65 protein-coding genes (2 of these 65 cut by a window edge) are annotated in these 56,976 nt (G+C 45.2%); 14 read left to right on the forward strand and 51 right to left on the reverse strand.

The window, feature by feature from the left end:
- From V8G47_RS10720 to V8G47_RS10770, 11 genes are all read right to left on the reverse strand, one after another.
- Positions 1-922, reverse strand: the 5' portion of a protein-coding gene (locus V8G47_RS10720) for an ATP-binding protein (protein WP_336200105.1). 842 nt of this gene lie to the left of the window's left edge; the window shows 922 of its 1,764 coding nt (coding positions 1-922); it begins with the start codon at positions 920-922; its stop codon lies beyond the left edge, outside the window.
- Complete coding sequence (locus V8G47_RS10725; protein ID WP_034758246.1) at positions 919-1,635, reverse strand: response regulator transcription factor; 717 nt, start codon at positions 1,633-1,635, stop codon at positions 919-921. The genes V8G47_RS10720 and V8G47_RS10725 overlap by 4 nt, the downstream gene beginning before the upstream one ends.
- 121 nt (positions 1,636-1,756) lie before the next feature.
- A complete protein-coding gene (gene ccsB, locus V8G47_RS10730) occupies positions 1,757-2,932 on the reverse strand; it encodes a c-type cytochrome biogenesis protein CcsB (RefSeq protein WP_336200178.1) in 1,176 nt (391 codons plus the stop codon).
- Positions 2,913-4,589 carry a cytochrome c biogenesis protein ResB gene (gene resB / locus V8G47_RS10735; RefSeq protein WP_336200106.1) on the reverse strand — a complete coding sequence of 559 codons (1,677 nt, stop codon included), beginning with the start codon at positions 4,587-4,589 and terminating at the stop codon, positions 2,913-2,915. Before resB ends, ccsB begins: the two co-directional genes overlap by 20 nt.
- A gap of 31 nt (positions 4,590-4,620) precedes the next feature.
- Positions 4,621-5,151, reverse strand: a complete 531-nt coding sequence (resA, locus tag V8G47_RS10740; protein WP_336200107.1) for a thiol-disulfide oxidoreductase ResA — start codon at positions 5,149-5,151, stop codon at positions 4,621-4,623.
- 256 nt (positions 5,152-5,407) lie between these two features.
- The gene (locus V8G47_RS10745) at positions 5,408-6,139 is read right to left on the reverse strand and encodes a pseudouridine synthase (RefSeq protein WP_079533079.1); all 732 of its coding nucleotides are present in this window, start codon (positions 6,137-6,139) and stop codon (positions 5,408-5,410) included.
- Between the two features lie 162 nt (positions 6,140-6,301).
- Entirely contained in the window at positions 6,302-6,829 is a 528-nt protein-coding gene (locus V8G47_RS10750; RefSeq protein WP_060672298.1) for a spore maturation protein, read from the reverse strand.
- Positions 6,830-7,423: a nucleoside recognition domain-containing protein gene (locus V8G47_RS10755; RefSeq protein ID WP_336200108.1), complete on the reverse strand. Its 594-nt coding sequence runs from the start codon at positions 7,421-7,423 to the stop codon at positions 6,830-6,832. It lies immediately after the preceding gene.
- Positions 7,416-8,576, reverse strand: coding sequence for a D-alanyl-D-alanine carboxypeptidase family protein (locus V8G47_RS10760; protein WP_336200109.1), 1,161 nt, complete (start codon positions 8,574-8,576; stop codon positions 7,416-7,418). Before V8G47_RS10760 ends, V8G47_RS10755 begins: the two co-directional genes overlap by 8 nt.
- Positions 8,577-8,769: 193 nt before the next feature.
- A complete protein-coding gene (gene scpB, locus V8G47_RS10765) occupies positions 8,770-9,363 on the reverse strand; it encodes an SMC-Scp complex subunit ScpB (protein WP_336200110.1) in 594 nt (197 codons plus the stop codon).
- Positions 9,350-10,114 carry a segregation/condensation protein A gene (locus tag V8G47_RS10770; protein WP_336200111.1) on the reverse strand — a complete coding sequence of 255 codons (765 nt, stop codon included), beginning with the start codon at positions 10,112-10,114 and terminating at the stop codon, positions 9,350-9,352. Before V8G47_RS10770 ends, scpB begins: the two co-directional genes overlap by 14 nt.
- Positions 10,115-10,279: 165 nt before the next feature.
- Between V8G47_RS10770 and V8G47_RS10775 the strand changes: the two genes are divergently transcribed.
- A complete protein-coding gene (locus V8G47_RS10775; protein WP_336200112.1) occupies positions 10,280-10,810 on the forward strand; it encodes a DUF309 domain-containing protein in 531 nt (176 codons plus the stop codon).
- A gap of 13 nt (positions 10,811-10,823) precedes the next feature.
- On the opposite strand, the gene V8G47_RS10780 is transcribed toward V8G47_RS10775, so the two are convergent.
- The 17 genes from V8G47_RS10780 to spoIIM form a co-directional block, all read right to left on the reverse strand.
- The gene (locus V8G47_RS10780) at positions 10,824-11,195 is read right to left on the reverse strand and encodes a GNAT family N-acetyltransferase (protein WP_336200113.1); all 372 of its coding nucleotides are present in this window, start codon (positions 11,193-11,195) and stop codon (positions 10,824-10,826) included.
- A 361-nt stretch (positions 11,196-11,556) separates the two neighbouring features.
- Positions 11,557-12,855, reverse strand: coding sequence for a diaminopimelate decarboxylase (gene lysA / locus V8G47_RS10785; protein ID WP_336200114.1), 1,299 nt, complete (start codon positions 12,853-12,855; stop codon positions 11,557-11,559).
- A 76-nt stretch (positions 12,856-12,931) separates the two neighbouring features.
- Positions 12,932-14,410, reverse strand: a complete 1,479-nt coding sequence (locus tag V8G47_RS10790; RefSeq protein ID WP_336200115.1) for a spore germination protein — start codon at positions 14,408-14,410, stop codon at positions 12,932-12,934.
- Positions 14,403-14,972 (reverse strand): stage V sporulation protein AE, encoded by a 570-nt coding sequence (locus tag V8G47_RS10795; protein ID WP_336200116.1) that lies wholly within the window; start codon positions 14,970-14,972, stop codon positions 14,403-14,405. Before V8G47_RS10795 ends, V8G47_RS10790 begins: the two co-directional genes overlap by 8 nt.
- A 23-nt stretch (positions 14,973-14,995) precedes the next feature.
- Entirely contained in the window at positions 14,996-15,418 is a 423-nt protein-coding gene (locus V8G47_RS10800; RefSeq protein WP_336200117.1) for a stage V sporulation protein AB, read from the reverse strand.
- Positions 15,408-16,028: a stage V sporulation protein AA gene (locus V8G47_RS10805; RefSeq protein WP_034758209.1), complete on the reverse strand. Its 621-nt coding sequence runs from the start codon at positions 16,026-16,028 to the stop codon at positions 15,408-15,410. Before V8G47_RS10805 ends, V8G47_RS10800 begins: the two co-directional genes overlap by 11 nt.
- 219 nt (positions 16,029-16,247) lie before the next feature.
- Complete coding sequence (sigF, locus tag V8G47_RS10810; RefSeq protein WP_336200118.1) at positions 16,248-17,012, reverse strand: RNA polymerase sporulation sigma factor SigF; 765 nt, start codon at positions 17,010-17,012, stop codon at positions 16,248-16,250.
- Between the two features lie 12 nt (positions 17,013-17,024).
- The gene (gene spoIIAB / locus V8G47_RS10815) at positions 17,025-17,468 is read right to left on the reverse strand and encodes an anti-sigma F factor (protein ID WP_034758205.1); all 444 of its coding nucleotides are present in this window, start codon (positions 17,466-17,468) and stop codon (positions 17,025-17,027) included.
- A 1-nt stretch (position 17,469) separates the two neighbouring features.
- Complete coding sequence (spoIIAA, locus tag V8G47_RS10820) at positions 17,470-17,820, reverse strand: anti-sigma F factor antagonist (protein WP_034758203.1); 351 nt, start codon at positions 17,818-17,820, stop codon at positions 17,470-17,472.
- A gap of 121 nt (positions 17,821-17,941) precedes the next feature.
- Positions 17,942-19,108, reverse strand: a complete 1,167-nt coding sequence (locus tag V8G47_RS10825) for a D-alanyl-D-alanine carboxypeptidase family protein (protein ID WP_336200119.1) — start codon at positions 19,106-19,108, stop codon at positions 17,942-17,944.
- Between the two features lie 239 nt (positions 19,109-19,347).
- On the reverse strand, positions 19,348-20,652 hold the full coding sequence (locus V8G47_RS10830; protein ID WP_336200120.1) for a pyrimidine-nucleoside phosphorylase: 1,305 nt from the start codon (positions 20,650-20,652) through the stop codon (positions 19,348-19,350).
- 34 nt (positions 20,653-20,686) lie between these two features.
- Entirely contained in the window at positions 20,687-21,502 is an 816-nt protein-coding gene (locus V8G47_RS10835; RefSeq protein ID WP_336200121.1) for a purine-nucleoside phosphorylase, read from the reverse strand.
- Positions 21,503-21,586: 84 nt separating this feature from the next.
- The gene (deoB, locus tag V8G47_RS10840) at positions 21,587-22,771 is read right to left on the reverse strand and encodes a phosphopentomutase (RefSeq protein ID WP_336200122.1); all 1,185 of its coding nucleotides are present in this window, start codon (positions 22,769-22,771) and stop codon (positions 21,587-21,589) included.
- Positions 22,772-22,981: 210 nt separating this feature from the next.
- Entirely contained in the window at positions 22,982-23,875 is an 894-nt protein-coding gene (xerD, locus tag V8G47_RS10845; protein ID WP_336200123.1) for a site-specific tyrosine recombinase XerD, read from the reverse strand.
- A gap of 6 nt (positions 23,876-23,881) precedes the next feature.
- Positions 23,882-24,109 (reverse strand): YqzK family protein, encoded by a 228-nt coding sequence (locus V8G47_RS10850; protein WP_060672280.1) that lies wholly within the window; start codon positions 24,107-24,109, stop codon positions 23,882-23,884.
- A gap of 188 nt (positions 24,110-24,297) precedes the next feature.
- A complete protein-coding gene (fur, locus tag V8G47_RS10855) occupies positions 24,298-24,756 on the reverse strand; it encodes a ferric iron uptake transcriptional regulator (RefSeq protein WP_034758188.1) in 459 nt (152 codons plus the stop codon).
- 111 nt (positions 24,757-24,867) lie between these two features.
- Positions 24,868-25,521 carry a stage II sporulation protein M gene (gene spoIIM, locus V8G47_RS10860; RefSeq protein WP_336200124.1) on the reverse strand — a complete coding sequence of 218 codons (654 nt, stop codon included), beginning with the start codon at positions 25,519-25,521 and terminating at the stop codon, positions 24,868-24,870.
- Positions 25,522-25,646: 125 nt separating this feature from the next.
- Between spoIIM and V8G47_RS10865 the strand changes: the two genes are divergently transcribed.
- The gene (locus V8G47_RS10865) at positions 25,647-26,222 is read left to right on the forward strand and encodes a GNAT family N-acetyltransferase (protein WP_336200125.1); all 576 of its coding nucleotides are present in this window, start codon (positions 25,647-25,649) and stop codon (positions 26,220-26,222) included.
- A gap of 64 nt (positions 26,223-26,286) precedes the next feature.
- Here V8G47_RS10865 and V8G47_RS10870 read toward each other — a convergent pair whose 3' ends face one another.
- A complete protein-coding gene (locus V8G47_RS10870; RefSeq protein ID WP_336200126.1) occupies positions 26,287-26,835 on the reverse strand; it encodes an NUDIX hydrolase in 549 nt (182 codons plus the stop codon).
- 81 nt (positions 26,836-26,916) lie between these two features.
- Between V8G47_RS10870 and mciZ the strand changes: the two genes are divergently transcribed.
- Positions 26,917-27,042, forward strand: a complete 126-nt coding sequence (gene mciZ, locus V8G47_RS10875) for a Z-ring formation inhibitor MciZ (RefSeq protein WP_336200127.1) — start codon at positions 26,917-26,919, stop codon at positions 27,040-27,042.
- Positions 27,043-27,121: 79 nt separating this feature from the next.
- The gene (locus V8G47_RS10880; protein ID WP_336200128.1) at positions 27,122-28,045 is read left to right on the forward strand and encodes an aldo/keto reductase; all 924 of its coding nucleotides are present in this window, start codon (positions 27,122-27,124) and stop codon (positions 28,043-28,045) included.
- 28 nt (positions 28,046-28,073) lie between these two features.
- Here the strand turns inward: V8G47_RS10880 and V8G47_RS10885 are convergent, their stop codons facing one another.
- The 5 genes from V8G47_RS10885 to V8G47_RS10905 form a co-directional block, all read right to left on the reverse strand.
- Entirely contained in the window at positions 28,074-28,586 is a 513-nt protein-coding gene (locus tag V8G47_RS10885) for a GrpB family protein (RefSeq protein WP_336200129.1), read from the reverse strand.
- A 17-nt stretch (positions 28,587-28,603) separates the two neighbouring features.
- Positions 28,604-28,834 carry a YqkE family protein gene (locus tag V8G47_RS10890; protein WP_336200130.1) on the reverse strand — a complete coding sequence of 77 codons (231 nt, stop codon included), beginning with the start codon at positions 28,832-28,834 and terminating at the stop codon, positions 28,604-28,606.
- A 119-nt stretch (positions 28,835-28,953) separates the two neighbouring features.
- Entirely contained in the window at positions 28,954-29,616 is a 663-nt protein-coding gene (locus V8G47_RS10895) for a CoA transferase subunit B (RefSeq protein WP_261750469.1), read from the reverse strand.
- Between the two features lie 18 nt (positions 29,617-29,634).
- Positions 29,635-30,327, reverse strand: coding sequence for a CoA transferase subunit A (locus V8G47_RS10900; RefSeq protein ID WP_336200131.1), 693 nt, complete (start codon positions 30,325-30,327; stop codon positions 29,635-29,637).
- A 35-nt stretch (positions 30,328-30,362) separates the two neighbouring features.
- Positions 30,363-31,550 (reverse strand): acetyl-CoA C-acetyltransferase, encoded by a 1,188-nt coding sequence (locus tag V8G47_RS10905; RefSeq protein WP_336200132.1) that lies wholly within the window; start codon positions 31,548-31,550, stop codon positions 30,363-30,365.
- 174 nt (positions 31,551-31,724) lie between these two features.
- On the opposite strand from V8G47_RS10905, the gene V8G47_RS10910 reads away from it, so the two are divergent.
- From V8G47_RS10910 to V8G47_RS10925, 4 genes are all read left to right on the forward strand, one after another.
- The gene (locus V8G47_RS10910) at positions 31,725-32,624 is read left to right on the forward strand and encodes a hydroxymethylglutaryl-CoA lyase (protein ID WP_336200133.1); all 900 of its coding nucleotides are present in this window, start codon (positions 31,725-31,727) and stop codon (positions 32,622-32,624) included.
- Positions 32,625-32,685: 61 nt separating this feature from the next.
- Positions 32,686-32,817 (forward strand): hypothetical protein, encoded by a 132-nt coding sequence (locus tag V8G47_RS10915; RefSeq protein ID WP_258261711.1) that lies wholly within the window; start codon positions 32,686-32,688, stop codon positions 32,815-32,817.
- 125 nt (positions 32,818-32,942) lie between these two features.
- Positions 32,943-33,869 (forward strand): alpha/beta hydrolase, encoded by a 927-nt coding sequence (locus tag V8G47_RS10920; RefSeq protein ID WP_336200134.1) that lies wholly within the window; start codon positions 32,943-32,945, stop codon positions 33,867-33,869.
- On the forward strand, positions 33,866-34,765 hold the full coding sequence (locus V8G47_RS10925) for an aminoglycoside phosphotransferase family protein (RefSeq protein WP_336200135.1): 900 nt from the start codon (positions 33,866-33,868) through the stop codon (positions 34,763-34,765). The genes V8G47_RS10920 and V8G47_RS10925 overlap by 4 nt, the downstream gene beginning before the upstream one ends.
- A 103-nt stretch (positions 34,766-34,868) precedes the next feature.
- Here V8G47_RS10925 and V8G47_RS10930 read toward each other — a convergent pair whose 3' ends face one another.
- Complete coding sequence (locus V8G47_RS10930; protein ID WP_336200136.1) at positions 34,869-35,201, reverse strand: iron-sulfur cluster biosynthesis family protein; 333 nt, start codon at positions 35,199-35,201, stop codon at positions 34,869-34,871.
- A 130-nt stretch (positions 35,202-35,331) separates the two neighbouring features.
- Between V8G47_RS10930 and V8G47_RS10935 the strand changes: the two genes are divergently transcribed.
- A complete protein-coding gene (locus tag V8G47_RS10935) occupies positions 35,332-35,547 on the forward strand; it encodes a CDGSH iron-sulfur domain-containing protein (protein WP_034758155.1) in 216 nt (71 codons plus the stop codon).
- A 50-nt stretch (positions 35,548-35,597) separates the two neighbouring features.
- On the opposite strand, the gene V8G47_RS10940 is transcribed toward V8G47_RS10935, so the two are convergent.
- The 7 genes from V8G47_RS10940 to V8G47_RS10970 form a co-directional block, all read right to left on the reverse strand.
- Complete coding sequence (locus tag V8G47_RS10940) at positions 35,598-35,930, reverse strand: YolD-like family protein (protein WP_261750463.1); 333 nt, start codon at positions 35,928-35,930, stop codon at positions 35,598-35,600.
- A gap of 23 nt (positions 35,931-35,953) precedes the next feature.
- Positions 35,954-37,216, reverse strand: coding sequence for a Y-family DNA polymerase (locus V8G47_RS10945; protein WP_336200137.1), 1,263 nt, complete (start codon positions 37,214-37,216; stop codon positions 35,954-35,956).
- A gap of 251 nt (positions 37,217-37,467) precedes the next feature.
- On the reverse strand, positions 37,468-38,253 hold the full coding sequence (locus V8G47_RS10950) for a glucose-1-dehydrogenase (RefSeq protein ID WP_336200138.1): 786 nt from the start codon (positions 38,251-38,253) through the stop codon (positions 37,468-37,470).
- A gap of 13 nt (positions 38,254-38,266) precedes the next feature.
- Entirely contained in the window at positions 38,267-39,118 is an 852-nt protein-coding gene (locus V8G47_RS10955; protein WP_336200179.1) for a GRP family sugar transporter, read from the reverse strand.
- Between the two features lie 169 nt (positions 39,119-39,287).
- A complete protein-coding gene (locus V8G47_RS10960) occupies positions 39,288-39,809 on the reverse strand; it encodes a DUF3221 domain-containing protein (protein WP_336200139.1) in 522 nt (173 codons plus the stop codon).
- 49 nt (positions 39,810-39,858) lie between these two features.
- Complete coding sequence (locus V8G47_RS10965) at positions 39,859-40,653, reverse strand: SDR family NAD(P)-dependent oxidoreductase (protein WP_336200140.1); 795 nt, start codon at positions 40,651-40,653, stop codon at positions 39,859-39,861.
- Positions 40,654-40,668: 15 nt separating this feature from the next.
- Complete coding sequence (locus V8G47_RS10970) at positions 40,669-41,691, reverse strand: MBL fold metallo-hydrolase (protein WP_336200141.1); 1,023 nt, start codon at positions 41,689-41,691, stop codon at positions 40,669-40,671.
- A 445-nt stretch (positions 41,692-42,136) separates the two neighbouring features.
- Here V8G47_RS10970 and proC point away from each other — a divergent pair, with 445 nt between their 5' ends.
- From proC to namA, 3 genes are all read left to right on the forward strand, one after another.
- Positions 42,137-42,955, forward strand: coding sequence for a pyrroline-5-carboxylate reductase (gene proC / locus V8G47_RS10975; RefSeq protein WP_336200142.1), 819 nt, complete (start codon positions 42,137-42,139; stop codon positions 42,953-42,955).
- Between the two features lie 75 nt (positions 42,956-43,030).
- Positions 43,031-44,182, forward strand: coding sequence for a glycosyltransferase (locus tag V8G47_RS10980; RefSeq protein WP_336200143.1), 1,152 nt, complete (start codon positions 43,031-43,033; stop codon positions 44,180-44,182).
- 99 nt (positions 44,183-44,281) lie between these two features.
- On the forward strand, positions 44,282-45,301 hold the full coding sequence (gene namA, locus V8G47_RS10985; protein WP_336200144.1) for an NADPH dehydrogenase NamA: 1,020 nt from the start codon (positions 44,282-44,284) through the stop codon (positions 45,299-45,301).
- A 49-nt stretch (positions 45,302-45,350) separates the two neighbouring features.
- Here namA and V8G47_RS10990 read toward each other — a convergent pair whose 3' ends face one another.
- Genes V8G47_RS10990 through rnz form a run of 3 tightly spaced genes read right to left on the reverse strand, consistent with a single transcriptional unit; the run spans position 45,351 to position 47,618 of the window.
- A complete protein-coding gene (locus V8G47_RS10990) occupies positions 45,351-46,106 on the reverse strand; it encodes a GNAT family N-acetyltransferase (RefSeq protein ID WP_336200145.1) in 756 nt (251 codons plus the stop codon).
- A 34-nt stretch (positions 46,107-46,140) separates the two neighbouring features.
- Positions 46,141-46,680 (reverse strand): histidine phosphatase family protein, encoded by a 540-nt coding sequence (locus V8G47_RS10995; protein WP_336200146.1) that lies wholly within the window; start codon positions 46,678-46,680, stop codon positions 46,141-46,143.
- 11 nt (positions 46,681-46,691) lie between these two features.
- The gene (gene rnz, locus V8G47_RS11000; protein WP_336200147.1) at positions 46,692-47,618 is read right to left on the reverse strand and encodes a ribonuclease Z; all 927 of its coding nucleotides are present in this window, start codon (positions 47,616-47,618) and stop codon (positions 46,692-46,694) included.
- A 279-nt stretch (positions 47,619-47,897) separates the two neighbouring features.
- Here rnz and zwf point away from each other — a divergent pair, with 279 nt between their 5' ends.
- Both zwf and V8G47_RS11010 read left to right on the forward strand, forming a co-directional pair.
- Positions 47,898-49,406: a glucose-6-phosphate dehydrogenase gene (gene zwf / locus V8G47_RS11005; RefSeq protein ID WP_336200148.1), complete on the forward strand. Its 1,509-nt coding sequence runs from the start codon at positions 47,898-47,900 to the stop codon at positions 49,404-49,406.
- Between the two features lie 16 nt (positions 49,407-49,422).
- Complete coding sequence (locus V8G47_RS11010) at positions 49,423-50,043, forward strand: cyclase family protein (RefSeq protein ID WP_336200149.1); 621 nt, start codon at positions 49,423-49,425, stop codon at positions 50,041-50,043.
- A 92-nt stretch (positions 50,044-50,135) separates the two neighbouring features.
- Here the strand turns inward: V8G47_RS11010 and V8G47_RS11015 are convergent, their stop codons facing one another.
- The 6 genes from V8G47_RS11015 to V8G47_RS11040 form a co-directional block, all read right to left on the reverse strand.
- Positions 50,136-51,239: an NADH:flavin oxidoreductase gene (locus V8G47_RS11015; RefSeq protein ID WP_336200150.1), complete on the reverse strand. Its 1,104-nt coding sequence runs from the start codon at positions 51,237-51,239 to the stop codon at positions 50,136-50,138.
- Positions 51,240-51,436: 197 nt separating this feature from the next.
- Positions 51,437-52,096 carry a hypothetical protein gene (locus tag V8G47_RS11020; protein ID WP_336200151.1) on the reverse strand — a complete coding sequence of 220 codons (660 nt, stop codon included), beginning with the start codon at positions 52,094-52,096 and terminating at the stop codon, positions 51,437-51,439.
- Positions 52,097-52,119: 23 nt separating this feature from the next.
- Positions 52,120-53,220, reverse strand: coding sequence for a DUF58 domain-containing protein (locus V8G47_RS11025; protein WP_336200152.1), 1,101 nt, complete (start codon positions 53,218-53,220; stop codon positions 52,120-52,122).
- Positions 53,217-54,140: an AAA family ATPase gene (locus tag V8G47_RS11030; RefSeq protein ID WP_336200153.1), complete on the reverse strand. Its 924-nt coding sequence runs from the start codon at positions 54,138-54,140 to the stop codon at positions 53,217-53,219. The genes V8G47_RS11025 and V8G47_RS11030 overlap by 4 nt, the downstream gene beginning before the upstream one ends.
- Before the next feature lie 127 nt (positions 54,141-54,267).
- Entirely contained in the window at positions 54,268-55,674 is a 1,407-nt protein-coding gene (gndA, locus tag V8G47_RS11035) for an NADP-dependent phosphogluconate dehydrogenase (RefSeq protein WP_061809695.1), read from the reverse strand.
- Positions 55,675-55,837: 163 nt separating this feature from the next.
- A protein-coding gene (locus V8G47_RS11040; RefSeq protein ID WP_336200154.1) for a DNA polymerase IV crosses the window boundary here: on the reverse strand, positions 55,838-56,976 show its 3' portion. 115 nt of this gene lie beyond the right edge of the window; only the last 1,139 of its 1,254 coding nucleotides appear in the window; the start codon falls outside the window, past its right edge; the stop codon is at positions 55,838-55,840.

A 56,976-nucleotide genomic window follows, 5' to 3' on the forward strand; every position in this document is an offset into this window, starting at 1 on the left:
CCCTTACAGTCGTCGGGATTGCTTCTTCACCCTCTTCACTTTGTTCATAATACCAGTGTTGGAGGAAACGATCAGCAGGGGGGTTCGTAATCAGGATGGTCCCGTCCCGATTAAAGGTGATGACACCATCTGCCATACTGCTGAGAATGGATGAAAGCTGTTCTTTTTCCTGACTGAGTGCGTTGATATGAAACTTCAACTGCCTTCCCATCTGATTGAAGCCAGTAGCAAGTTCACCGATTTCATCCTTCGTCAGGATTGGAACCTTTGTATCGAACTTTCCCTTTGCCACTTCGAAAGCTGCCTCCCTCATTTTCCGGAGCGGTGCAGTGATACGGGTGGAAAGAAAGAAGGCAAAGATCGTCGTGAGGATGATGGCAATACCTGCCGCAAGCAGAATCAGCTTGGTGGTTTGTCGTGTTGTATCTTTGATCACCCCGAGGGACTGATAAAGATAAACGGCACCATCTTCCCCATTTATATGAAGCGGTGTCCCGACTACGATGACATTCTCATATCGATTAGGCGACTCCTTGGACAGTTCAACTTCTTTTTTCACGGTGATTTCCTTTGATTTGACTGACTGAAGCTTGTTATCCTTCGAGATATACTGGTGGATCTTCTTTTGAAAGACCGTCGAGTCTTGAGAATACAGCGATTGGTTTTGGTCCAGGGAAATGATGATATTAACCGGTTCATCGATGATTTCTTTTCCCAGTTCCATTCCGAGGGTCAGATCATTATGATTCTCGATGACCCTGGCTACTTTTTCAGCCGTATGGGTCAGTTCTTTCTCCACTACACCTACATGGTAATTTTGAAAGAATTCCAGCAATAAGATTGTGAGAATAAATAATACAAAGGAAACCAGGAGCAGGATGGTCACCCACAGTTTCCCTACTACACTACGCCAAAGCCTCATTCATTTGTTACCTCGAATTTATAGCCTACTCCCCATACGGTCACGATCATTTTAGCAGCCATTTCAGACACTTTGTTCAGCTTTTCCCGTAATCGTTTCACATGGGTATCCACCGTACGCAAATCGCCGAAAAATTCGTAATGCCATACTTCCTTCAGGAGGTGCTCACGATCAAATACCTTATCAGGAGCTTTCGCAAGGAAATATAGGAGTTCGTATTCTTTAGGAGTCAGATTGACATCGATTCCATCCGCCGACACCCGGTGGGCATCATTATCGATTGTCAGATGCGGATAAACAATCAGATCCTTTGCTTTTGCATCCGTTTGAATGAAGCTTGACTTCGTGGAGCGTCGCAATAGTGCCTTCACCCTGAGAACTACTTCACGGGGAGAGAAAGGCTTCACGATATAGTCGTCGGTCCCGACCTCGAAACCTTGTACCCTATTCACTTCTTCACCCTTGGCTGTAAGCATGATCACGGGAGTCGCCTTGCTTTCCCGAAGGTGCTGACACACTTCGATACCGTCCATTCCAGGCATCATGATATCCAATAGAATGCAATCATAGTTTTGTTCGAGAGCCATTTCCAACGCCTGTTCTCCATTTTCCGCTTCATCGATTTCATAGTTTTCTCTTTCCAAATACATCTTTAGCAGTCTTCTGATTCGATCTTCATCATCAACAACCAGAATGCGAATATTTTCCTCCATGGGTACATCCCCCTTTGTATATTTACACTATATTATCCTATATTTTGTATAAAAAAAGAAGCTGACTGGAAAGAGAAATGAATTCTCATGGTTGTCAGCTCCTTCCTTTCGTTACGATTGATTAAGCGTATGAGTGTAACCCAGCAATAATGAGATTAACCGCTACAAGGTTGAATAGAATGATTGCAACCCCTACAACAGCAAGCCATGCCGATTTCTCACCATGCCAGCCTTTAGACAGGCGGAGATGGAGAAAGGCTGCATAGAATAAGAATGTAATCAAAGCCCAAACCTCTTTGGGGTCCCATCCCCAAAAGCGGGTCCAGGCGATCTGTGCCCAGATCATGGCAAAGATGAGTCCTCCAAGAGTGAATACCGGGAATCCGATCAATACAGAACGGTAACCGATTTCGTCCATCAGGTCGAGGTTCACATTCTTTACAAGTGGCTGCATCTTAGCTGCGATCCGCTTTCTGAAAATCAAGCGGAGAAGAAGATAAATGACTGTCCCGACCATAAATGACCAAATCACGGTATTTAATTTCTTCGCATTGATGAGAGCAGGCATGTCAACGAGCGGCTCCATCACGTCTTCGCTTAATAGTTCACCTTTATTCGGACCTACCAGGGCAGGGAGGGTGTATTCAGAAATTGCCTCTTCCCCCTGTTGATTCACATATTGAAAGTTCGCTTCGTAGTGCCCTAGGGTAAATGCCGTCGATGCGACTACAAACCCCAGTACGACAACCAATGAATACATCACTGTTTCGAGCCAGAATGACTGCCTGCTGCCTTTTGTATGCTGAACTGATTTCAGTAAGTAGATCAGCCCTGCCACGAAGCTGATGGAAAGAATCGCTTCCCCTGCCGAAACGGTTGTGACATGAATCTTCAACCAATCACTTTGAAGGGCAGGGATGAGTGGACTGATGTCCTTTGGAAACATGCTGGCGTATGCAATCACCAAAAGGGCGAATGGCAACGCTATGACACCAAGTATCGTGGTCTTATACATAAAGTAAAGAATGATGAATGCTCCGACAAGCATCATACCGAAAAAGGTCGTAAATTCGAATAAATTACTTACCGGTGCATGCCCCGAAGCCCCCCATCTAAGAAAGAAGTACCCCAATTGAGAGGCAAATCCGACAAGGGTTAAAGCAATCCCGATAAAGCCCCATTTTTTCTGGTTCGTTTCCGTTGTATTCTTTTGACGGATACTCCCGCCAAAAAACAGAGTCGCAATCAAATACATGATGAAGGAAACGTAAAGTAAATTACTGCTCCACTCTGCCATTATTGTCGTTGACATCCTCATTCCTCCTTACTTCGTCCTTTTGTTGTTGATCGACAGGCTCTTTGATTCCACTGCCTTCCAATACAAGACTGATTTCATTTTTTAAACCATGCCAGTTTTTGTTCGTATGACCGGCTACGATAAGTCCATCCCCATCATCACTCCGCCTGATCCAGATCCTTCTGTGATGCCAGTAGGCACCCTGTATGACACCGATCATGAAGATGGCTCCTCCAAGGGCCAGGATCCAGAGGGTAAGATCTTTATGTACGGTTAAGGCGGATACATCTCTCGTCTCGACACCGGCAAATGACAATTTATAGTCATTTTCCCCTAAGGGCTCAAGGTTTTTTCGGATTCCTACAAAACTGATTTCACCTTCAGGCTTTTCAGGTGAGAACAATTTAAACAGAAATGCCGGGTTATTCGGCAGGGGAGATTTCGTTTGCGGTTCACCCTGTTCGTTGAACCCGGAGAAATCCGGATAATATCCCATCAGTTCTGCTTTATACCCATCTTCAAACGTATAGACATTTTGAGGGTCGAATAAATCGACTGTGAATTCACCGAAGCTTTTCCCTGACTCTTTATTATCCAGGGTAAAAGACATGGATTTGAATTCATCCAGTTTATAACTTGTTTGATAAACAGCAAAATTCCCGAATTTAAGAGGATGGTTTACTTTAATGGAATCCTCCTGTTCTTTCTCCCGTTCTGCCTTCTGACCGGGAACGCGATCTCCTGATTCCTTATACAGGATCACATCCGATTGGAAATTCTTCGCAATGGTCCCGTTTTTGTCAATCGCTTCACCGAATACTTCTTTATCCTTATTCTTGTCGTATGTCTCCAAGGTGAATCCTTTGTTTTCCAAGTAGTATTCCTGGTCCGTCCCCGGAACGGCTCTCGTTTCTCCTTCGCGGATCCACACCGTTTCGTCAATGTACATCCCCGGAACGAATCGAAGCATGCCTCCGAAAAGGAAGATGATCAGACCGATATGATTTACATAGGGACCCCATCTTGAAAAACGGTTCTTCTCTGCAAGGATATTTCCATCCTCTTCCCGGATCTTATATTTTTTACGGGTCAGATTTTCTTTTATTTTTCTGAGAGGTTCACTATATTCGGCCGTCTCCGTTTTCCCGTAGATCCTTTGGCGTTTCAAGAAGCCGACATGCCTTGAGACACGTTGATTCTTCAAAGCGCGATAGAGGGGGATCACACGGTCCAGGCTGCATATAACGAGGGAAACCCCAATGGATGCAATCAATAGCAGGTACCACCATGAGCTATAGAGATCATGGAAACCTACCGTATAGTATAGTTCGCCGAAGAAACCATAAACATCTTCATAGTATTCATCTGCAGGCTGACCATTTGGTATATATTGTTCCTGAGGCAGTATCGTTCCCACTGCTGAAGCAATAAGCGTGATGACGATTAACCACACGCCCACTTTAACAGATGAAAAGAAATTCCAAATCTTATCTATAATGGATTTATTATACGTTTGGGAACGTCTTGCACTCCCTTCGTAACGCATGTCATGGAGCTTTTCATTCTTCGCTTCCTCCGTTAAAGCCCGTCCACAGGATTCACAGAGAACGGTACCATTTGGATTTACATGACCGCATACACATTTAATCTCTTTCATGCTAAAACTCCTTATTTCAAGTTAAACTGCCTTACGGCTTGATGCTCTCTAAATCTTCAATGATATCGTTTTCTGTCATCGTACCTGTTATGATCTTTTCTATTTCTCCCTGAGGGTTGATCAGAAACGTCGTTGGGAGTGGATCGATCCCGTATGCATTCTGCACTTCCTCTTCCTTGTCTACTAATATAGGGAACTCTAACCCGTGTTTTGAAACGAATCGGTTAATGAGGAAATCGGATTCCCCTACATTTACCGCTAAAATCTGTACACCTTGATCCTGATACTTCTTAAATTGATTGTTCATATAAGGCATTTCCTTTTCACACGGTTTGCACCATGTTCCCCAGAAGTTCAGGAAGACCCCTTTTCCTTCATAATCGGAAAGGCGATGTGTATTCCCTTCCATATCCGTAAGGACAAAGTCAGGTGCCTTGTCGCCTGCCTTTAACATCCCTCTTTCATCCTTCGTAAAGTTTGCATAAAGGGTATATGCAACTGCAGAAGTCAGCACAATGAGAATAATGGTCCGGATGAGCAATCTGCGTTTTTTCTTATTCATTTACGTGTGCCTCCCAAATTGAAATCGTTCTCAAGAATGGAGAAGTTTTTCTCTCTTTACAGTAGCAAAGGGCCTGAAGTCATAAGAGTTCACTTATGAAATCAGTCCCTGCCATAATGTACGGTTTCATATCCTCATAATGAGCAGAGAAATATCCCATGATTTCAGGGTAAAATTCCTTTCTCATTATACCATTTATCACTTTAAAGTTAATGTAAATTATATGAAGGATATGTGACACTTTCCATAGTGGCCCTTAGTGGATGCTGCCTGTTTCAGCAAGCGTCCTCAATTGTTTCACTTCATGTGGTGTCAGTTCTCTTCCCTCTCCCGCATTCAAGCCATGGAGCGAAAGGAATGCATATCTTTCTCTTTTTAACTTTTGAACAGGATAACCCAGGGCTTCGAACATCCGGCGGACCTGACGGTTTCTTCCCTCATGAATCGTGATTTCCACGATTGATTTCCCCTGCTTTTTATCGATGCTCAAGACCTTCACTTTAGCCGGTGCGGTCATTCCGTCTTCCAGCTTGATTCCTTTTTCAAGCTCACGGATCTTGAATTTAGGCGGAATCCCTTTTAATCTTGCCACATATGTCTTTTCAATCTCATTGCTTGGGTGCATCAGTGAATTGGCAAAGTCGCCATCATTGGTTAACAAGAGGATCCCTGAAGTTTCATAATCAAGTCTGCCGACAGGATAAATTCTTTCCTCGATTTCAGGGAAGAAATCCGTTACCACCTGACGATCTTTATCATCGGTTACAGCCGAGATGACCCCTCTTGGTTTATAAAGCATATAATATACTTTATTTTCTCTTTCGATCTGGATTCCCGTCACTTCAACGCGATCGGAGTGTGATACCTTCGTTCCAAGTTCCTTAACGACTTTCCCATTGACCTTTACTTTACCTTCTATAATTAATTGCTCTGCTTTACGGCGTGACGCCACACCACTGTGAGCAATTACCTTTTGTAATCGTTCCACGGTCTTTCACCTCATTTAATTTTCAATACATTTACCTTCATGAATTATTACACAATCCAGGCAAAATAGAAAGGCATAAAGGAAAATCGACCAATTCAGTCGATCCCTTTATGCCTTTCCATTTCTATACATGTTAAAATCAAATGATTTTATTAAGGACATTTAAAACATGATGGTGACGATGAAGATGGCGGCGGCTATTCCGACTAGGTCGGCGAGGAGACCCACTTTCAGGGCATCCCCCATTTTCCGGATTCCGACTGCACCGAAGTATACGGTCAGTACATATAGCGTTGTATCCGTGCTTCCCTGCAAGGTGGAAGCGAGTCTTCCGATGAACGAATCGGGTCCGTGGGTGGCGATGATATCACTCATCATGCCGAGAGCAGCGGTTCCGGAAATCGGCCTGATGATGGCCAGAGGGACGATTTCCGGAGGGATGCCCAGTGCAAGCAATGCGGGTCGGATCAGACCAACAAAGAATTCAAGGGCACCGGATTCCCGGAAGATGGTGATGGCCACAAGCATCCCGATGAGAAAAGGAATGATGGAAACGGCTATTTTAATCCCTTCTTTTCCTCCGTCAACAAACGTTTCATACGTCGGGACCTTTTTGATGGTCCCATAGATTAATATAAATCCAATCATGATCGGTATCAGCCATAAGGAAATGGTGGAAATCCATTGCATTTACTTCACCTCTCGACGGGTTCGCCTGTAATGATAATAACGGTCGATCAGAATCGCACCAATCGTGGACAGGATCGTGGCGATCAGAGTGGGTCCTACTATTTCGGTTGGTGACGCAGAGTCATATTTCATTCGGATTGCGATCACCGTTGTCGGAATGATCGTAATGCTGGAGGTATTTATCGCCAAGAATGTGATCATCGACCTACTGGCAACATCCTTTCCACCATTTAAGCTTTTCAACTGCTCCATTGCTTTGATCCCGAGTGGGGTCGCAGCATTTCCCAAGCCGAACATATTGGCCATCATATTGGAAAGGATATACCCCATTGCCGGATGATTATCGGGTACTTCCGGGAAAAGCCTCTTCACGAATGGCCTGAACAACTTTGCCAATTTATCAAGCAAACCTGCTTCCTGGGCGATTCTCATAATACCCAGCCAAAACACTAATACACTGATCAATCCTATGCATAAGGTTACGGCTTCATTAGCAGAAGTAAAAATGGCTTCATTCACTTCTGCCATCTTTCCGTTAATGATTGCGAAAATCAACCCGATGATGGTCATGCCCACCCATATCAAGTTAACCATGGTCCCGTACCCCTATGATGGATTCAAAAGAATAAGCCCAAAATTTCCACCAGCTTTTTTCTTCTTTCTTTTCGCCTGATGCTTTATAAAAAACGGGAAGGGTATCCACTTCCTTATCCCCTAAATAAACCACTGCATTCCCGACTACCTCAGGCACATGCCGGCCCTTTAACCATTCCTGTTTCGGCTTCAACATCTTATACTCCACCTTGACCTTATCCACTTCATCATCTGTCAAGGTTAATACAGATTCCCGTTTAAGGTAGGCATGGTCTTTATAGATTTTATCATCCATTTTTTCAATATTGCCTTTGTCGAGGACGATTTTGTAATCATAGTGTTTAAATCCGTATTCAAACATCCCAATATGATCATTCCAATCATCAGGACCGTTCAGGGTCACGGCAATCAGATTCTCCCCATCCTTGGAAGCGGTGGAAACGAGCGTCCTTTTTGCCAGTTTGGTATAACCCGTTTTCCCTCCTGTACTATATTTATATAATTCCGTCAGCAGTCTATTTTTGTTTTTCCACTTGCGGTCCCACTTTTCATCAGGATTCGGAGCGGTGTGGACCTTGGTGCCTGCTATTTCCTTATACCTATCGTTTTCCATCGAATATCTTGCAAGAACGGCCATATCATACGCTGTCGAATAGTGATCCTCATGGTCATCCAGACCGTGTGGATTGGAGAAATGAGTATTTTCCATCCCTATTTCCTTTGCCTTTTCATTCATCATATAGACAAAGCCGTCCAGGCTTCCCCCTACAAATTCCGCAATGGCGACTGCCCCATCATTCCCTGACCTGAGCATCAATCCGTATACGAGATCCTCAAGCTTTATCTTCTCTCCAGCCTTCAAGTAAAGGGAGGAGCCTTCCGTACCGGCTGCGTTCGATGATACGGTTACTTCCTTATCCATTTTTCCGGACTCGACGGCAAGGATCGCTGTCATGATCTTCGTGATGCTGGCAATGCGACTTTGAGTATGGGCATCCTTTTCATATAGAATGCGCCCTGTTTCCTGATCCATTAAGATTGCTTTTTGTGCACTGACTGAAGGTGCAGCCAGAACCTTATCGGAAACAGAGACAAACAGAAAAGCAATGATTAGAAAATAGTATATGTAAAATCTCGTTCTTTTTCGATTCACATCCATCTACTCCTTTGAATCTAACGTGTTTGTACAAGTTTATGAGAGGACAAGGGGTAATATGAGTGAAATCTCGAAAGCAAAAGGGCAGATTGTACAGGTAAAGTGTTGATCACGATGGATCGCCGCCAAAACAAAAAAAGGCAGGACTGTGTTTGCAACTTCCCTGTCCTGCCTTTTCATATATGATTTTCTATTCGTTCGTTTCCATCGTCTCCTGAAATCTCTCAAAGAAAAGGTCCGCTTCGTCCTGGGCGAATTCGTCTTCAATGTTTTCAGGAAGAGGCGGAAGCTCCTCGATGCTTTTCAGACCGAAGTAGTCCAGAAATTCTTTCGTTGTACCAAATAAAAACGCACGTCCGGTCCCTTCCGCCCTGCCCACTTCCTTGACGAGCCCTTTTGATGTAAGGGTCTGAATGGGACGCTCGGTCTTGACACCCCTGATCTGCTCGATTTCCATCCGCGTGATCGGCTGTTTATACGCGATAATCGCAAGGGTTTCAAGTGCTGCCTGGGACAGGAAACTTACATGTGGGGATTCTACCAGTTTCTTTAAGTAGTCTGCATTTCCTTTCTTAGTCACCAATTGGAAGGTTCCTGCTATTTCAATGATGTATATGCCTCTATTGGAATCATTCTCATAATCATTCTTCAAGTCTTCAAGGACATCCTTTGCTTTCTGTTCTTCGATTTCCAGTACAGAACAGACCTGTTTCAGTGATAGACCTTCGTCCCCCGCTGCAAACAATAAGCTTTCAAGGACCCCTTTCCAATTAATACTGCTCAACCATTCCAGCCTCCTCTCCTGCTTCTACAAATATTTCCGTAAAGTTATTTTCCTGGTTGACGATGATTTGTTTGCGCTTCATTAATTCAAGCACAGCAAGAAACGTCACCACGAGATGCTCTTTGCTGTCAGAGGGAAAAAGACTTTTAAAGGATGTGCGTCTTTTCAGATTCTGTAAGTTTTCCAGAATATCGGTCATTCTTTTCTCAATGGATATTTCCTGTCTTGTAATTCTGGTTTGAACGGGGCGTTGAAGTTTTTTCCTTCTCAATAATTTATGAAAAGCTCCAAGCATATCGTATAAAGATACCTGAACTTCAGTATTCTTTAAATCGACCTCTTCACTGAATTCAGAAAGGTCACTTGGAGGCTTGGTATACACTTGCCCCCGTTCTTCCTCACGATGCTTCAGCTCATTCGCCGCTTCTTTAAATTTACGGTACTCAATCAACCGCTCCACCAGTTCGTCGCGGGGATCTTCCTCTTCAAATTCGATTTCATCGCCCATCATGCCATCATCATGCTTAGGAAGGAGCATTTTACTTTTAATGGCGAGTAACGTAGCTGCCATCACCAGGTATTCACTTGCAACATCCAGTTGCAAATTCTTCATCGTATGTACATATAACATATATTGCTCCGTGATCTGAGCCATAGGAATATCATATATATCAATTTCTAACGAGTTAATCAGATGCAAAAGAAGATCCAGGGGACCTTCAAAAGCGTCAATCTTTACATTGTATTCCACTTTATCACCAAATTTCTCATAACAATCTTGCTGGAACGCTACTTAATAGTATAGTAGAAAGACCACTATTCTCCAATAGAAAGTTTTGTATTTACAGGCTTTCCTGTCGTATCAGCGAGGGTTTATGCTACAATTTAACTACTTTGCGTCATATGGAGGGATCTTATGGTTTATCCGGAAGCCTACATTGAATACTTAATGTATTTTCATGGAAATCGTGATTATTTTGAATGTCATGAAGTATTAGAAGAATATTGGAAAGAAGTCGATCCGGGGAACAGGACTTCCCACTGGGTGGGTCTGATCCAGGTCGCAGTTGGTTTTTATCATTATAGAAGAGGCAATCAGGCAGGTGCGGTCAGAACATTCCATAAAGCTGTGAAGAATATTGAGGGTAATCACAAACAACTGACCGACTTGGGGATTCATTCCAGAAAGCTTCAAGCAATGATTGAGGAAACCATTCATCAAATCGGCGAAAATCAACCTTATCACAGTATCATCCTGCCTTTAATGGATGCTTCACTTTCCGATCAGGTTCAACTTCGGTGCAGGAAAAATGGCTACATCTGGTGCAGCGAGAGTGATCTGACGAATTCAGCGCTCATTCATCGTCATTCCCTCAGGGACCGCACAGATGTGATCACCGAGCGGAGAAATGCCTTACGAAAAAAAAGAGGCGGACCACCTGAATAGGCGGCCTGCCTGTTTATTGTTCTTGTACCTCGTTGTCCACACCCATTTCATCGCATTTCTCAAAAAATGATGCGGTGTCTGAATTGGGCTTCACTTCAAGCTCCGAGTGCATATCCCTTAGATGCTTCACCATGGATTTCCCGATTCCTTCGTGACGATGTGATGGATTGACTGATATATGTTGAATCTCTAATGTACCTTCTGTTTTGTAAACTCCGATTAACCCTACTATGTCCTCTTCTTTCCATAAAAAGAGCTGCCAATTTTCTTCAGTTTCGTATTGCTTCATCGTCTGTTGAAGCTTCTTCAAATCCTTTTCATTTGGCATGAAAGATAATAATCCCATGGCAATCTTTTCAAACGCCTTTTTATACCGAATTAACATATTTACCCCTCGTCATGTTTTATGTCTAATCTATTTATTTCCTATTATAGACAAAAACTAGAAATTTAATTGATATGAACGTTTATTTATCTTACTAAATTTACTTTTATTAAGCAAATCCCAATCAATCAGTTTCCGGCGATGAACATCCAGTAGATGACTCCCCACACCAGACCGGCAACGATTAATAATAAGAACAATGCTTTATTACTGATCTTCATGACTGACTCCTTTATCTTCACTCTATGTGTTTATGTCATTGTTATTGTATAGTAAAATCGAAATTTGTTAAAGTATGTAATTCAGAATGTAAAAAAGTAGTCTTTAAGTACGAGATACTTAAAGACTATATTGCATGTCGTTAAAACCTTACATCATGGAAAATTAAATCCTCATAAGTCTCCCTGCGGACGGCTAACCTGGATTCCCCGTCCTCGACAAATACGACGGCAGGCCGGGGAATCCGATTATAATTATTCGCCATCGAATATCCGTATGCACCTGTACAGAACACAGCGAGAATATCCCCGTCTTCGGGGACAGGAAGTGGCAAGTCCCATATCAACATATCTCCGGACTCACAGCATTTCCCTGCAATGGAAACCGTATCTTCACTCATCCGGTCGGCTTTATTCGCTATGACCGCTTCATACTTCGCCTTGTAGAGGGCAGGTCTGATATTATCGCTCATCCCTCCATCAACCGCTACATATTTCCGGACGCCTGGAACATCTTTCTGTGACCCTAAAGTATAAAGACTTGTACCTGCATCTCCTACAAGTGACCGACCCGGTTCAATCCAGATTTCAGGCATTTCTAAATTGTATTTCTCCACTTCCTCTTTCACGGCAGCAATCATTTCTTTCACATATTGAGCGGGAGGAATCGGATCATCATCTTTTGTGTATCGGATCCCAAATCCTCCACCCAGATTAATGACCTTTGGATGAAAGCTGTATTGAGAACGCCACAAGGCGACCTTTTCAATGATTTTCCTGGCGGCGAGAATGAATCCCGTCGTTTCAAAAATCTGCGATCCAATATGGCAGTGGAGACCCAACAATTTAATTGTTCCGGAACCCGTCGCTGATTTCATCGCTTTTTCGGCCTGACCGTTTTCTAAATCAAATCCGAATTTCGAATCTTCCTGTCCCGTAAGGATATAATCATGGGTATGAGCTTCGATCCCTGGTGTTACTCTCAACAGCACCCTTGTGGCTTCTTCAAGAGATCGTGACAATTCACTCACAAGCTCCAGTTCATGAAAGTTATCAACGACGATACAGCCGATTTTATGCTCAATGGCCATCGTTAGTTCTTCCCTTGACTTGTTATTCCCATTAAAATGGATCCTTTCGGGAGGAAACCCTGCCTTCAGGGCCGTAAATAGCTCTCCTCCTGAAACGACATCCAGGGACAATCCTTCATCATCCATTAACTGAAAGATCCCGATACAGGAAAATGCTTTGCTTGCATAGGCTACTTCCGCCTTCACCCCGAGGGATTCAAATGTTTCTTTAAACCCTCTTGCACGCTCTCTGACAAGTTTCGTGTCATATACATAAAGGGGCGTACCATATTGAGCCGCCAGGTCTATGGTACTTACCCCTCCTATCATTAAGCACCCGTTTTTTATTTCTGCTGATCCATGAAGATGCATGAAACGTCTCAGTCCCCTCTATAGTCCACTACTAATTAAACGTAATTTACCACAGAACAAGAATTGTTGCAATATTCTAAGATTTAGCAGGTTGTTTGTATTTATTTCGCGGCTGGACGATACTTGGGCGAATTTTAGACCCCGGTACCGACTTCCTGACGAGAATCTGCATAAACGCCTTCGGACTAAAAGGTAAGAGAGGCCATAGATACGGTGTATTGAGGGATTTAATATTCACTACGTATAGAATATACAGGGTACTTCCAATCATCAACCCGGGAATATGGAAGAATGCAACCATCACCAGGAGAAGAAGTCTTGCTATCTTATTGGCCACGCTCAATTCATAACTCGGGGTTGCAAACGTTCCGATTGATGCTACCGCTACATACAAGATCACTTCTGGCTGGAACAGCCCTACATCGATGGCAATCTGCCCGATCAATACGGCGGCGATCAAACCCATGGCCGTCGAGAGCGGGGTCGGAGTATGAATGGCGGCAATCCTGAACATTTCCACCCCTAGATCAGCGATGAATAATTGAACGATGACCGGGATATTGGTTTGTTCCTGAGGACCGACATATTTGATGGCCTCCGGCAGTAATGATGGATCAAGTACAAACAGATACCATAATGGAAGCAGGAAAAGTGAAGCAAGCACACCAATGAATCTCGTCCATCTCACGAACGTCCCTACTGCCGGTGATTGTCTATACTCCTCCGCATGCTGCAGGTGATGAAAGAATGTTGTAGGTGTGATAATGACACTCGGGGATGTATCGACAAAAATCAGCACATGCCCTTCTAATAGGTGGGTCGCAGCCACATCCGCTCTTTCTGTATATCTGACTAACGGATACGGATTATACCCTTGTTTCACCAGAAACTCTTCTATCGTTTTATCCGCCATCGTCAAACCATCGATTTTTATACTTTTCAATTCTTTCTTGATTACTTCAATCAGACTCGGATTTGCCACATCATCAATATATGCAATCGAAATATCCGTCTTGGAACGCTCTCCGATACGGAATATTTCAAACCTCAGCCTGGGATCTCTTATTCTTCTTCTTGTTAAGGCTGTATTGACGATGATATTCTCCACATAACCGTCACGGGAACCGCGGACAACCTTCTCCGTATCAGGTTCTTGCGGCTGTCTACCCGGATAACTTCGAACATCTACAATGATCGCCTCTTCATACCCTTCTACAAAGACAGCTATCAAACCGGATAGTACTTCATCAACTGCTTCTTCAATCGTTTTTACCGGTTCAAGGGACTGGTGAGCCAGTCGGTTGTGCACAATTTCATAAAGGTGACTAGTGGAGCGTTCCTTGTCGTTTATTTCAACAAGTTCTTCCACTATCTTAATTAGAAAGGAAGTATCCGTTAATCCATTGATGTAATAGAAGTGGACGCCTTTCTTTAAAACCATCAATTTTCTAACACCCAGGTCAAAGCTTGTATTCAACCCTACATGTTCTTTCATATAATTTTCCATAACCGTTAGATTCTTTGGAATCGGTGTTTTTGTAACCTTCTCACCCATTAAATCCACTCCTTTCTAAAATTATTTCAACTGCTTTTTTCGTAATGGGGGCGCCTTGGGAGTAATGATCCCGCTTGGCCATTTTCCCTATGTCACCAATCCCGACAATCACCGGTACATCCAGTTCATCAAGGCAGTAAACTGTATCCCCCGTCAATCTGCCAACATCCATTTCAGGTACACCGAATTTATCGACCCCGTATGGAGTCAACTCCCCGAATTTATCAATGCAGACATCCACCCTGGTCCACTCCGCCTGCCTGGTTTTACTTGCTACCGCAATAATTCCGAGCACGTCTATATCCGGATGATTCGCAACATACTTAAGTGCCCTTTCACCTGCACCTTCCCCAATGAATCCACTATCATCAAACATCACAAAGACAGGGTCGCTTTTGGCTCTTTGAATCAGCTTTACAATTTCAGGCCCTGATAACACAGAGGGATTGCCTTTAGAGCTTGAAATACACCTTCCCCCATACTCTTTCGCCACACATTCGATGGCGCGCTTGGCGTATTCATCCCCATCTGTTATCAGGATCGCTTTCCTTTTATCGTCCATATGAAACCCCTGCCTCTTGCAAATTATTGATGAACCAAGTAGAGCCAATGAAATAGAGAACCGCAAATCTTCCCGAACACGATCGCCATGATCAGAATTACAATCTGTCCATCGATCCCGATTCGTTTGGCCAGGATGGGAAATACATTCAATACTTCTGTCAATGCAGCAGCCAAAAGTCCGATGAACACCCCGCTCATGAGACCGAGGGGGATAAGGACCAGTGGGGAGAAATGGAGAGTGTAATCATTCAGGCTGATGAATCCTCCTGCAAGTGCCCCGGTAATGACAGCCATCTCATAGTAATGAATCATTTTCATTGTTTTGGTCAATTGAGTTAACCTGGGGATGATACCCAATACGGTTAAAAATGCAACGAATCCCGAGCCTACAGCCAGCCCCCCGGCAAATCCAATAAATACGGTGATCACTACATTAATGGTCATCCAGTTTCTTCTGACTTTCTTTATTTTCGTGCATGATCACGTATTGATCTAAATCCTGCTGGTAGTTAAACATTTCAACTTCAAGTGGGCTCGGCTCTTCATTGAGTCTTTTTCGAAACACATGATTGAAAAACAAAATCATTCCAAGACCTAAACCAAACGAGTAAGGAACCTGGAACAATAAAGGGTGGGGATCTACCCCTCCCGTCACAAAATGATACAGCCTTTGATGAACTTCTCTCATACTTACATCTTCATGAAAATTCATTATCGCCAGGGCCGCACCGATGAATAATAGTAACCAAACGCCAATGAATAAAGGGAGAGAGACTTTCTTTTTCTCATAGATCACTTCTATAATGCTTTGAGTAGGCCCGATCGTTTGAATATCAAGGTCTGGATATACTTTGCATACCTCACTGATGACCTTCATGACGTCGACCACGACAATATTCTTATCTGAAGGGGTCACTTGATGAATCGGGATTTCCTTTATATCTTCTACAATCGTTTCAGATGCTATGATTTGCGCCAGCTGAGAAAGCTTGACCATGCTCTCTTCCCTTACCTGCACTCGATGACGTAAGCGTATATACAAAATACCTTCCATGCAGTTCACTTCCTGAAAACATGATTTTCCCTTCGTACCAATAGTATGGATTAACGCGATATATTTATGTAATGACCACGGGGACGATGGGGAGAATAGGTGAACTCAACTTTGAGTTGGAAGTGATGGGAAGGACTGGAGCGGGATACTTATGGAAACAATTTCAAGAAAAAAATAACCATGTGGATTCAATTTACTGAATCCACATGGTTATTTTGCCTATGACTCTGTATGCATATGTTCTTTCATCGTTTGTAAGATTTTCTTCTCAAGTCTTGAAACCTGCACCTGGGAGATCCCCAGCCGATCCGCTACTTCCGATTGGGTCTGATCTTTGTAATACCTTAAATATACGATCAGCCGCTCCCGGTCATCCAATTCCCGGATGGCTTCCTTCAGGGCGATCTTATCAAACCACTTATTATCCGTATTATCGGCAATCTGATCCAAAAGCGTGATGGGATCTCCATCATTTTCATATACCGTTTCATGAATCGAAGAAGGGGCACGACTCGCTTCCTGGGCCATGATCACCTCTTCAACGGAATACTCAAGATGGTCGGCAAGCTCGCTGACGGTCGGGACCCTGCCGAACTTCTTGGAGAGCTCATCCTTCGCTTTCCTGATTTTATTCCCCATTTCCTTCAAGGAACGACTCACCTTCACTGTCCCATCATCCCGAATGAAACGCTGGATCTCTCCGATAATCATCGGAACCGCATACGTCGAAAACTTGACATCGTAGCTTAAATCAAACTTATCCACTGATTTCAGCAACCCGATACTGCCTATTTGAAAGAGATCATCCGGCTCATAACCCCGATTGAGAAAGCGTTGGACGACGGACCATACAAGGCGCATATTCTTTTGGACGATCAGGTCCCTTGCGCTCTGGTCACCTTCCTGACTTTTCTTGATCAGGTCTTTCACCTCGTGATCTTTCAAAAAGGTCTGTTCCTTTTCATTTTTCACTTCGACATCCATGGGCACGACTCCTTAATTGCATAGCGCTTTACTATTGGTCAAGTGCTTCTTCAGCCTTACCGTGGTGCCTGTACCTGGGTGTGATGACACTTCTATTTCATCCATGAAATTCTCCATGATCGTAAATCCCATACCGGAACGCTCAAGCTCCGGCTTGGAGGTGAAGAGTGGTTGACGGGCTTCTTCCACATCTCCAATCCCAATTCCTTCATCGCGGATCGTCATATCAATGAACCCATCCTCTTCCATGATGACTGAAATATAAACCGTCCCATTCGGTCTGTTATCGTAACCGTGAATGATGGCATTGGTCACGGCTTCCGAGACGACGGTCTTGATTTCAGTCAACTCATCCATCGTCGGATCGAGCTGGGCAATAAATGACGCAACAGTCACGCGGGCAAAGGATTCATTTTGGCTTAAAGAACTGAATTGAATGTTCATTTCATTTCTCATATTATGCGACCCCCAATCTTTGTAATGCATTTTCTTCAGACGGCTCAAGACGAATGATCTTAAACAACCCTGACATTTCAAATAATCGGTTTACAGAAGGGGAAATCGCACATACCACCATTTCTCCATGCTTTTGCTTGATCTGCTTGTATCGACCCAAAATGACACCCAATCCGGAACTATCCATAAAGCTTAATTCCTCTAAATTCAAAATGATATGCTTCACATTCTCACTTTCAATCAGGCTTGAAGCTTTTTCCCTGAGTTCATCGGCAGTGTGATGATCCAACTCACCACTTAAACGGACACACAGTACATCTTTTTTGACTTCTAAGTTAATAGCAAGACTCACTATCAGAAAGCCTCCTTCTCTGTCGTATAGTGAGTCATTTCGCTATTCTTTTAGTAAATTCCTTCTCCATGACAAAACTAGAAGGAATTCGTCATAATTAGAGGTTATTTTCCGAGGCTCATTACTTCCCTACCTTTGTAAAAAGCCCAAAGGATTTTTTATATAATTCCCACCAGCTTGCATCGTTTACATTTTTCTTGGCAACGAGAGTGCTTTCCACTACTTTTTTCCCTTTATTCATCACCACGAGCGTCCCGACTTTGTCTCCTTTTTTAATCGGAGCTTTCAAGTCTTTCGATAAGGTGACCTTTTGCTGGATTCCATCTAACTTTTCACCTTTTTGGGTAAGGAGGGATATGGGCTCATCCGTTACGGCATCCACCTTATTTTCCTTCCCTTTTGAAACTTTCACCTTAGCCAGGGAATCACCTTTTTTGAAGAGAGGTTTGGTCGAATACTGATTGAAGGCATAATCAAGCATTTTACTGACCTCATTGTTCCGTTCCTTTGGTGTCGGGGCACCGAACACGACCGCAATCACTCTCATATTGTCTTTCTTTGCCGTAGCCGTCAGGCAATATTTCGCCTCATTCGTGAAGCCTGTTTTCAAACCATCCACTCCGTCATAGAAGCGGACCAATTTATTTGTATTCACGAGCCAGAATTTTTTATCCGACCCTTCACGAAGGTAAGATTCATAGCTGCCTGTGAATTTTGTGATGCCATCATATTTTAGAAGTTCCTTCGCCATCATCGACATATCATGGGCCGAACTGTAATGATCTTTGGACGGTAAACCTGTCGGGTTTTTGAAGTGAGTTTCCTTTAACCCGAGCTCTTTCACCTTTTTGTTCATTTTCTCAACGAATGCTTCTTCACTTCCTGCAATATGCTCCGCCATCGCGACTGAGGCGTCATTGGCCGACCCAATGGCAATCCCCTTCAGCATTTCTTCTACAGACATGCTTTCACCCGGCTCAAGGAAAATCTGCGATCCCCCCATCGAGGCAGCATATTCACTTGCACGCACTTTGTCATCCCACTTGATCTGACCTTTATCGAGGGCTTCCATAATGAGAGTCATGGTCATGATCTTAGTCATGGACGCAGGTGCCAGCTTTTCATGACTGTTTTTCTCATAAAGCACCGCTCCAGTATCACGCTCGATCAATATGGCTGATTTCGCCACGTCGGCGAGCTCCGATTTCTTCTCCTGGGCAAATCCCATAGAGGGAAATAGAAAAGCTGTTAAAACAAATGTCACCACTATATACGCAAAACGTTTCATCCAACTGTCCTCCAATCAAATTCTCGTTATTATTCAATACTCATAGATCCATTTTTTCCAACTGCATCATTTTTATACAATCATTGGTAAAAAGTCATTTTAAAACCTATTTCGTCGTTTTCTTTATTCATTGCGTTTTATTGACATAAATAGAATAAAGAATCCGTTTTCCACATACAAAAAAAGCCTCTGCCGAAGAGAAATAATCCCTTCGGCAAAGGCTTCGTTCAAATGGATGATCAACCCGTGATTTCAGTATGAATCAACGTTGGTGCATCCACGTGTTCAGATGTCACTTTAATGCTCTCATAAAGCTTCTCTTTCACATTGTCGATGTTTTCTTCATTGCTGTAGATGGTGACAAGGGAATCTCCCGCTTTCACCTCATCACCAATTTTCTTGCGAAGTTCAAGACCGACGGCTAAGTCGATCACAGAATCTTTCGTTGCACGGCCTGCTCCAAGCCACATGGCAGCCGTTCCGACTGCATCGGCCACGATTTCAGACACATAGCCATCCTGTTTCGCTTCAAGCTCGATCTTGTACTTTGCTTGAGGCAGTTTGGATGGTTCATCCACAACAGATGGATCTCCACCTTGTGATTCAAGGAATACCTTGAAATTCTCAAGAGCTGAACCGTCTTCAATCGCTCTTTGCAATAATGCTCTTGCTTCTTCTAGCGTGGAAGCTTTCTCAGCAAGGAATACCATATGGCTTCCAAGAGTCAGGCAAAGTTCCGTTAAGTCCTCAGGCCCTTCCCCTTTTAACGTATCGATCGCTTCCTTTACTTCCAAGGCATTCCCGATGGCATAACCAAGGGGCTGACTCATGTCGGAAATGACGGCCATCGTCTTTCGTCCGACGTTATTTCCGATGTTCACCATGGCTTTGGCAAGGTCCTTTGAATCGTCCAGCGTCTTCATGAAGGCACCGGCACCGGTTTTCACGTCAAGTACGATGGCATCCGCACCCGCTGCAATCTTTTTACTCATGATCGAGCTTGCAATCAGTGGGATACTATTGACCGTAGCCGTCACATCACGCAGGGAATACAGCTTTTTATCGGCAGGTGTCAAGTTACCGCTCTGACCGATGACGGCAAGTTTATTCTTGTTCACCAGGCGGATGAATTCCTCATTTTCAATTTCCACATGGAATCCTTCTACGGATTCGAGCTTATCGATGGTTCCCCCGGTATGACCAAGACCCCTTCCACTCATCTTCGCAACAGGGACACCGACCGATGCCACCAGTGGTCCAAGAACAAGTGTCGTTGTATCACCGACTCCTCCTGTAGAGTGCTTATCCACTTTGATCCCTTCGATGGCGGACAAATCAATCTGATCGCCTGATTCCACCATTGCCATCGTCAGGTCTGCTCGTTCTCTATCGCTCATATCTTTAAAGAAAATGGCCATCGTCAGGGCGCTTACCTGATAATCTGGGATGGTTCCGTTTGTATACCCCTCTACGATGAATTTGATTTCTTCAGTTGATAATTCTTTACCTTCACGTTTTTTCTCTATTAAGTCAACCATTCTCATTGCATTCACCCACTCTTCTAGTATTAACCAGCGTTTATAATGATTTCACGATCTCTTTTACATATGAAAGGAAGTTGGCGCGGACCATTTCCGTCGTTTCCATGACTTCATCATGGGAAAGGGGCTGATCCAGAATCCCGGCAGCCATATTTGAAATGCATGAAATCCCCAATACTTTGATTCCTGCATGACGGGCCACGATGACTTCAGGTACCGTTGACATTCCGACTGCATCTCCACCCAGGGTACGGGCAAGGCGAACTTCAGCAGGCGTTTCATAAGTAGGGCCGGTATTTCCTACATATACCCCTTCCTGCACTTCAATGGATAATTCCCCAGCGATTTCTTTCGCTTTTTGACGCAATTCTTTACAATATGCTTCTGACATATCCGGGAATCTCTGCCCTAAGCGGGAATCATTCGCTCCGATGAGAGGATTGCCTCCCATATTGTTGATATGATCGGAAATCAGCATTAAATCCCCAGCCTGGAAGCTTTCATTCACGCCGCCGGCAGCATTTGTCACAATCAGCACTTCCACGCCCAACTCTTTCATGACGCGTACAGGGAATGTCACTTTATCGAATCCATACCCTTCATAGTAGTGGAAACGTCCTTGCATAGCGACCACTTCCTGTCCGGCCAATTGTCCGAATACCAGTTGTCCCGCATGACCTGCCACTGTTGAAACAGGGAAATCAGGAATCTCCTTATAAGGGATCTTCACTGAGTTTTGGATTTCATCTGCCAGTACACCAAGCCCTGATCCAAGGATCAATCCGACCTTAGGCTGTCCTGTATATTGATTTTTCAAATGACTTGCTGCTTTTTGGATATTTTCGTAATTCATCTTATTACTCCTTTTCAACGTAAAGAGGAGGAAATGAGCTTTCCGCTTCATCCCTCTCCTGCTCGTATATTTTCTTTCTATTTCTTACTTCAATTGTGTCAAGAAGCTTTGTCCGAACTTTGGCATTTTTACATTAAAGTTATCAGCAACCGTTGCCCCGATATCTGCGAATGTTTCAGAAATCGGCAGTTCCTTCCCTTCTTTAAATCGTTTTGAATAAACAAGAAGTGGAACATACTCCCGGGTATGGTCTGTCCCTGGGGCAGTAGGGTCATTTCCATGATCCGCCGTGATGATGAGAAGATCCTCTTCCGTCATTTTATCGAACACTTCCGGCAGTCGCGCATCGAACTCTTCCAACGCTTCCCCGTAGCCTTTTGGATCACGACGATGTCCATATAAAGCATCAAAGTCCACAAGATTCAGGAAGCTGAGGCCCGTGAAGGACTGATCGAATGTTTTGATGAAACTGTCCATTCCATCCATATTATGCTTCGTGCGGATCGAATCGGTCACACCTTCACCATTGTAGATATCTGAAATCTTTCCGATGGCGATCACGTCCAGGCCAGAATCTTTCATTTCATTCATGACCGTACGTTCAAACGGCTTCAGCGCATAGTCATGGCGATTGGATGTCCGTTTGAATTCTCCTGGTTCACCCACGAACGGACGGGCGATCACACGTCCGACGAGGTATTCCTCTTCTTTCGTGATTTCACGGGCAATCTCACAGATTTTGTACTGCTCTTCGATCGGGATGATCTCTTCATGAGCTGCGATTTGAAGAACGGGGTCTGCAGATGTATACACAATGAGTGCCCCTGTTTCCATATGCTCTTTTCCTAGTTCTTCAATGATTTCAGTACCACTGGCAGGCTTGTTCCCAATGATCGTCCTGCCTGTTTCAGCTTCCAGTCTCTGGATCAATTTTTCTGGAAATCCATCCGGATATGTCTTGAACGGCTTATCGATATTCAGGCCCATGATTTCCCAATGGCCGGTCATTGTGTCTTTCCCGACTGACGCTTCCTGCATTTTTGTGTAGTATGCAAGAGGCTTGTCGGCCTTCTCAATACCCTTCACTTCTTTAATATTGGAAAGGCCGAGCTTCCCGATATTCGGCATATTCAGTCCATTCATGTGTTCAGCAATATGACCGAGCGTATCTGATCCCTTATCGTTGAACAGTTCTGCATCAGGCGCTTCGCCGATACCGACCGAATCCATTACGATCAAGTGAACCCGTTTGTATGTATAGTTGCTCATTATAGTAAACCTCCTATATAGTCATCCACTTTCAAAAAAAGCGGTTACATTTTCGACCTTCAAACGTATCATACCCTTATCTGCTTTGAAGCAATCGACAGGATGTAACGTCAGAAGTCTGACATCTATATTCTACTTTTCCCTTTCAAAAAAAACAAGAGAGATCCCTTAAAGAATCGTAATTTCTTTAAGGAATCCCCCTTCATTCTTTTAAGCTCTGGGATGGAATTGCGAATAGACATCCTTTAAGCGGGTTTTCGTCACATGTGTATAAATTTGGGTCGTGGAAATGTCTGCATGACCAAGCATTTCCTGAACCGCCCTGAGATCAGCCCCATTCTCCAACAAATGAGTGGCAAATGAGTGGCGAAGCGTATGAGGCGTCAAATCCTTCTCAATATTTGCTTTCTTGGCAAGGGCCTTTAAATTCTTCCAGAAGCCCTGTCTTGTCAGACCTTTCCCATGGTGATTCAGAAATAAATGATCATCACGGTGCTTCTTGCTCCGTAATTTCAATCGTGCATCACCTAAGTATTTCTCGAGGACATCCATGGCCGTCTGCCCGATCGGGATAATCCGTTCTTTGTTCCCTTTTCCGATGCACCGGACAAATCCCATGGTCAAATGGACATCTTCCAATTGAAGCTGTATGAGCTCGCTTACCCGTATCCCCGTCGCATAAAGGAGCTCAAGCATCGCCTTGTCCCTCATCCCTAAGGGTGTCGATTCTTCAGGGGCTTCGAGTAAAGCCTCCACTTCAGCGATGCTCAAGATCCTCGGGAGTGTCCTTTCGGTCTTTGGTGTCTCGATATGCACAGTAGGATCTTGTTCCGTCTCCTTTTCCCTTAAAAGGAATTGATGAAAGGAACGGATCGATGCCACATGACGGGCAACGGTCTTTGAAGATTTCCCCTGGTTTTTCAAATGGCCGAGAAATTGAAGGATATTCACCCTTGAAACGGCGTTTAATTCCGCCACTTCTTCAACCTTTGATAAATATAAGGCATAATTCTTTAAATCACGTTGATACGACTCGATCGTATTCTTTGCAAGCCCTTTTTCTACTATTAAAAAGTGCATGAAATCTTGAATATGGTCTTCCACACTGCATTACTCCCCGTTCATATAAAAAAATAATAATCGGTCATACCAATGGCTCTCTTCCTCTGTCACGGAAGAATAAACCTTCACCGCTGCTCCCTCTGGCTCATCATATTTGTGGTAACCTTCGTATTCTTCACTTATCCACATGATACCATAGTAAAACAAAATCGTTGAACCCGTAAATAAAATAAACACCTTAATGGTCTGCCATACCATTTGAACCCCTTTTATCATCCTGTCGTCCTCCATATTCGCTTGCTTATTAATACAAGCTATGACGATTTTGAACCGTTTTATACCTTATGGAGTGAGATACTGTGAAAAATTCCGGGAGAGTATGAAAAAAAGCCTTAAAGAGTATGTATGGGATGTTTCCGATTCTAGAAACAACACAGGGGTCTTTAAGGCTTTCCGGCATCATCTTATTCTTCTGGATCCTCTTCTTTATCCTGACATCTGGAACAAATGCCATGAAAGGTGAGGCGGTGGTCTTTTATTTTAAACTTCCAGTCTCGTTCGACAATCGTTTCGACGTCTTCTAAAAGATCATCTTGAATTTCATCGACAGCTCCACATTCAATGCATACTAAATGGTGATGGAAGTGGGCTGCCCCTTCTTGCCTGAGGTCATAACGCGATACACCATCGCCAAAATTGATTTTATCTACAATTTTCAGTTCAGACAGCAATTCCAATGTACGATATACGGTCGCCAGTCCAATTTCCGGAGATTTTTCCTTAACGAGGAGGTATACATCTTCGGCGCTGAGGTGATCTTCTTCATGTTCCAATAACACACGGACCGTAGCTTCGCGCTGTGGCGTAAGCTTGTAGCTGGCAGAATGAAGCTGTTTTTTTATTCGTTCAATGCGGCTTTCCATAGTCCTCTCCTCCCTCGTCAATGTCTTTACTATTATATCAAAAAGGGAGGAATAAGCAAAATAAAATAATTATAATCAAACAAATAAAATGATTCTTATATAAGAATCATTTTATTTGATTTTCCCTATGACCGCTTCCATTAAAGTAGGGGAAAGATAGGCTTCAATACTTGCGGCAACGGTGACGATTCCGATTGCCACCACCATGAAGATGACGTACCTGGACAGAAACGGGATCATCTGGAACTGCATGGATGACGACTGCCTCATGAAGATCTTCCGGATCAACCTCAGGGAGAAGTTCGCGCTGATCGCACCTATGAAAATAAATGCCGGAATGATGATAATATTCTGTGGCAGGACGCTCACAAAAGACAATAAAAATCCGCTCCAGCCCATTTGATTCACAAGAAACCCGACAGAAAAGCCAACGACGACACCTTTCATAAATAATAGGACGAAGATGAGGGGCAGCCCGATGATCGAGATCCCTAAGAGCCACATCAACCCGAGATATTTCACATTATGGAGGAAACTCTGACGGAAGAGCTCTTCCGCTGATGTCATACTTCCATCCTCCATTTCACTAAAGAACTTACTTAAATAGAAATAAAGGTCCTCCTTTTGGGCAAATGATAAAGAATTCACGACTATCGCCCCAAAAATGATTCCCATTAAAAACAATGTAATGATAAATAAATAGATCGAGGAATGTGCTTGTACATGTTGGACGAGTGGATTTGAATTTGACATTTTTTTGCGCATCACAGTGCTCCTCCTAGATATCGATTACTAATCTATATGTAAGGCGGGAGACCTTTATTCTACTCTATTGAACTTCCATTAGGATAAACGTATAATCATAGAAACCTGAATGGGAGGAATATAACATGACGAAACCAAGCTTAATCGAATTTCCCGATCGGATCGAAACTCCGCGCCTTTATATTCGACCTTGCATGCCTGGTGACGGTTCAGACGTGTTTCGTGCCATTGCAGACTCGCGAAATGAGTTAAAACCATGGCTCCCCTTCGCCCGGAAAGAACAGACCCTTGAAGAAGTGGAGGCAGGCGTGCGGGAATCCTATGCAGATTTCATTAAGAAGACCGATATCCGACTACATATCTATCTGAAAGAAACGAATGAATTCATCGGATCCACAGGTCTTCACCGCATCGATTGGGATGTACCTAAAGTGGAAATCGGGTATTGGCTCAACTTACGGCACACCAAAAAGGGATATATCGTGGAAGCCGTCAAGGCGTTGACTCATTTCGCCCTCCACGACCTTTCCTGTAAGCGTGTGGAAATCCGCTGTGATGAGAGGAATACGACCTCGCGGAGGGTGCCTGAGAGGCTGGGGTTCCTGCTAGAGGGGATCATTCGGCATGACCATCTTGATGAAAATGGGACGGATGCACGTGATACATGTGTTTATTCTCTGGTTCCTGGGGACCTCGCTTAAACATTACCATCCAAAAAAGCTGGACCCACCCTCAACGGGGGTCCAGCTTTCTTTACGTCATCATTTATTTCCCCAATTTCTGCAGTTGCAGATATTGAACCGCATAAGCCGTTTTCGCATCATAAATCCGCTGTTCTTTAATGAGCTGCAGTGCCTCTTCTACTGTCACTTCAATCAACTCGACAAATTCATCTTCATCCGTTTCTTTCGACTCCAGGATGGGGTGGATATCGTGAGCGATATACAAGTGAACGAGCTCATCTGCAAATCCAGGTGAAGTATAAAACGAGATAAGATGCTCCAGATTTTCACATCCGTACCCTGTTTCTTCTTCCAATTCACGCAGAGCCGTTTTATCCGGCTCTTCACCCGGCTCAAGCTTTCCGGCAGGTATTTCGATGATGGATTTCTCCAACGCTTTACGGTACTGCTCCACCATCACTATTTTCCCTTCCGGTGTCAATGCGATGACCGCTACAGCTCCAGGGTGCTTAATCAGTTCCCGCTTGGATGTCTTGCCGTTTGGAAGCTCGACTTCATCCACTTGAAGATCAATGATTTTCCCTTGATAGATCGTTTCTGTTGTAATCGTCTTTTCTTCGAATTTTTTCATCGTTCAACTCTCCTTGTTCTGTCATCGACCTTGTCCTCATACATTTTACCATATCCCAGTCGAGGATCGAGGTGAAAACCCTTGAAGGTGATTACTGAAAAGGATCGGATCATCCTGGTAGGGAAAGCATGGGAAATCAAGGCGAAGTTGAAGGAATATAATCAAACCTACGTTACTGTCAAGGAATGGATCGACGCCAATCGTTGAAGGCAGCCGTTTTCTTTGTTTATTCGTCCCCACTTTCGTTAATATAATAGAGAGTGCTAATGTTGAAAGGACGGATACTATGGAAAAAAGACAAATAGGTCATTCCGATTTACATGTTTCAAAAATGGGGCTCGGCTGTATGTCCCTTGGAACCGAAGAGAGTTCTGCGAAGGAAATTGTGCAGCACGCTTTAGATAATGGCATCAATTACCTTGATACTGCTGATTTATATGACTTTGGTCAAAATGAGGAAATCGTAGGCAAAGCCATTCGTGATGTCCGGGACGATATCATCCTGGCCACAAAAGTAGGAAATCGGTGGAATGATGTCGAGGATGGCTGGCGCTGGGACCCTTCCAAATCCTATATCAAGTCTGCCGTGAAGGACAGCCTATCGCGCTTGAAAGTGGACTATATCGATCTTTACCAGCTTCACGGAGGGACGATCGAAGACGATTTTGAAGAAACGATCGAAGCGTTTGAAGAATTGAAGAAAGAAGGGATGATCCGCTATTACGGCATCTCTTCCATCCGGCCGAATGTCATCAAGCGATTTCTAAGCTCTTCTTCCATTGACAGCGTCATGATGCAGTACAGCTTACTGGATCGCCGCCCGGAAGAATGGATGGACCTGTTGGATGAAAATAAGGTGAGCATCGTGGCCCGGGGACCTTTGGCAAAAGGACTTCTTTCCGAAAAGATGCTGTCTAAAGCTTCTGCGAAAGTGAAGGAAGATGGCTATCTGGACTACTCTTATCAAGAGCTTGAAGAAACACTGAAGTCCATCCATGGGAAAATGGGTGACAACCGTTCAATGAACGAACTCGCCCTTCAATATATTCTCGCTCATGAGTCGGTGGGTGCTGTCATTCCGGGCGCAAGCTCCGTTCAACAGCTTCAGGAGAATATCGACGCTGTGAATGGGGGATCTTTATCTTCCGAAGAGCTAGACACGTTAAAACAGTTAACCAAATTATCACGATATGAGCAACATAGAGACTGAATGAACACCAAAATAAGCGGGTCAGGGTTTATTGGTTCCCTGCCCGCTTATTTTTTTCATTCCAGCTTAACGCCTTTTTCTCAAGGTCCTTCACAAATTGATCTTTCCCTTGAATGTAGCCCTCCACATCGTGTGGGAACTTCTTTGCAAGCATTGATTTCAGGTCACCATACCGTTTGGCTTCACTGTCAAATTCCCTCAAATAATCACGAAACGCCAAGTGCCTGACTACCTGATCGATGCCATAAGGAAAAATATGAAGATGTACGGCTCTCTCATTCCCTTCTCCTTTATAGAAGTAGCGGCGGTTCGTGATGCCATTCTCGCCTTTTCCGACAAAATGCAGTTGCCTGAATTGTTCTCTACGTTCGTCAACGCTCTCTAAGCTTGGTACTTCTATCATTATGTCTATGATCGGTTTAGCAGCCAAACCCGGTACGGAGGTTGAACCGATATGATGGATGGTTGCGTCAGGAAGGAGCTTATTCAGACTGCGTTTTTCACTTTCAAATTTCTCCTGCCAGTCTGCTTGATGGGGCACCACTCTTACCTCCCTCATCAATCCTTGTAGTTCTTCCAATTCATATTGCTTTCATTCAACAGCTCTTCGAAACTTTTATTCTTTTCCCGCTGTTTTTTCTCTTCAATTTTCCGGAGGCGATCTTCTTCCTTCTTCACAGACTCTACTTTTTCAAGCTCTGCCTTCTTCTGCTTCAGTTGTTCGAAGATGTCTCCGTTGATGGAATTTTTTAACGTCAATTCAGCTTCCTGTTTCTTTTTCTTGGACATGTACTGATTCCCCCTATCTGTCATAGTTATAAAACTTTTTTCCTCTTTAGTCAAAAGGCAGGCTCAAAAAAAAGCCGGTCAGAAGAGGCACTCTCCCCCTTCTAACCCGGCTTTCTCCATCAATACGCTTCTAATACTACGTCATCCCCTACGATCAACGTGGCATCCGTGGATGATTGGATATCCTCCACAGAGAAGCCGTTCGCTACTTCGCGAAGCAGTAAACCTTCCTCCGTTACATCCATCACGGCGCGATCCGTAATGATGCGGTCGACGACGCCTTTTCCTGTCAGGGGCAGGGTGCATTCTTTCAGGATCTTGCTTTCCCCGGCCTTATTGACATGTTCCATGATGACGATGATGCGCTGGGCTCCGTGGACGAGGTCCATCGCTCCGCCCATCCCTTTGATCATTTTCCCCGGAATCATCCAGTTGGCAAGGTCCCCGTTTTCGGCTACTTCCATTCCACCAAGGATGGCGATATTGATATGCCCTCCGCGGATCATTCCGAATGACTCAGAGCTATCAAAGTAAGAGGAGCCCGGAATTGCCGTAACGGTCTCTTTACCGGCGTTGATGAGGTCGGCATCGACTTCATTTTCACCCGGATATGGCCCGATTCCGAGTAATCCATTTTCAGATTGAAGGACAACCTGTTTGTTTTCTGTAATGTAGTTGGCTACCAGCGTAGGCATCCCGATTCCTAAGTTGACATAGAAACCATCTTCTATTTCCTTTTCCGCTCTTCTTGCGATTCTTTCACGCATTTTGGCCCGATCCATCCCGTTCCACTCTCCCTTCTATGCTTCTCTCACTGTTCTTCTTTCAATCCGTTTTTCTTGTTCGGCCTGTATCAGACGCTGCACGTAGATGCTCGGTGTGTGAACTTCATTCGGGTTGATCTCCCCGATTTCAACCAGTTCTTCTACCTCGGCGATCGTCACTTTCCCCGCTGCTGCAATCATCGGATTAAAGTTCTGCGCCGTCTTGTTGTAAATCAGATTCCCCATCTTATCGGCTTTCCACGCCCGTACAAGCGAGAAGTCGGCTGTATAGGCTTCTTCCAACAAGTATTCTTTTCCATTAAATGTGCGGGTTTCTTTTCCTTCCGCTACCGGTGTCCCGACTCCTGCAGGCGTGTAGAAAGCAGGGATCCCTGCGCCGCCTGCACGGATCTTCTCAGCAAGCGTCCCTTGGGGAACCAATTCCACTTCGAGCTCACCTGATAATACCTGTCTTTCAAATTCTTTGTTTTCTCCAACATAAGAGCCTATCATCTTATCAATCTGCTTATTTTTCAGTAATAAACCCAGGCCCCAATCGTCTACTCCACAGTTATTTGAAATGACGGTCAGATTTTTCACTCCTTTTTCCACAAGGGCAAGAATGAGTTTTTCAGGGATCCCGCACAGGCCGAATCCTCCAACCATCAATGTTGCTCCATCGTGAATATCTGCCACCGCTTCGTCATATGAAGTGTATACTTCTTTCATTGTATTCCCTCCTTGAATCTGGATTTTCCCATTCCTTATTTATGAAGTTCAACGACTGTTGCTACTCCCTGTCCCCCACCGATGCAAAGGGTAGCAAGTCCGTTTTGGACGCCTCTTTTCTTCATCTCATGAATCAGCGTCACCAGGATCCGTGTTCCGCTGGCTCCAATCGGGTGACCCAGGGCAATGGCTCCCCCGTTTACATTAAGGGCATCCTTTTTGAATTGAAGCTCTTTATCCACTGCCAATGATTGAGCGGCAAATGCTTCATTGGCTTCAATCAATTCCATATCCTCAATTGTCATCTTCGTTTTTTCCAATACTTTTTTTACGGCTGCTACCGGTCCGATTCCCATGACGCTTGGATCTACACCCGCATTGGCATTCCCTTTGATCGTCACGAGAGGCGTGATGCCGAGTTCGTCTGCTTTCTTCTTGGACATGACGACAACAGCAGCGGCCCCATCATTGATGCCCGATGCATTACCGGCTGTCACAGAGCCATCTTTTTTGAAGGCAGCCCGAAGACCCGATAACTTCTCGGCCGTTGACCCTTTACGTGGGAACTCATCCTGTTTGAACACGACCGGATCCCCTTTTCGCTGCGGGATGGAAACCGGGACGATTTCATCATCAAATCGGCCGGATTCAATGGCCGCAGCTGCTTTTTGCTGACTCCATGCAGCGAATTCGTCCTGTTCTTCTCGTGTCAGAGAGTAACGGTCACATAGATTTTCTGCCGTCACACCCATATGGTAATCATTAAAGGCACACCATAAACCGTCTGATATCATGCTGTCGACGACTTTCTGATCCCCCATCTTGTATCCTTCTCTTGCTCCCTGCAGTAGATATGGAGCCTGACTCATATTTTCCATTCCACCTGCAACGATAATATCTGCATCCCCTGCGAGGATTGCCTGCGTTGCGAGGTGAACCGTTTTTAATCCTGATCCACACACTTTATTAATCGTCATGGCCGGTACCTCTTCAGGCAGTCCCGCTTTGATGGATGCTTGACGGGCCGGGTTCTGTCCCAATCCTGCCTGCAACACATTCCCCATGATCACTTCATCCACATCATTACCGCTTAAACCAGCTTTCTCCAGGGCATCTTTAATGACAATCGCTCCAAGTTCCGGAGCGGAAATACCTTTTAAAGATCCGTTAAAGCTTCCGATGGCCGTGCGTACTGCACTCACAATGACAACTTCATTCGACATCGTTCTTCCTCCCTTTCTCTTCTGACTGATGTGCTTGCCTATTCATAACCTATAAAACAGTTCCACTTTAACTCATTCTATGTAAGCGGTTAAATTCCTCTAAATTCGCCAAAAAATTTTTATATTGATTTATATGTCGAAATTTTCTTAAAATGAAGAGGGAGGAGTGAAATGATGAATTTACCTAAAAAAGCTACAATTATCGAAGTAGGTCCGAGAGACGGCTTACAAAATGAGAAGAATTTTGTCCCGACGGACGTTAAAAAAGAATTTATCCTTCGCTTGAAACAATCAGGTGTGAAAGAAATGGAGCTGACTTCGTTTGTGTCTCCGAAATGGGTTCCACAAATGCAGGATGCTGGTGAGATCGTCGATGCCTGCATGACCATGGACTCACGTGATATCGTTCTTGCACCAAATAAAAGGGGGATTGAGCGGGTATATGAAACAGGGTGCCGTTCTGTAGCCGTCTTTGTCGGTGTCAGCGATTCCTTCAATCAAAAAAACATTAATAAAACGACTGAGGAAGCAATGAAAGGACTGGCACCTCTCATTGGGGAGCTGAAAGAAAAGGGCTATTTCGTGAGAGCCTGCATTTCAACCGCTTTCTATTGTCCATATGAAGGGAAGATCCTGCCTGAGGCTACTCTTTCCCTTTGTAAGGAATTCGTTTCGTTAGGTGTGGATGAATTGAGTGTCGCCGATACGGTCGGACGGGCCAATCCGTCTGAAGCGCACCATCTCTTTGCTTTATTGAAACAAGAATTACCCGGCACATTGCTTACAGCGCATTTCCATGACACCCGTAAGATGGCGCTCGCTAATATCCTCGCGTCGCTCGAAGCGGGAGTCGACCGCTTTGACACCAGTGCAGGCGGACTCGGAGGATGTCCTTTCGCCCCCGGTGCAACAGGGAATGTCGCAACGGAGGATGTCGTGTATATGCTTACGGAAATGGGGATTTCCACAGGGGTTGACCTTGAGAAACTCGCCCTTGCCATCGACGTCGTGAAACCTCATATCAGCCGTCCTGTGGAAAGCGGTTATTACCGCCTTCATGAATTGAATCAGTAGTGCATATGTCCTCTCTCCTCCGAGCATTCTAAAGGGGATAACCTTTAAGGAGATGAGTCACATGAGCCAAAAGCGCGACAAAGGATTCAGTCAAAAAGGCAAACCGAATGCAGATACGGTTTCTAACACCATGGCGAAAGAAGAACTGGATAAAGCCATTCACCCTGCTAAAGGGCAAAATGCCAAGTCGTAACTGTCCGAACTAACCGTGAAAAAAGTGTCTCTTTCTGAGGCACTTTTTTATTATGCTATTAAAAATTCCTCTTTTTTCCTCCTTTTGCTACAATATGAGTAAACGATGATCCTTGAGGTGACGACATGCGAAAAAAACTTGCGATTCTGGGCGGGACCCTTTCTTCCATCGGTCTGCTTGGGGTTTATATAACCAATCGATTTATGTATTTACCGAAAAAAGGGGATGACTTCATCCGTTCACGTGAAACGGAATCGACCCGTCTGATCGAAGAGGAATATGATTCCCTCCCTAAAGAAGAGGTGCTGATCCCTTCCCGGTACGGTTATGATATTAAAGCGGTATTCGTGAAGCCCCACCACCATAATAAATTCATGATCTTTTCTCACGGAGTGACGGAGAATAAGTTGAATTCCATTAAATATATGAACCTTTTCATCAAACAGGGGTTCAATGCCGTCATTTATGACCACAGGCGCCATGGGGAATCAGGTGGTAAGACGACAAGCTACGGGTATTTTGAAAAATTTGATCTGAAGTCTGTTGTGGATGAACTGCTCCGCCGTGAAGGAGACGATGTATTCTTCGGGATCCACGGGGAATCGATGGGAGCTGCGACTCTGCTTCTTTATGCAGGAAGTGTGGAGGACCGGGCAGATTTTTATATTGCCGATTGTCCCTTCTCAGACTTCGGTGAACAGCTTGCCTACCGGATGAGTGCGGAAGTGAAGATGCCGGCAAAGTTCCTCCTTCCCCTCGTTGGCGGCATACTGAAGCTGCGACAGGGATACACACTAAAGGATTTATCTCCTATTTCGGTTGTTCAAAACATCCGGAAACCTGTGTTATTTATCCACAGTCAGAATGATGACTTCATCCTGCCTCAAATGACAAAGGATCTTTTCGAAAAAAAGCAGGGGCCAAAGGAGCTGTTCCTCGACTTCCCCGGGACCCATGCCCAGTCATATAATGACAACCCTGAAGCGTATGAAGAAGTCATCCAACGATTTCTGGAACAATTTGTATTCAACGGAAAGGATGTCGTCTCATGATCCCTGCTGATTTCAGGATGAAAATGGAAAGGATGTATGGAGATTCTGGAAATGACTGGATGATTCATGTAGAAGGTCTCCTTGAGTCGTTAAAAAATCGGCTCCAGTTAACCTACGGTGAGCCTTTTTCATTAAGCTATAACTTTGTGGTACCGGTCCAGCTCGGACACGGGCGGGACGCTGTGTTAAAGATCGGGTATCCGAACAATGATTTCTCCAATGAGTTTCATGCCCTGAAGGATTTTCAAGGAAAGGGGATGGTGAAGATGCTCGACTACAGTAAGGAAGAAGGCTGGATCCTTTTAGATCGACTCATGCCGGGATCTTCTCTTCTCTCTATTGAGGATGAAGAAGAGGTGCTCTCTATCTTCGCCCATACTGCCAAGGGACTTTGGCATAAACCTGAAAGCAACCACCCCTATCCCACGGTTCAATCCTGGTCAAAGGGAATCGGGAGGTTACGGGAACGATTTAACGGTGGAACCGGTCCCATTCCCCTGGATCTCGTTGTGAAAGCTGAAGCGCTTTATCCGGAGTTGCTGAATACGTCTACAGATCTCTATCTTCTTCACGGTGATCTTCATCACGGAAACATACTCTACTCCGATTCTTCCGGCTGGACAGCCATTGATCCCAAAGGATTGATCGGCGAAAGGGAATATGACTGCATTCAGTTTATGTTGAATGAATGGAAGAAATGGGATGCGCCATTAGAGCTGCTCCGCTATAGGACAGAGACTATCGCTTCCCTGCTTTCCCTTTCTTATGAGCGGTTGCTTCAGTATGGATTTTGTCATTCCATTCTGTCTGCGTCCTGGTCTGTAGGGGATGGACTTGATGGATGGAAAACCGGGGTTTCTTTGGCGGGGATGTTTGAAGAACTGTTGGCGGAGTAACAGTTTTCACTATCCCTCTTCCCCAGAGATCCCCCTTATATTTTGTAGGGAATATTGGTTTTAGAAACACAAAAGCTCCGGCATGCACCGGAGCTTTTATGTTCTATTCCTCAGGGTACATCAAGAAGTTCATTCTCCCATTGATGATCTGAGCGGGGCTTTTTAATTGGAATGTATTACTTTGGGAAGAAAAATCGATTTTCAGCTCTTCATCCAGGAAGACCATCTTTGATTTTTCTACAAGGATTGGATAACTGTTCGTGTCGATCTTGATATCTTCACCTTCAACAGGGTGATGGACAAACCACAGGGTAGGAATGCCGCTCACCACACAGCCGCAGCCTTCTGTATCATATTTTAGTTTCAGGTGACCTTGTTTGTTTTCTATTTTATCCTCAATCTTTTGGATTGCTTCGTTCGTTAGTTGGATTTTCATTCGACTTTCCTCCTCTGCCTTTATCCTACCACATTTCATTTGTTCCTTTTAGAATATTGCTTTTTTACTCTTTTCATCTTACTATCGATAGTGGGGATTCTTTTGTATTATCTAGAAAGGGTGGGTTTTCATGACAAAAGCTCAAATTAAAGTGAATGATAACGGTTCTTTCCGCGTAAGCGGCGATGTGGAACTGATTGATGCTGACGGAAATGTATTTCCAACGAAACAAGTGTTTACTCTGTGCCGCTGCGGTCTATCAACCAACATGCCGTTTTGCGACGCTTCACACAAAGGGAAATTTGAATCATGTGTGCGTGCAGAAAAGGTATTGGACGAAGAGTAAATGGAATGAAAAGAGAGACTTCACCCGAAGTCTCTCTTTTCATTTGGAGATCAGTCGAAAAAACGAATGTCCACAACGCTTGCCAGTGGAATATAGTGTACGTCTTCGAACCTGTCTACGACGTGCAGCTTCCCGTCCAATGGATCGACATGATGAACGGTTCCAATTGATAATTGATGACGGTGCTTCACATAATGGGTGATCGATACCATTCTACCAAACTCCATCGCCTCTGCCACGACTTCATTCATCCTGTCGAGCTCCTGCTCATCAAGTTCGATCCTCTTTTCGTGTGTATCTTCCTTTGCCCAATCCCTCAGGAGCTTCACGTGCTCGGGGAGCATCATGGATGTCCACTTGATTCTTCCTCGATCCCGGATCAATTCTCTTCACCTCCTGTCATTCGTTATGATTTATGTCCGCCCAGCAGACGGGCACGATGCCTTGCTGTTCCCGCTTCAGTGTAGGAGACGGCGCGGAGAAGGGCCCCTGAACCATATTTATTCCGGATGTGGTCCACTACATACCCGAGCTCCCGTTTTTCCCAGCGGTCAGGTTCGAACAGGGAAACCTGCAACGCTCCATCCTCTACAATATTCGAAAGGGCGATGTTGATTTTCCGTACGGTTTTCCCATTATAGTTCTCTTCGAATAGCTCCAGGCACACCCGGTACAGATCCATGGTGATATTGGTCGGTTCCTCTATCGTTCGTGACCGGTGGAACCCCCCTCCGAACTCCTCGTGGCTGTAGCCGATTCCGAAGCTCACGGTCCGCCCGGCCTTGCGATGGGTCCGGGCGCGTCTCGCGACCTCTTCGCACATTTCTAAAATGACGCGTTTTATTTCCTTTCTCTCCTTATAATCCCTGAGCAGGATCTGACCCTTGCCGAAGCTGACCTGCCCATCCATGATCGGTGCCCCTATTTCGGACAGGTCCACCCCCCATGCATGGTAATAAAGCTGGTTCCCCATCACACCGAACTTTGCCTCCAGCTTCTCCAGGTCATACTTCGCCAATTGCCCGATGGAGAAGATGCCCATGCGATTGAGGGTCTTCTCAAGGCGTCCTCCAATCCCCCACATTTCGCGCAGTGGAGAGAGCGGCCACAGCTTTTCCGGGACGTCTTCATAGGTCCACTCGGCGATTCCCTCATTCTTTGCTTCAAGATCCAGGCACAGCTTGGACAAGAGCATATTGGGGCCGATTCCGATGGCACACGGAAGCTGGAATTCCCTTTCCATATCGTCTTTGATTTTCCCGGCGATGGTGGCCGCGTCCCCCCAGAGACCCGTCGCTCCATCAATCTTGATGAAGCTTTCGTCCACACTGTACGTGTGGATGGCATCCTTCGGAACATAACGATGAAACAGGCGGGTCAGCTCCGTGGAGATCCGGACATATGTCGCCATTTTCGGCTCTGCAAGCCGGATTCTCGGGTCGTTTGGAATTTCAAACATCCTCGAACCCGTTTTGATCCCAAAGTCCCTCTTCATCCTCGGTGAGGCCGCCAGTACGATGCTCCCCTGCCGACTTTTATCCCCCACTACAGCCAAGTGACATTCAAGGGGATCCAGCCCCTCCATGACAGCCGAACAGCTAGCATAAAAGCTCTTCATATCGATGCACAAAATCTTGTGGTGTGGCAGCACACTGTAATCGACAGTCATATCCTCATCCTCCATCTTACCTAAAATAGAACAAACGTTCTTATATAGTATAGTTATGATTCTAACCGAATATACGTTCCCTTTCAACTTAAATTACTGGAAACAGAGAGAATAATAAGAAAAGCGGAAGGGGCTTGATCTGGAACGACAAGCATACAATGATTGGCACAAAGGCGTGGCATACAGCAGGATCAGAGCAAAAAAATAAGTCCAAAATCATTTCTGTGATTTTGGACTTATCCTCTCGTTCATCAACCTTTTCCAGCTTGGAATCCCGGGTATTTCGTCATGCCCCCATCGGCGATGAGTGTCGTACCCGTGACGTAGCTTGCCTGGTCAGAGGCAAGAAAAACGGCGCAGGAAGCGACCTGTTCAGGTTCTCCGATGTAGCCGAGGGGAATGAGTTTCTCCACTCCCTTTTTCTTTTCGGGATCGGAAAATTTCTCGGCATTGATGGGTGTATCAATGGCCCCTGGAGCAATATTGTTCACCCGTATCCCATCTGGTGCAAACTCAAGCGCCAGGCTTTCCATCAGCAGTTTCACTCCTCCTTTACTGGCTGCATAATGAGCGAAGTGAGGCCACGGGATGATTTCATGGACAGACGATACATTGATGATCGATCCCTTGATGCCATGCTCGAGCATGTATTTCGCCGCTTCACGGCATCCGAGGAATGTACCTGTCAAGTTCGTGTTGATGACCTTTTGCCAATCTTCAATCGGCAGATTTTCAGACGGAACTTCATTTTCGATTCCCGCATTGTTCACGTAGATATCCAGACGCCCATACGTCTCATGAGCAAATCGGACAAACCCCTGGACATCCTCTTCTTTTGACACATCTCCTTGAATGATGGAGGCTGTCCCGCCTGCTTCTTCGATTTCCTTTACAAGTCCTTCAGGGTTTTCTTCTTCTTTGAAATAATTAATGACCACTTTACTGCCTTCAGAGGCAAAGCGTTTAGCAATCGCCTTTCCTATACCAGTGGCGGCACCCGTGATGATGACAACCTTATCCGTTAAATCTGTATACATGTCCCATTCCTCCTTAATCTTTCGTAAATCCTAATAGCACACCGCCGATGATGATCAGAACACACCCTGCAATGACGAGAAGGATTTGCTTTTTCGATTTTTTTTCCCCTAAGAAGAACAAACCACCGAGAGTGGAAATGACGATTCCCGTTTGGGAGAGGGAGAAGCTTGTCGCCACACCGATCCGGGGCAGGGCAAGGAGCAATCCGAGATTCCCGGATGCCCACATAAGTCCGGTTAAAACATTTCGAACCGTATATTTGTTAAATGGCTTATGCCTGAATGTGATGACAACGGCTCCGATGAACATACCGATTGCCTGTGGTAAAATCGCTTGCCATCCGTCAATATCAAACCATCTTAATATGACGACATAGGCTATGTATCCACAACTGGAAAGGAGCAGCGTCAACAGACCTTTTTTCAATTGAGAGCCTTCATCCCCTTCGGACTTCTGTGTGAATGAGGTGAGGACGACACCAATGATAAGAGCCAGAACCGCCCCGCTTCCAAGGAGGATCGTTTCAGTCGTTTTCCATTCTTTAAATACCAGAACACCGAAGAGCGTCGTTCCGATCAGCTGCATTCCCGTTGAAATCGGGACGGTTTTCGAAACGCCGATGAATTTTACACTTGCCAGCTGGTTCACTTGCCCGACAGCCCAGAAGACGCCGGAAATGAACCCGATGCCCCAGACAAATAACGTTAACTCAGGGGACTTGATGAAGAAGACGCCAATCGCAAACAGCAGTGCACCAACCGTGATTCCAACCGTCTGACTGTAGGCATTCCCTCCAAGTTTTACACTTACAAACACAAGACTTCCCCACGCGACCGCGGGGATCAGGGCTAAAAGAATCCCTATCATACATCCACATCCTTTTTCCGACAATAATCATAGTTTTCCTCTGAAACAAAAATTCTAGCCGTTTAACGCAAAATATTTCCCACTCTCTCATGCATACCCTTCTTCCCTGAGGTATAACCTCAAAAAAAAAGAAAGCGTCGAGGTGTAATCAACGCTTTCTTCTTTGTTATTTGGTAGAAGTATGTATCGGGACAATGACTCTTTCATTCTCGACATTCACCATCACATGGACATCACGGTCGAGGGAAAGGTCTTTGAATCGTAACGAATAGAGGCCGGTGGGATTTTTTTCAATGGACTGGATGACCACCTGTGAAAACCGGGGATCGCTCATGACTAATTTCACGACAGTTTCTTCGGTCTTGCTCTCTTTGTCTGTCAGAAATACCATTTGATCCGCCGAAGCTCTCCTGGGATAGGATTCCTGCATCTCCCCGTTAAAGGTCACATTCACTTTTTTGCCCATCCCTATATCTTCTTTTTGAAGCTTTTTATCTTGATCTGTCAACATGACAGTCTGTTGGTCGAAAGAAAACCAAACATCATTGATCAGCACCTGATTGTTTTCCAATTGGGTGACAAAGCCTATGAAATCTGTGCTGCCCTGAGAATTGACAGATGCTGATGGCCCGCAGCCGGTGAACAGTATACAGGAACAAAGTATCATAACAGTCAAACATTTCTTCATAGACTCCCCCCTTATTATATTAGACGATTGATGGCACTATTTGGTTTCACTATTTTTTGAAAAAAAGGTTATTTCCTACTTTTTCGACAAAAGATGGGAATAATTGATAGAACTTACTCCCTATATTCATCCATCGGGGCAGGTTGATTTCTCTTTTATTGGTAAAGAGTGAATCCACCACTGTCTCCGCGACGAATGCAGGATCAAGCATGAACTTCTCCACATTCTTCACATACGTGCCGGTTTCATCGGCAATGGAGAAGAAGTCGGTGGCGATTGGTCCGGGATTCACCGCCGTCACCTTCACTCCGTATCTTTTCGCTTCCATTCTAACACTGTTCGTATACCCGAGGACAGCGTGCTTGGAAGCGGAATAGGCACTTGATTTCGGAGTGGCAAACTTCCCTGCCTGAGATGCGATATTGATGATGTGGCCAAATCCCTGTTCACGCATATAAGGAAGGACTTCCCCTGTACATGCCATGAGTCCAAGAACATTTACATCCATCATCCCTTTTACATCTTGGAAGGAGGTTTCGTGTGCTTCCTGGAAGATTCCATATCCTGCGTTATTGATCAGGGCATGGATGGATCCGAAGTCCTTCCGGATGGCAGTGAAAACAGGAGGGATGTGATCATAATCCGTGACGTTTAAAGGATATACTTCCACCTTGCAGTTGAATTTCGTTGTCAGCTTTTCCTTCAATGCCTGGAGCAGGTGGACACGGCGTGCTATCAATGCAAGATTCCCGCCATTTTCCGCAACCTTTATGGCCATTTGCTCCCCGATTCCTCCCGAGGCACCGGTAATGATAATCGTTTTTCCTTTGATTCTACTGTTCATGTCAGTCACATCTTCCTAAGCAAAATAATAATAGATTCCTTCATGCTTTTCTTTCCGTATATATTGAATGGATTCCAAATAATCCAATTGCCCGATGGTCTCGGACAATGTCAAACCGAGCTCTTTCCGATACACGGAGGGAAATAACCTCTTGCATATCTCAAATACGGTCACGCGGTTTCCTTTGATCATGTCGAATACATCTCTTGCTCTTTCATCCTGTTTCCCTAATCTCCTCGGAATCAATCCATGAACATCCGTAACGTTGTCTCCATGTCCTGTGTAGGCAAGGGAAATCGGAAAATCGAAAAGTTTTTTCAATGAAGCATTATACTGCAACAATGGCTTTGTACGCTCCATCTCCCCTTCAAATGGCGGTTCAATGAGGGGGTTGGGAGAAATAGTGGCGAGTATGTGGTCACCCGCTATCAGAACGCCATCCCGTTCCCTATAAAAGGATAAGTGACTCTGGGCGTGACCAAGGGTTTCAATGACCGACCACCCTCCCATTCCGGGAATGCCATCCCCTTCTGCTATCGCCACATCCAGCTTTCGGTTCCCCATGAATTTCAATGGACTCTTGAACTTGGGGATGGCCGGGAGATACTCTTCGGGCAGCCCTGATTCCATGGCAAGCTCCGTGAAGAAACGGTCATACTCTTCATGGAAATGATCATCACGCTTAAGCCAGAATCGATTATACTTGTGACCATATATCGTGACGTCTGATGAGAAACGATCAAGCAGGCCTGCATGATCGGGATGATGATGGGTCAGGACGATTTGTTCGATATCCTGAGGCGTGTACCCTAAAAGGGACAATTGTTCAGTCAGCTGCATCCAGGCCGTATCTGTAAGAGGGCCTGCATCCACCAATGTCAAGGCATCCCCCTTGACTAAATAAACATTCACATCTCCCACGGCAAAAGGAGTGGAGAGTGTGATTTTTGCGATATCATTCACTAAAGTTGTCATATTTTCACCACATTCTTCATAATAAAAAAGGACAGCCAATACGGTACCTTCCCGTTCTGTCACTCATTTCCAGAAAATGAATGATCCTTCATTACCTAGTGTACATTTTTTTCAGCATGATGTCATTTTTAAAAAGTGTGAATATACTAAAAATAAACCCTTGACAGATAAGCTGTATTTCTACGATAATCACCTATAATATAGATTTAATCCATTCACATACTACATAATGATATAGAATAAAGCGATGAGAAAGATTAGTAATGAATAGATGATGTCAGAGATCGGGGCCCACCGGCTGAAAGGCACCGTCGTCCTCTCTATTTGTGAACCTGCCTTTTGAGCGTCTTAAAGCAGAACGTCGTCCAGCGTTAATGGAAATGGAGTGTGTTCATCTTCTTCTTAGAAAATGGACAAAACAAGGTGGTACCACGGAAGCGAGACCCTTTCGTCCTTTATGGATGAAAGGGTCTGTTTTTTTTTCAAAAACAGAAGGGGGAATGAGCGAATGAAGACATTATTTATCGGAGCAGGATCGATGGCTCATGCTTTAATGAGCGGTGCATTGAAAGCGGGTGTATTGAATAATGAAGAAGTATATGTAACCAATCGGGCCAATCAGGAGCGTTTAAATGAAATCATGCAAGAATTCTGTATCCGGAAGGTGAACCGGGCGTCACGCTATGATGTCATCATCCTCGCCATGAAACCAAAGGACTTCCATGAAGCAGCAGAGTCTGTCAGACCCTACCTTTCCGAGAATACGCTGATCATCTCTGTACTCGCAGGCATCACCATGAAGCATATAAGCGACAGGCTGGACTTTAAGGGAGCCATCGCGAGAGCCATGCCGAATACCAGTGCAGCCATGGGGAAGTCGGCAACGGCGGTGGCTTTCAATCAATATCTCTCACCCTCCCAGAAGGAATGGACGAAAACACTATTTCAGTCTGTCGGCATAGCTGCGGAGGTAGAAGAAGAGAAATTGGACCTGATCACGGCTCTTTCAGGGAGCGGGCCGGCTTATATTTATTACGTAGCCGAAATACTGAAACATGCTGCAGTAGAATTGGGACTGGAAGATGAACTCGCTGAAAGCTTTGTCACCCAGACGATCGCAGGAGCAAGCGCCATGCTTTCAGAATCCGGATTGGAAGCCCGGGAATTAAGGAGGAATGTGACCAGTGCAGGTGGAACGACCGAAGCGGGAATCGCCGCGCTTGAAGACCACCAAGTCAGGGATGCCTTTTTCCAGTGCATTTCTTCCGCAAATAACCGCTCTCAAACACTCGGACATGAATTAAAGGAGAATTCTTTGAAAAAATAACCCTACAGCCGATCATGATTCGCGGGAGATCCCGTTTCAGTGATACAATCAAAGCAAAAAAGAAGGTCGACACAGATGAATCTACTCCTCATTTTACTTTCTGCAGTCCTGGTCGTCTGGATCGTTCTCGCCGTGGAGGTGTGGAGGGGGTTGGGTACGCTTTCTCCCCTAGAAGGATTGCCGGGCACGGCAAGCGGCCCGCTTCTCTCCATCATCGTGCCTGCCAGGAATGAAGAAGAAGCGATTACAGACAGCATTCTATCTCAACTCAAGCAGGACTATAAACGGATTGAATGGATTCTCGTCAATGACCGTTCAACGGACGGCACACCGGATAAACTTGAAGCATTGGCGGAAATGGACAACCGGATCCGCGTCCTCCATATCGATACACTGGAAAAAGGGTGGCTCGGAAAGAATCAGGCGTTATATAAAGGATACCTCATCTCGGAAGGGGCACTCATCCTGTTCACCGATGCAGATGTCCTGTATAAAGACCCTTCCACTCTGTCCCGGGCTGTCGCGGTCTTTCAATCTCAGAAGCTCGATCATCTCACCCTCGCCCCCAACATTAAATCAAAGACATTCTGGTTAAAAAGCTTTGTTGCGTTCTTTTTATTTGGTTTCTCTTTTTATAAACGGCCATGGAAAGCGAATGACCCTTCCTCGGGGACGGGCCTCGGGATCGGCGCATTCAATCTGATCACACGTTCTGCTTATGAGGAAATCGGTACACATGAAAAGATCAAGCACATGCCGGATGACGATCTGCAGCTTGGCATCCATATCAAAAAAGGCGGGAAGACCCAGGCGTTCCTCACTGCCCTTCACTCGCTGGAGGTGGAGTGGTATCACTCCTTGAAAGGAGCCTTTCAGGGGCTTGAGAAGAACACATTTGCCGGGCTCCATTACTCCATCCTTCTTGTCGTATTTGCCATGACGGGTGTCTTCTGCTCCACGGTCCTTCCTTTCTTGACTATATTTGCAGGGGACGCCCTGATCCGGACCGTAAGCATGTTGATCATTCTGTTGATTTTCATCACCTATTTCAAAGTCATAAAGGAGATGACGAATGAGTCTGCCCTTCTCACCCTCTCCCTGCCCATCACTTCCTTGTTATTCATCTATTCCATCGCCCGGGCGACGTTCCTGACGTTTAGAAGAGGCGGGATCGAATGGCGCGGGACGGTTTATCCATTGAAGGAGCTGAGGAAGAAAAGAAAATAGAGAGCACATTCCTTTTCCAGCAAAAGTGATGTTGGTATACTCATGATGAATCACTGTTTAGAAACCCGAAATAAATTCCTCATGGAAAGGTGATTGGAAATGAACGCAAAGCTATTCGACCCATATAAACTGAAAAATGTTGAATTGAAGAATCGAATCGTCATGGCACCCATGTGCATGTACTCTTCCCACCATGAAGATGGAAAAGTCGAAAACTGGCATCGTACCCACTATACGAGCCGTGCTGTCGGCGGAGTCGGACTCATCATCCTGGAAGCGACAGCGGTTACACCACAGGGAAGAATCTCCCCACAGGATTTAGGGATCTGGGATGACGAACAGATTGAAGGCTTAAAAGAGTTGGTGGATCTGATGAAAGAGCAGGGGGCAAAGACCGGCATCCAGCTTGCCCATGCCGGAAGAAAAGCGGTACTCGAAGGAGATATCCTTGCTCCATCAGCCCTTCCATTTAATGATGAAATGAAAACGCCTGTTGAAATGACAGCGGATGATGTGAAAGAAACCGTCACCGCATTCATCAATGGGGCCGAAAGAGCGAAGAAAGCGGGCTTTGATGTGATTGAAATTCACGGAGCCCACGGATATCTCATCAACGAGTTCCTCTCTCCCCTGTCCAATAAACGGACAGATGAATACGGGGGATCGGCAGAAAACCGCTACCGTTTCCTCCGTGAAATCATTGACGGTATTCAACAAGTATGGGACGGACCACTGCTTGTGAGGGTTTCTGCCAAAGACTATAACGACGAAGGCCTGGACGTCGAGGACTACGTCGTATTTGCACAATGGATGAAAGAGCAAGGCGTCGATTTGATCGATGTCAGCTCCGGCGCCCTTGTACCGGCACGGATCCCGGTATTCCCCGGCTATCAGGTGAAGCTTGCCGAGACCATCAAGAACGGGGCCGACATTGACACGGGTGCGGTTGGACTGATTACAACAGGCATCCAGGCGGAAGAAATCCTGCAAAATGAACGGGCGGACCTCGTCCTCCTTGCACGGGAATTGCTTCGGGACCCTTACTGGCCGAGAACGGCTGCCAAAGAGCTCGGTGTTGAAATCGAAGCACCTAAACAGTATGAGCGCGGCTGGAAATAAAAAATACGCAAACAAGAGGGTGGACCAGAAGTCCGCCCTCTTGTTTTATTTATTCATACACCTTCTGTACTTCATATCTGAACCCCAGACAACGGTAATTCTGCTTTTGGTACATCTGTCTTGGCGTATCTTCCCCGTCCGCAACCAGGATGATAAACGTGTCAGGGAACCGTTCCATGACATACCGCTGCAGCCTGCTTCCGATCCCCTTCTTTTGAAACGATTCGTGTACCATCAAACCGTCTATTTCCGCTGAATCTTCTTCGATGATAACATCCACGGATCCGGCCGGTGTCCCTTTATAGAAAGCCAAAAGCTGCATGATACGGGGATTTTCAAAATTCCGCTTATGCATATCCACCTTTTGGTCGGCAAAATCCGGACCATAGTCCATGTCCTGCTCATACTGAAAAGAAAGATAATCCTGGAGTTCTTCACTCCCCACTTCCTTGACTTCTATATCAGGATTCATTTCCACCGATGGGAATTGATCTGGTGCAATGGAATAAAGTTCATTGAATCCGACATCATATCCCTCTTGTTTACAATAATCCATCAGTTCTTCCGAGGGTTTGTGATCTTGAGGAAGAAGAAACTTTACATGCTTCTGGCCTTTTGCCTGATGGAATTCCCGTAAAAAACGGGCGGCTTCAATAAATTCTTCAAGTGTCGGCTGTTTCTTGAATGCAAGAAAGTTACTATCATACCGCGTCAGCATTTCCGGATAATGAGTATGTAGATAAAGAGCGTTTTCGCCTATAATATGACCCGGATTATAAATATGTTCAAATGTAAATGAATTCATCTCGATTCCCCTTTTTCTGTTTAAACGGCATTTCTTACTCCCAAACACGCTGTACAGAAGCGCGGTCCCCCTCCAGCCTGACGATGTAGACGTCGGGATTGGATAAAGCGAACAGTTCATTGTATCCATAGCTTTCGTCAAATAACCTGAGCAGGAGCGTCGTTAAATTGCCATGACTCACACAGACAATGTGATCCTCTTCTTTTCCCATCACTTCATCGACGAAGGACCTTGCCCGTTCCATCGCCATTTGATTTGATTCCCCACCAGGTAATGAGAGAGAAAAATCTTCAAAGCTCATCTTTAACTTTTCCATCCAATCAGGAAGATCCTGATCGCTCAGCACCCTTTCTCCCAGTCTGTCGTCCTCCCGTATCTGGAGGCCTGAGCGATCAGCAAAAGGAGCGATGGTGTCCAGTGCCCTTATGAAGGGGCTTGAATAAATCGCTTGAATGGATCGATTTTCTAAAAAGGAAGCCAATTGACGTGCCTGACGCTCCCCCTCCTCCGTTAACGGTGCATGAAAGGGCTGTCCTTCCGCTTTTGCATGACGGACGATATAGATCTCCTTCATTTATTTCCCCCCTATTTCTTTAAAGGTATGACGTACTCCATGAAATCCCTTGCCATATAGCTTTCCGGGAAGATGTCCCTTGCTTCCTTCTCCAATTCTTCCCATGATTCCTTTGCATACCGGGAAGAAATATGGGTCAGGAAAAGGCGTCGGGCCCCGGCTAGAAGAGCGGTCTCACCTGCCTGTTTTGTCGTGGAATGATAATACTCCCGGGCCATCTCTTCTTGATCCCGGTTAAAGGTCGCTTCATGAACCAAGACATCTGCATCCTTAGAAAGTTCCACCGCATTGGAACAAAATCTTGTATCCCCAAGAATCGTGACCACCCGTCCAGGAATCGAAGGTCCGAGAAAATCCTTTCCATCAACCTCCCTTCCGTCTTCCAGCCGAACCGTTTCACCACATTTTAATTTCTTATAGAGGGGACCTGGCTGAACGCCCCATTCACGTAATTGATCCACTTGAAGGACACCGGGCTTATCTTTTTCAATTACACGATAGCCGAAAGTAGGAAGAGCATGGTCGAGTCCCATTGCTTCTACACTGAACCCTTCATCTTGAAAGATGACCCCTTCCTCGATTTCCACCACATCAAGGGGATATTGAAGGTGGGTCCTGCTGATTGAGAGGGAAACCTCGATAAACTCCTTGATTCCCTTAGGACCGTATACCGTCAGTTTTGTTTCCCCTCCCTGGAAGGAACGGCTCCCGAGTAACCCCGGCAGCCCGTATATGTGATCACCATGGAGGTGGGTAATGAAGATCTTTTCGATTCTTCTTGGTTTCAAGCTTGTATGTAAAATTTGATGCTGAGTCGCTTCCCCACAATCAAATAGCCAAACCGCACCGCGTTCCTCCAGTAATTTCAAAGCGATACTGGTTACATTGCGGAGCTTGGCCGGTACCCCTGCACCCGTACCTAAAAATAATAGTTCCACTTCTTTCACCCCTCAGATGAGCTATTCTGTCTCCATTTTAGCATAATCGCCCATATTTTACCCTTTCCCTCAAAATGGGTCATAAGAATGAAAATTTAAGCCAACATAATGACGAAGATGTTTGTAAAAAAATAAAACGTTTTCATGCATATACGCAGAAAAAGTCCTCAGCATATAATTTGCTAAATGAATGAGAAGTCTTTAAAATTAAGTAATTGTATAGGATATTAAATAAGAAGAAACGCATAAATAAGGGTTACAACAAGATAAAGTGAGGTCATGACATTGAATAATTCAACTACACCAACATCTCTGATCACGATTTTCGGAGCGACAGGTGATCTAGCGAAAAGAAAACTATATCCATCTCTTTATCATCTGTTCCGTAAAGGAAAAATCTCAAAGCGTTTTGCCGTTGTAGGTGTGGCACGACGCGAATGGTCAAATGAAGAATTCCAGGAGCATGTAAAGACATCGGTACATAAAGCGTTAGGCAGCAATGAAAACATCGATGAGTTTGTGTCACATTTCTATTATCAGCCGAATGATGTGTCCAACAGTGATTCATATAAAGCATTGAAGAACTTATCCGATGAGCTCGATGAAACATATGAATTAGAAGGCAATCGCGTTTTCTACTTAGCGATGGCTCCTGAATTCTTCGGAACGATTACGGAGCAGTTGAAAAATCAAGGCTTAACTGATACAAAAGGCTTCCAGCGACTTGTGATTGAGAAACCATTCGGTCACGACCTGCCTTCAGCGGAGAAATTGAACAGCCAGATCCGTGAATCATTCTCCGAGGATCAAATTTATCGTATCGATCACTATCTTGGTAAAGAAATGGTGCAGAACATCGAAGTCATCCGTTTCTCCAACGCCATGTTCGAACCACTCTGGAACAACCGTTATATTTCCAATATCCAGGTTACTTCATCCGAAGAGCTTGGTGTGGAAGACCGCGGCCGTTATTACGAAAAAAGCGGGGCCCTTCGCGATATGGTTCAAAACCATTTGCTTCAAATGGTTGCATTACTTGCCATGGAGCCCCCGATCAAATTGACGACGGATGAAATCCGCAGTGAAAAAGTGCGCGTGTTGCGTTCCCTTCGTCCGTTTGAACAGAATGAAGTCAAGGACTACTTTGTCAGAGGTCAATATGGTCCCGGGAAAGCAGGAAATGAAGCTCTTCCTGGTTACCGCGAAGCAGAAAACGTCGATGAGCAATCCAATACGGAAACCTATGTTGCCGGTAAATTGATGATCGATAACTTCCGTTGGGCAGGTGTCCCGTTCTATATCCGTACCGGAAAGAGAATGGAGACCAAGTCAACGAAGATCGTCATCCAGTTCAAAGACATCCCGATGAACCTGTATTACAACCCGGACAAGCCATTGGCACCGAACCTGCTGGTCATCCACATTCAGCCGGAAGAGGGGATCACCCTGCACCTGAACGTGAAAAAATCCGGACAGAATATCGAAACGACTCCAGTGAAATTGAACTTTGCCAACAACAGCGTGGATGGAATGAACACACCTGAGGCGTATGAAAAGCTTCTATTCGATTGTCTTCGCGGGGATGCCACGAACTTCACCCATTGGGATGAAGTGAAATTATCCTGGGCATTCGTCGACAAAATCTCTGAAGTATGGGAACATACACGTGACGGAGAATTCCCGAACTACGAAGCAGGTTCGATGGGACCGAAGGCCGCTGACAACCTGCTCGCAAAAGACGGCTTCTCCTGGTGGCCGATTGCCAACCTCGATGTAGACCAATGCTAAGAAAGGTGTGGAACCTATGAAAATTTATGATGTAACAGCCCCGATCTTTAACGGGATGCCCGTGTACAAGAACAAACCTGAAAAACAACCGAGTATTGAAACAAATACGAACGGTCATGTGACGGAGTCAAGACTCTCAATGGATGTTCATACAGGAACTCATGTCGACGCTCCCCTTCACATGATCAACGACGGCGAGACGATTGAAACCATCGATATCGAGAAGCTCGTCCGCCCTGTCAAAGTATTTGATGTAACGGAAGCCGATGAAAAAATCAGCCTGAAGGATATTGAAGGATTAGAGATTGAAGAGAATGACTTCATCCTCTTCAAAACGAAGAATTCATGGGATACTGAATTCAACTTTGACTTCATCTATGTAGCAGAAGACGCTGCCGCATACCTGGCTGAGAAAAAAATCGCAGGCGTCGGGATCGATGCCCTTGGAATCGAGCGGGCCCAGGAAGGTCACCCGACTCACCGCAGCCTGATGGGCAGCGGCGTCATCATCATGGAAGGCCTTCAGTTGAAAGACATCAAAGCCGGCCAATACTTCATGGTGGCGGCACCACTAAAAATTCAAAACACCGATGCATCACCGGCACGTGTCTTGCTGTTTGATGAAATGATCGGGTAAAAGGTAGATATAGAACTCTCCGGCTAACTGCCGGGGAGTTTTTTATTGTAAACAAAAAAACAGGTGCCTCATAAGAGACACCTGGTACTACTTTAATACAACTTTTTCAGTGCTTCCTTATCAAACGGCAAGAGGTCATCCGCCTTGCCTTCTTCCACTTTCCTCACCCATTCAGGGTCCTGAAGGAGTGAGCGTCCGATCGCGACCAGGTCGAATTCTCCCCGGTCCAGTCTCTCGATCAGACCATCCAGGCTAGTCGTACCCGCACCCGAGAAGCTGGTGAACTCCCCGTCCAGACCAACCGATCCCACAGATATAACGGGTTTACCTGTCAGCTTCTTTGTCCAACCGGCTAGATTCAAGTCCGATCCTTCAAATTCCGGCTCCCAAAAGCGCCGTGTGGAGCAATGAAAAATATCTACGCCTGCATTCACTAGAGGCTCTAGAAAACGCTCCAGTTCATCTGGCGTATTTGCAAGCTTTGCTCCGAAATCATTCATTTTCCATTGTGAGAAACGGAAAATGATCGGGAAATGGGGTCCCACTTCGCGTCGGCAGGCCTCAATCACCTCGACGGCAAACTGTGTTCTGCCGACCAGGTCTCCTCCATAACGGTCAGTACGACGGTTTGTATTCTCCCAGAAAAACTGATCGATTAAATATCCATGTGCCCCGTGCAGTTCTATGCCGTCGAAGCCTATGCGTTTCGCGTCTGCAGCAGCTTGGGCATACGCTTCCACCATCTGAACGACTTCCTCTTCCGACATAGGCTCCGTGATTTCTTTACCTGAAAGACTCAGTCCTGATGGTCCAACAGGAAACGCTTCTTCATTTGGAAGCTCCCCCTTTTTACGGGTCATTCCCACATGCCAAAGCTGAGGAACGATCTTTCCTCCTGCTTGATGGACTTCCTTCACGACGTTTGCCCATCCATTCAGTGATTCTTCACCATGGAACAGAGGGATGCTCTCTCCTGAAACAGAAGAGGGGTGATTGATTCCGGTCCCCTCCGTGACAATCAATCCTACACCATTTTCAGCTCTGCGGCGATAATAAGCAGCCACATCTTCACCGGGAACTCCATTTGGCGAAAAGCCCCGTGTCATAGGTGCCATCACTGTACGGTTGGATAACTGCAGCTTCTCACTATCGAATGATCTAAATAATGATTCTGTCGATGTATTGGTCTGACTCATTGAAATGCCTCCTCTTTTCTTGATGCAGTTTCATTATTTCAAACCCGTAGTGAAAATCAAAGAAATCTGTTTGGGGAATATTCACCGCGTATGTAATTCTCTCGAAAGGGCATGAATCGCTGCCATCACTTCCCTTACCCATAATCCAATCTAATTGTTTCCACTCTATTGGCAGTGTGTGCACCTCAACCTTTCCCCTATTTTAATATTTTCCTAAGTAAATCTACCTCTTCCGTGGAGAAGTCCTTCTCTCCATATCGAACTTTTTCATAAATGGGGATGATGTCAACCGGTCCCTTGATCCGCTTGAACCATTCTTGGATCGTTTCGTGGTTCTTTTTCCTCTGTAGGCTGTTTAGATGATTCTCCCAGTCTTTCAGCAACTGTCGGATTTCATTCATCTTCTCCTCTGGAGAGATAATTGTCCTGTTATCTCCCCCCTCTACCATACCCTGGTTAACGATAAGCCGATTGACCGATGTTTCAGTAAGATCTTCTTTTACCACTTTCCTTTTTTTCTTATAGCGAAGATACCAGAAGAGGAAAACAATCGTTAGAATCACGAAAAACACGTATTTCTTTATTACACTTTTCCTAGATCCTATTTCACCTGAAAAAGGGTCGATGAGCCATGGTAAAGGTTCATCCACAACGACCGGCTTATCGAGTCGCCTGTCAGAAATCGTTCTGCCTTCTTTCCCGGGACCAAGATTGAGATCCCGTTCTCCACCGTTATCCTCTACATAGTAAAACCCCTTGATTTTTCCAGTCGTTTCATTAAGGAATTCCATCCATACCAAGCTTGCCACTGCACAGATGAGAATAAAAAGAAATGTTATCCCTACTTTTTTCAACATGACAACCTCCTCTCATTCCTCTATCACCGTTTGATGTGCAAAAGCTGTTCACGCCTTGTCGGCTCAGGCGGGGTCCCGATGACCAGTCCGAGTGACTTGCTGTCCTTCGCCTTCAGTGAAAGTTGATAGAAGCGGTCTGTTGAGAAGAATCTCCCATTTGGGTTGATGACTGCAAGCGTCTCGATCAGTTTTCTCAATTGTGTGCGGTCAAGGTCGTTTCTGAGGCGCATGACGTCATGTTGTTCGGTCGCATAATTGACCCACAGTTCCACCTTGCATCCTTCTTTAATCAAATACAGGCAGACCGATACGGTGTACTCAATCAGTTCCTCCATGTCTTTTCTGAGGTGAAACTGACCCGCTCCGACCATGTTAAGGAAAATGGAATAGATATCTCCGTGGACTTTCTGGTATTTTTTTGCAAGAAGCTTGTTTTCTTTGGCAGTCGCAAGCCAGTGGATATGTCTGAAACTTTCATTCTCATACTCTTTGGTCCCTATGATGCTCGTCTCATCCAGAAACAGGGAGTAGGTAGTCTGTTTATATCCCTGAAGCATGGACTTCAGCTTCAAGTCATGGATCTTTCCGATCCGGGGAAGAACTTTGAATGAGGGGAGTTCGTCCTCCCCATATTCCAGACGATACGTTCGCAGGGACAGCGGATCTCCCAGTATAAATTCGAGATTGTATAGGCGGTGGATCCCCCTGCCTTTTCCCTTTAGGACGACAGGTATCGTCTTTTGAGATTTAGCCGGGAGGTCCAGTGACAGTGAGTACATGCTGCTCTCACCATCAATGCTTGTGAACACGAGGTCATGATCACTTCTCGTCTCTATGTTCATTTTAAGACGATACAAAGGGAGCGAGGAATCATTCCTGATTTCAATATAGCAGGTGACCGCTTCATCGATGCTTGAAGCTTCATGGTATTTCTTTATGCTCCACGAGATTTTAGGATGCTGGATGTTCAAGTAGATCTTCGAGAATAGAGCGAAAGAAAGAATCAGGAAGAATAGAAATACAAGGAAGCTGTACCCTGCGAAACTGCTGATGATGATCAGAATCACGTTCAAGAGCAAGACCAGTGGTGCGAAGATAAAGGGTGGTTCCTTATGGATTTTCATGATGTTTCGACCGGAACGGAGGTAAGGTCAAGGATTTCGTGTATGATTGCTTCTTTCGATGACTTCACTTCCCCCTCCACATTCAACGACATTCTGTGAGCCAATAAAGGCAGTGCCAATTCCTTCACATCTTCCGGCGTACAGAAATCCCTTCCGTACAAGAAAGCCCTTGACTGGATCGCCCTCATGAAGGCAATGGATCCACGGGGACTCACCCCGACTTCCACATAGCGATGCTGCCTCGTCTGTTGAATGATATCCATCAAATAATCCTCTATTTCCTCCGAGACAAGAACATCTTTTACACTCTGTTTTAACTGGAGGATCTCATCAATGGAGATGACACTCCCGATGGTTTCAAGGGGATTCGCGGCCCGGAATCTCCTTAACATCATCTTTTCTTTTTCAGGTGTCGGGTACCCCTGTTTGATCGTCAATAGAAAGCGGTCAAGCTGCGCGTCCGGCAACGGGAACGTACCTACGGAGTCGAAGGGGTTCTGTGTGGCAATGACGCAGAAGGGTTGTGGTAAATGGTAGGTGACTCCACCAAGGGTCACTGTCTTTTCTTCCATTAACTCCAGTAGTGCCGACTGAGTACGGGGTACTGCCCGGTTGATTTCATCGATAAGAAGGACATTATTGAATACCGGCCCTCTCCTGACTTTAAAGTCACTCGCTTTCACGTCGAAATATTCCTGTCCGACAATATCGGAAGGGAGGGTGTCCGGGGTGAATTGCAGACGGTTGAACGTTCCATCGATACTCTTTGAAAAGCATTTTGCCATGGTGGTCTTCCCTGTACCCGGGACATCTTCCAGCAATACATGGCCGTCGCTCAATAACGCAATAATCATTAACTCTATCTCATTCTCTTTATCAATCATGACTTTGGCTATATTTTCTTTCATCAATTGAAGCATCTCGCCACCCCTATCTGAATATGTAATATAATGGTAACATATACCACCTCATTTTGGAGTGGATTATCAGAAAATCCACGTAAAAAAAAGCCCCTTTCTTCATCAGAAAGAGGCTTGAATCATTCAATTATTTCATCCACTCCGTATGGAAAATGCCTTCTTTGTCCACACGTTCGTAGGTATGAGCACCGAAGTAGTCACGCTGAGCCTGGATCAAATTCGCAGGAAGCGTTTCTGTACGGTAGCTGTCATAATAAGATAGGGCTGCCGAGAAGCCGGGAACCGGTACGCCATTCTGGACGGCTACACTGATGACTTCGCGGAGTGCGTATTGATAGCTTTCGACGATCTCTTTGAAGTAAGGATCGAGTAAAAGGTTAGTGAGATTGGATTCACGGTCATATGCTTCTTTAATCTTCTGCAGGAACTGTGCACGGATGATACACCCTCCGCGGAAGATCATGGCGATATCTCCATATTGCAAGTCCCATTTGTACTCATCAGACGCAGAACGCATCTGGGCGAAGCCTTGCGCATACGAACAGATCTTACTCATGTAAAGAGCTTTCCGAATCGATTCGACTAATGCTTTCTTATCACCATCGAATGGTTTCGTATCTGGACCTTTCAGCATCTTGCTCGCCTTTACTCGTTCATCTTTAATCGCTGAAATGAAGCGGGCGAAGACAGACTCCGTGATGATCGGTAAAGATACACCGAGATCCAATGCACTTTGACTTGTCCATTTACCCGTACCCTTTTGACCTGCTTTATCTAGTATGACATCCACCATCGGCTTGCCGGTTTCTTCATCCTTCTTCGTAAAGATATCGGCTGTGATTTCGATGAGATAGCTGTCAAGCTCACCTTCATTCCAATCCGCAAACACTTCATGAAGTTCTTCTGCACTTAAGCCAAGGACATTTTTCATCAGGAAGTAGGATTCCGCGATCAACTGCATATCTCCGTATTCGATACCGTTGTGCACCATTTTCACATAGTGGCCAGCACCGTCGGGACCGATATACGTCGTACAAGGGTCTCCGTCAACCTTCGCTGCGATATCTTTCAGGATAGGAGCCACGAGATCATATGCTTCCTTCTGTCCTCCAGGCATGATGGAAGGACCTGTCAGGGCACCTTCCTCCCCACCGGACACACCCGTTCCGATAAAATGAATGCCAAGTTCGCTTAGTTCCTGATTGCGTCGACGGGTATCCTCGAAGAACGTATTCCCCCCATCAATCAGGATGTCACCTTTTTCAAGATAGGGTTTTAATTGTTCGATGGTGGCATCTGTCGGGTTTCCCGCTTTGACCATCAGAAGAATTTTGCGGGGTTTTTCCAACGAGTTGACAAATTCCTCGATTGAATATGTAGGATTGACATTCTTGCCCTTCGATTCGTTCATCATTTCTTCCGTTTTCTCACTGGAACGATTGTACACAGAAACAGAGTATCCCCTGCTTTCAATATTCCATGCCAAGTTTTTACCCATAACGGCTAATCCGATAACACCAATTTCCTGAGCCATAACATCAACGTCCTTTCATCTATAGAATCATGATTTCATTACTGCTTCAGTTATATCAAATGAATGACCGGAGTCTATTTCAATCTAACAAGAATGGGTCACTGATGCAAATAATCCGATTGAGAAGTACGTCACTGTTTTAAGGTGTCCCCATTTACAACTGTCATTCCCTTAAAAAGTCTTTGTTGAAGCTTGTGTCCTGTTTCTGGTCATAAGACTTTTTCTTATTCTTGGCTTTAATCCCTTGAGAGATGGAATCTTTCCCAAACTTGTCATGAAGCTTGGATAATACGTTGTAGAGTGGTTCCTTTTCGGCGACTTTCTTATAAGAAAATAAGTCCAGCTGTTCCGTGGCTTCGTTTTTCTCCACTACATCCTGTGCCGTGACCCCCAGGAGCCTTACAGGATCCCCATCCCAATGCTTCAGGAATAAGTCTTTCGCATGGCGGAATAGGTCTTCTTTTTTATAGATGGGGTTTTCCACCTTTTTGCTTCTGGTGATGGTCTTCCTGAACTTATCCCGGATCATCAGCTGGATCGTCGTTCCCAGTACATCCTTTTGTTGAAGTCGGGACGATACCTTTGCACAAAGCTTTTCCACAACCATTAAAAGCTCATGTTGATTCGTGGTATCCTTTGGCAAGGTAGTGGAATTGCCTACGCTCTTATAATCATAAATCGACTCCGGGTCCACATTTCTTCTGTCGATTCCATTGGCTCGCTCTTTAAGACGGAGCCCGTTGATCCCGAGCAGTGACTTCAACTGGATATCGTTGGCATGGGCAAGATCGCTGCATGTATGGATACCGATTGAATTCAGCTTCTCGGCAGTCTTCTGACCAATCCCATGCATTTCAATGACGGGGAGCGGCCACAGCTTATTCGGGATATCCCGTTTACGCAGCACGGTGATTCCCATAGGTTTCTTCATATCTGATGCCGTTTTCGCCAGGAATTTATTGGGCGCAACACCTATACTGCAGGGAAGGTCTAACTGACCCTTGATCTGGGCCTGAATGTCCGAGGCAATTTGTAATGGAGTTCCTTTCTCGAAGGAATCCGTAATATCGAGATACCCTTCATCAATCGACACGGGTTCCACTAATTCTGTATATTGTCTGAGGATATCGAATATTCCTTTGGAGGCGGCACGGTAACGGTCGAAGTTGGGTGTCATGATAACCAGATCCGGACAGAGTTTTTTAGCCTCCCAAAGAGGCATCGTCGTTTTCACACCAAAGCCCCTGGCTTCGTAGCTGCATGTCACGATGATGCCCCGTCTTTCCTGTGGATTACCGGCTA

It is taken from the genome of Rossellomorea sp. LJF3, assembly GCF_037046045.1.
GTDB lineage: Bacteria > Bacillota > Bacilli > Bacillales > Bacillaceae_B > Rossellomorea.

Coding starts and splice junctions, on each gene's coding strand:
- ccsB (WP_336200178.1), bottom strand. CDS start 2,932: ATGGCAGAGTGGAGCAGTAATTTACTTTACGTTTCCTTCATCATGTAT.
- V8G47_RS10905 (WP_336200132.1), bottom strand. CDS start 31,550: ATGTCGAATGAAGTTGTCATTGTGAGTGCAGTACGCACGGCCATCGGA.
- V8G47_RS10990 (WP_336200145.1), bottom strand. CDS start 46,106: ATGAATTCATTTACATTTGAACATATTTATAATCCGGGTCATATTATA.
- V8G47_RS10880 (WP_336200128.1), top strand. CDS start 27,122: ATGGAAAAAAGACAAATAGGTCATTCCGATTTACATGTTTCAAAAATG.
- V8G47_RS11025 (WP_336200152.1), bottom strand. CDS start 53,220: ATGAAAATCCATAAGGAACCACCCTTTATCTTCGCACCACTGGTCTTG.
- V8G47_RS10795 (WP_336200116.1), bottom strand. CDS start 14,972: ATGGACGATAAAAGGAAAGCGATCCTGATAACAGATGGGGATGAATAC.
- V8G47_RS10800 (WP_336200117.1), bottom strand. CDS start 15,418: ATGACCATTAATGTAGTGATCACCGTATTTATTGGATTTGCCGGGGGG.
- V8G47_RS10725 (WP_034758246.1), bottom strand. CDS start 1,635: ATGGAGGAAAATATTCGCATTCTGGTTGTTGATGATGAAGATCGAATC.
- V8G47_RS10965 (WP_336200140.1), bottom strand. CDS start 40,653: ATGAACAGTAGAATCAAAGGAAAAACGATTATCATTACCGGTGCCTCG.
- V8G47_RS10945 (WP_336200137.1), bottom strand. CDS start 37,216: ATGACTGTCGATTACAGTGTGCTGCCACACCACAAGATTTTGTGCATC.
- V8G47_RS10890 (WP_336200130.1), bottom strand. CDS start 28,834: ATGTCCAAGAAAAAGAAACAGGAAGCTGAATTGACGTTAAAAAATTCC.
- V8G47_RS11030 (WP_336200153.1), bottom strand. CDS start 54,140: ATGCTTCAATTGATGAAAGAAAATATAGCCAAAGTCATGATTGATAAA.
- fur (WP_034758188.1), bottom strand. CDS start 24,756: ATGGAAAGCCGCATTGAACGAATAAAAAAACAGCTTCATTCTGCCAGC.
- V8G47_RS10870 (WP_336200126.1), bottom strand. CDS start 26,835: ATGAAAAAATTCGAAGAAAAGACGATTACAACAGAAACGATCTATCAA.
- V8G47_RS11015 (WP_336200150.1), bottom strand. CDS start 51,239: ATGAGTCAGACCAATACATCGACAGAATCATTATTTAGATCATTCGAT.
- V8G47_RS10995 (WP_336200146.1), bottom strand. CDS start 46,680: ATGAAGGAGATCTATATCGTCCGTCATGCAAAAGCGGAAGGACAGCCC.
- V8G47_RS10925 (WP_336200135.1), top strand. CDS start 33,866: ATGATCCCTGCTGATTTCAGGATGAAAATGGAAAGGATGTATGGAGAT.
- V8G47_RS10895 (WP_261750469.1), bottom strand. CDS start 29,616: ATGGATCGGGCCAAAATGCGTGAAAGAATCGCAAGAAGAGCGGAAAAG.
- V8G47_RS10755 (WP_336200108.1), bottom strand. CDS start 7,423: ATGGTTAACTTGATATGGGTGGGCATGACCATCATCGGGTTGATTTTC.
- V8G47_RS10920 (WP_336200134.1), top strand. CDS start 32,943: ATGCGAAAAAAACTTGCGATTCTGGGCGGGACCCTTTCTTCCATCGGT.
- V8G47_RS11010 (WP_336200149.1), top strand. CDS start 49,423: ATGAAAATTTATGATGTAACAGCCCCGATCTTTAACGGGATGCCCGTG.
- V8G47_RS10775 (WP_336200112.1), top strand. CDS start 10,280: ATGGTTTATCCGGAAGCCTACATTGAATACTTAATGTATTTTCATGGA.
- zwf (WP_336200148.1), top strand. CDS start 47,898: ATGACATTGAATAATTCAACTACACCAACATCTCTGATCACGATTTTC.
- deoB (WP_336200122.1), bottom strand. CDS start 22,771: ATGAGCAACTATACATACAAACGGGTTCACTTGATCGTAATGGATTCG.
- spoIIM (WP_336200124.1), bottom strand. CDS start 25,521: ATGCGCAAAAAAATGTCAAATTCAAATCCACTCGTCCAACATGTACAA.
- V8G47_RS10790 (WP_336200115.1), bottom strand. CDS start 14,410: ATGGGTGAGAAGGTTACAAAAACACCGATTCCAAAGAATCTAACGGTT.
- V8G47_RS10915 (WP_258261711.1), top strand. CDS start 32,686: ATGAGCCAAAAGCGCGACAAAGGATTCAGTCAAAAAGGCAAACCGAAT.
- V8G47_RS10950 (WP_336200138.1), bottom strand. CDS start 38,253: ATGTATACAGATTTAACGGATAAGGTTGTCATCATCACGGGTGCCGCC.
- V8G47_RS10805 (WP_034758209.1), bottom strand. CDS start 16,028: ATGGAAGGTATTTTGTATATACGCTTACGTCATCGAGTGCAGGTAAGG.
- V8G47_RS10850 (WP_060672280.1), bottom strand. CDS start 24,109: ATGATAAAAGGGGTTCAAATGGTATGGCAGACCATTAAGGTGTTTATT.
- V8G47_RS10825 (WP_336200119.1), bottom strand. CDS start 19,108: ATGAAACGTTTTGCGTATATAGTGGTGACATTTGTTTTAACAGCTTTT.
- resB (WP_336200106.1), bottom strand. CDS start 4,589: ATGAAAGAGATTAAATGTGTATGCGGTCATGTAAATCCAAATGGTACC.
- V8G47_RS10780 (WP_336200113.1), bottom strand. CDS start 11,195: ATGTTAATTCGGTATAAAAAGGCGTTTGAAAAGATTGCCATGGGATTA.
- V8G47_RS10910 (WP_336200133.1), top strand. CDS start 31,725: ATGAATTTACCTAAAAAAGCTACAATTATCGAAGTAGGTCCGAGAGAC.
- gndA (WP_061809695.1), bottom strand. CDS start 55,674: ATGGCTCAGGAAATTGGTGTTATCGGATTAGCCGTTATGGGTAAAAAC.
- lysA (WP_336200114.1), bottom strand. CDS start 12,855: ATGCATCTTCATGGATCAGCAGAAATAAAAAACGGGTGCTTAATGATA.
- V8G47_RS10980 (WP_336200143.1), top strand. CDS start 43,031: ATGAATCTACTCCTCATTTTACTTTCTGCAGTCCTGGTCGTCTGGATC.
- namA (WP_336200144.1), top strand. CDS start 44,282: ATGAACGCAAAGCTATTCGACCCATATAAACTGAAAAATGTTGAATTG.
- V8G47_RS10865 (WP_336200125.1), top strand. CDS start 25,647: ATGACGAAACCAAGCTTAATCGAATTTCCCGATCGGATCGAAACTCCG.
- proC (WP_336200142.1), top strand. CDS start 42,137: ATGAAGACATTATTTATCGGAGCAGGATCGATGGCTCATGCTTTAATG.
- V8G47_RS10830 (WP_336200120.1), bottom strand. CDS start 20,652: ATGAGAATGGTTGACTTAATAGAGAAAAAACGTGAAGGTAAAGAATTA.
- V8G47_RS10835 (WP_336200121.1), bottom strand. CDS start 21,502: ATGAATTACGAAAATATCCAAAAAGCAGCAAGTCATTTGAAAAATCAA.
- sigF (WP_336200118.1), bottom strand. CDS start 17,012: ATGGATGTCGAAGTGAAAAATGAAAAGGAACAGACCTTTTTGAAAGAT.
- V8G47_RS10930 (WP_336200136.1), bottom strand. CDS start 35,201: ATGAAAATCCAACTAACGAACGAAGCAATCCAAAAGATTGAGGATAAA.
- V8G47_RS10750 (WP_060672298.1), bottom strand. CDS start 6,829: ATGCAATGGATTTCCACCATTTCCTTATGGCTGATACCGATCATGATT.
- spoIIAB (WP_034758205.1), bottom strand. CDS start 17,468: ATGAGAAATGAAATGAACATTCAATTCAGTTCTTTAAGCCAAAATGAA.
- V8G47_RS11020 (WP_336200151.1), bottom strand. CDS start 52,096: ATGTTGAAAAAAGTAGGGATAACATTTCTTTTTATTCTCATCTGTGCA.
- resA (WP_336200107.1), bottom strand. CDS start 5,151: ATGAATAAGAAAAAACGCAGATTGCTCATCCGGACCATTATTCTCATT.
- V8G47_RS10900 (WP_336200131.1), bottom strand. CDS start 30,327: ATGAAAGAAGTATACACTTCATATGACGAAGCGGTGGCAGATATTCAC.
- V8G47_RS10935 (WP_034758155.1), top strand. CDS start 35,332: ATGACAAAAGCTCAAATTAAAGTGAATGATAACGGTTCTTTCCGCGTA.
- V8G47_RS10960 (WP_336200139.1), bottom strand. CDS start 39,809: ATGAAGAAATGTTTGACTGTTATGATACTTTGTTCCTGTATACTGTTC.